General features: G+C 73.4%; 58 protein-coding genes (1 of these 58 only partly in view). 39 read left to right on the top strand and 19 right to left on the bottom strand.

Going from position 1 to position 55465, the window contains the following annotated elements:
* Positions 1–154 carry the final stretch of a uroporphyrinogen-III C-methyltransferase gene (gene cobA / locus ACQP0T_RS21520; RefSeq protein ID WP_433869701.1) on the top strand. It extends 1070 nt beyond the left edge of the window, so only the last 154 of its 1224 coding nucleotides appear in the window; its start codon lies beyond the left edge, outside the window; its stop codon occupies positions 152–154.
* Positions 155–196: 42 nt separating this feature from the next.
* Here cobA and ACQP0T_RS21515 read toward each other — a convergent pair whose 3' ends face one another.
* The 3 genes from ACQP0T_RS21515 to ACQP0T_RS21505 form a co-directional block, all read right to left on the bottom strand.
* A complete protein-coding gene (locus tag ACQP0T_RS21515) occupies positions 197–1144 on the bottom strand; it encodes a serine protein kinase RIO (protein WP_433869700.1) in 948 nt (315 codons plus the stop codon).
* A 246-nt stretch (positions 1145–1390) separates the two neighbouring features.
* Positions 1391–2125: a peroxide stress protein YaaA gene (gene yaaA / locus ACQP0T_RS21510; RefSeq protein WP_433869699.1), complete on the bottom strand. Its 735-nt coding sequence runs from the start codon at positions 2123–2125 to the stop codon at positions 1391–1393.
* 145 nt (positions 2126–2270) lie between these two features.
* Entirely contained in the window at positions 2271–3563 is a 1293-nt protein-coding gene (locus ACQP0T_RS21505) for a cytochrome P450 (RefSeq protein WP_433869698.1), read from the bottom strand.
* A gap of 151 nt (positions 3564–3714) precedes the next feature.
* On the opposite strand from ACQP0T_RS21505, the gene ACQP0T_RS21500 reads away from it, so the two are divergent.
* Positions 3715–5460: a proline--tRNA ligase gene (locus ACQP0T_RS21500; protein ID WP_433869697.1), complete on the top strand. Its 1746-nt coding sequence runs from the start codon at positions 3715–3717 to the stop codon at positions 5458–5460.
* Between the two features lie 173 nt (positions 5461–5633).
* On the opposite strand, the gene ACQP0T_RS21495 is transcribed toward ACQP0T_RS21500, so the two are convergent.
* Together ACQP0T_RS21495 and ACQP0T_RS21490 are read right to left on the bottom strand one after the other, a co-directional pair.
* On the bottom strand, positions 5634–6344 hold the full coding sequence (locus ACQP0T_RS21495) for an HAD family hydrolase (protein ID WP_433869696.1): 711 nt from the start codon (positions 6342–6344) through the stop codon (positions 5634–5636).
* A gap of 22 nt (positions 6345–6366) precedes the next feature.
* The gene (locus ACQP0T_RS21490) at positions 6367–6777 is read right to left on the bottom strand and encodes a secondary thiamine-phosphate synthase enzyme YjbQ (RefSeq protein ID WP_433869695.1); all 411 of its coding nucleotides are present in this window, start codon (positions 6775–6777) and stop codon (positions 6367–6369) included.
* Positions 6778–6835: 58 nt separating this feature from the next.
* Between ACQP0T_RS21490 and ACQP0T_RS21485 the strand changes: the two genes are divergently transcribed.
* On the top strand, positions 6836–7858 hold the full coding sequence (locus ACQP0T_RS21485) for an aminotransferase class V-fold PLP-dependent enzyme (RefSeq protein WP_433869694.1): 1023 nt from the start codon (positions 6836–6838) through the stop codon (positions 7856–7858).
* A gap of 55 nt (positions 7859–7913) precedes the next feature.
* On the opposite strand, the gene ACQP0T_RS21480 is transcribed toward ACQP0T_RS21485, so the two are convergent.
* The gene (locus tag ACQP0T_RS21480; protein ID WP_433869693.1) at positions 7914–8387 is read right to left on the bottom strand and encodes a hypothetical protein; all 474 of its coding nucleotides are present in this window, start codon (positions 8385–8387) and stop codon (positions 7914–7916) included.
* Positions 8388–8527: 140 nt separating this feature from the next.
* Here ACQP0T_RS21480 and ACQP0T_RS21475 point away from each other — a divergent pair, with 140 nt between their 5' ends.
* Complete coding sequence (locus ACQP0T_RS21475) at positions 8528–9154, top strand: hypothetical protein (RefSeq protein WP_433869692.1); 627 nt, start codon at positions 8528–8530, stop codon at positions 9152–9154.
* A gap of 279 nt (positions 9155–9433) precedes the next feature.
* Here the strand turns inward: ACQP0T_RS21475 and ACQP0T_RS21470 are convergent, their stop codons facing one another.
* Positions 9434–9880 (bottom strand): ferritin-like domain-containing protein, encoded by a 447-nt coding sequence (locus tag ACQP0T_RS21470; RefSeq protein WP_433869691.1) that lies wholly within the window; start codon positions 9878–9880, stop codon positions 9434–9436.
* Complete coding sequence (locus tag ACQP0T_RS21465; protein ID WP_433869690.1) at positions 9877–10368, bottom strand: hypothetical protein; 492 nt, start codon at positions 10366–10368, stop codon at positions 9877–9879. The genes ACQP0T_RS21470 and ACQP0T_RS21465 overlap by 4 nt, the downstream gene beginning before the upstream one ends.
* A gap of 235 nt (positions 10369–10603) precedes the next feature.
* On the opposite strand from ACQP0T_RS21465, the gene rimP reads away from it, so the two are divergent.
* The 18 genes from rimP (at position 10604) to ACQP0T_RS21375 (ending at position 28592) form a co-directional block, all read left to right on the top strand.
* A complete protein-coding gene (rimP, locus tag ACQP0T_RS21460; protein WP_345355353.1) occupies positions 10604–11161 on the top strand; it encodes a ribosome maturation factor RimP in 558 nt (185 codons plus the stop codon).
* Positions 11158–12240: a transcription termination factor NusA gene (gene nusA, locus ACQP0T_RS21455; protein ID WP_345355350.1), complete on the top strand. Its 1083-nt coding sequence runs from the start codon at positions 11158–11160 to the stop codon at positions 12238–12240. The genes rimP and nusA overlap by 4 nt, the downstream gene beginning before the upstream one ends.
* Entirely contained in the window at positions 12122–12661 is a 540-nt protein-coding gene (locus ACQP0T_RS21450) for a YlxR family protein (protein ID WP_369775747.1), read from the top strand. Before nusA ends, ACQP0T_RS21450 begins: the two co-directional genes overlap by 119 nt.
* A 92-nt stretch (positions 12662–12753) precedes the next feature.
* Complete coding sequence (gene infB, locus ACQP0T_RS21445; protein WP_433869689.1) at positions 12754–15738, top strand: translation initiation factor IF-2; 2985 nt, start codon at positions 12754–12756, stop codon at positions 15736–15738.
* Positions 15739–15801: 63 nt separating this feature from the next.
* Complete coding sequence (locus ACQP0T_RS21440) at positions 15802–16095, top strand: DUF503 domain-containing protein (RefSeq protein WP_433869688.1); 294 nt, start codon at positions 15802–15804, stop codon at positions 16093–16095.
* Positions 16096–16113: 18 nt separating this feature from the next.
* Complete coding sequence (gene rbfA / locus ACQP0T_RS21435; RefSeq protein WP_433869687.1) at positions 16114–16611, top strand: 30S ribosome-binding factor RbfA; 498 nt, start codon at positions 16114–16116, stop codon at positions 16609–16611.
* Positions 16612–16682: 71 nt separating this feature from the next.
* Positions 16683–17699 carry a DHH family phosphoesterase gene (locus tag ACQP0T_RS21430; protein WP_433869686.1) on the top strand — a complete coding sequence of 339 codons (1017 nt, stop codon included), beginning with the start codon at positions 16683–16685 and terminating at the stop codon, positions 17697–17699.
* An 85-nt stretch (positions 17700–17784) separates the two neighbouring features.
* Positions 17785–19104, top strand: coding sequence for an MATE family efflux transporter (locus tag ACQP0T_RS21425; protein ID WP_433869685.1), 1320 nt, complete (start codon positions 17785–17787; stop codon positions 19102–19104).
* A gap of 383 nt (positions 19105–19487) precedes the next feature.
* Positions 19488–20390 (top strand): tRNA pseudouridine(55) synthase TruB, encoded by a 903-nt coding sequence (truB, locus tag ACQP0T_RS21420; RefSeq protein ID WP_433869684.1) that lies wholly within the window; start codon positions 19488–19490, stop codon positions 20388–20390.
* 59 nt (positions 20391–20449) lie between these two features.
* A complete protein-coding gene (locus ACQP0T_RS21415) occupies positions 20450–21436 on the top strand; it encodes a bifunctional riboflavin kinase/FAD synthetase (RefSeq protein WP_433869683.1) in 987 nt (328 codons plus the stop codon).
* A gap of 149 nt (positions 21437–21585) precedes the next feature.
* Positions 21586–22065: a helix-turn-helix domain-containing protein gene (locus ACQP0T_RS21410; RefSeq protein WP_433869682.1), complete on the top strand. Its 480-nt coding sequence runs from the start codon at positions 21586–21588 to the stop codon at positions 22063–22065.
* 6 nt (positions 22066–22071) lie between these two features.
* Positions 22072–22263 carry a hypothetical protein gene (locus tag ACQP0T_RS21405; protein WP_433873887.1) on the top strand — a complete coding sequence of 64 codons (192 nt, stop codon included), beginning with the start codon at positions 22072–22074 and terminating at the stop codon, positions 22261–22263.
* Entirely contained in the window at positions 22221–22664 is a 444-nt protein-coding gene (locus tag ACQP0T_RS21400; RefSeq protein WP_433873803.1) for a 2'-5' RNA ligase family protein, read from the top strand. The genes ACQP0T_RS21405 and ACQP0T_RS21400 overlap by 43 nt, the downstream gene beginning before the upstream one ends.
* Before the next feature lie 331 nt (positions 22665–22995).
* Positions 22996–23265 (top strand): 30S ribosomal protein S15, encoded by a 270-nt coding sequence (gene rpsO / locus ACQP0T_RS21395; RefSeq protein ID WP_345355319.1) that lies wholly within the window; start codon positions 22996–22998, stop codon positions 23263–23265.
* A gap of 262 nt (positions 23266–23527) precedes the next feature.
* Positions 23528–25780: a polyribonucleotide nucleotidyltransferase gene (locus ACQP0T_RS21390; RefSeq protein ID WP_433869681.1), complete on the top strand. Its 2253-nt coding sequence runs from the start codon at positions 23528–23530 to the stop codon at positions 25778–25780.
* A 99-nt stretch (positions 25781–25879) separates the two neighbouring features.
* On the top strand, positions 25880–27220 hold the full coding sequence (locus ACQP0T_RS21385) for a M16 family metallopeptidase (protein ID WP_433869680.1): 1341 nt from the start codon (positions 25880–25882) through the stop codon (positions 27218–27220).
* A 146-nt stretch (positions 27221–27366) separates the two neighbouring features.
* Positions 27367–28125, top strand: coding sequence for a 4-hydroxy-tetrahydrodipicolinate reductase (gene dapB, locus ACQP0T_RS21380; RefSeq protein ID WP_433869679.1), 759 nt, complete (start codon positions 27367–27369; stop codon positions 28123–28125).
* Positions 28125–28592 carry a hypothetical protein gene (locus ACQP0T_RS21375; RefSeq protein ID WP_433869678.1) on the top strand — a complete coding sequence of 156 codons (468 nt, stop codon included), beginning with the start codon at positions 28125–28127 and terminating at the stop codon, positions 28590–28592. The genes dapB and ACQP0T_RS21375 overlap by 1 nt, the downstream gene beginning before the upstream one ends.
* Before the next feature lie 131 nt (positions 28593–28723).
* On the opposite strand, the gene ACQP0T_RS21370 is transcribed toward ACQP0T_RS21375, so the two are convergent.
* Positions 28724–29215: a VTT domain-containing protein gene (locus ACQP0T_RS21370; RefSeq protein WP_433869677.1), complete on the bottom strand. Its 492-nt coding sequence runs from the start codon at positions 29213–29215 to the stop codon at positions 28724–28726.
* Positions 29216–29327: 112 nt separating this feature from the next.
* Positions 29328–29888 (bottom strand): N-acetyltransferase family protein, encoded by a 561-nt coding sequence (locus tag ACQP0T_RS21365; protein WP_433869676.1) that lies wholly within the window; start codon positions 29886–29888, stop codon positions 29328–29330.
* Between the two features lie 91 nt (positions 29889–29979).
* Here ACQP0T_RS21365 and ACQP0T_RS21360 point away from each other — a divergent pair, with 91 nt between their 5' ends.
* On the top strand, positions 29980–31182 hold the full coding sequence (locus ACQP0T_RS21360) for a winged helix-turn-helix domain-containing protein (protein ID WP_433873801.1): 1203 nt from the start codon (positions 29980–29982) through the stop codon (positions 31180–31182).
* 106 nt (positions 31183–31288) lie between these two features.
* Here ACQP0T_RS21360 and ACQP0T_RS21355 read toward each other — a convergent pair whose 3' ends face one another.
* Both ACQP0T_RS21355 and ACQP0T_RS21350 read right to left on the bottom strand, forming a co-directional pair.
* Entirely contained in the window at positions 31289–31732 is a 444-nt protein-coding gene (locus tag ACQP0T_RS21355) for a DUF4097 family beta strand repeat-containing protein (RefSeq protein ID WP_433869675.1), read from the bottom strand.
* A gap of 588 nt (positions 31733–32320) precedes the next feature.
* Positions 32321–32869, bottom strand: a complete 549-nt coding sequence (locus ACQP0T_RS21350; protein WP_433869674.1) for a toxin-antitoxin system HicB family antitoxin — start codon at positions 32867–32869, stop codon at positions 32321–32323.
* A 155-nt stretch (positions 32870–33024) separates the two neighbouring features.
* On the opposite strand from ACQP0T_RS21350, the gene thyX reads away from it, so the two are divergent.
* The 5 genes from thyX to ACQP0T_RS21325 all read left to right on the top strand — a co-directional run bounded on the left by thyX (position 33025) and on the right by ACQP0T_RS21325 (position 37754).
* The gene (gene thyX, locus ACQP0T_RS21345) at positions 33025–33777 is read left to right on the top strand and encodes an FAD-dependent thymidylate synthase (protein WP_345355290.1); all 753 of its coding nucleotides are present in this window, start codon (positions 33025–33027) and stop codon (positions 33775–33777) included.
* Positions 33778–33855: 78 nt separating this feature from the next.
* Positions 33856–34482 (top strand): TIGR03085 family metal-binding protein, encoded by a 627-nt coding sequence (locus ACQP0T_RS21340; RefSeq protein WP_345355287.1) that lies wholly within the window; start codon positions 33856–33858, stop codon positions 34480–34482.
* Between the two features lie 139 nt (positions 34483–34621).
* A complete protein-coding gene (gene dapA, locus ACQP0T_RS21335; RefSeq protein WP_433869673.1) occupies positions 34622–35566 on the top strand; it encodes a 4-hydroxy-tetrahydrodipicolinate synthase in 945 nt (314 codons plus the stop codon).
* Positions 35567–35595: 29 nt separating this feature from the next.
* The gene (locus ACQP0T_RS21330; protein WP_433869672.1) at positions 35596–37281 is read left to right on the top strand and encodes a ribonuclease J; all 1686 of its coding nucleotides are present in this window, start codon (positions 35596–35598) and stop codon (positions 37279–37281) included.
* A 212-nt stretch (positions 37282–37493) separates the two neighbouring features.
* Complete coding sequence (locus tag ACQP0T_RS21325) at positions 37494–37754, top strand: hypothetical protein (protein WP_433869671.1); 261 nt, start codon at positions 37494–37496, stop codon at positions 37752–37754.
* Between the two features lie 62 nt (positions 37755–37816).
* Here the strand turns inward: ACQP0T_RS21325 and ACQP0T_RS21320 are convergent, their stop codons facing one another.
* The gene (locus ACQP0T_RS21320) at positions 37817–38641 is read right to left on the bottom strand and encodes a lysophospholipid acyltransferase family protein (protein ID WP_433869670.1); all 825 of its coding nucleotides are present in this window, start codon (positions 38639–38641) and stop codon (positions 37817–37819) included.
* Between the two features lie 116 nt (positions 38642–38757).
* Here ACQP0T_RS21320 and ACQP0T_RS21315 point away from each other — a divergent pair, with 116 nt between their 5' ends.
* Positions 38758–41268: a DNA translocase FtsK gene (locus tag ACQP0T_RS21315; protein WP_433869669.1), complete on the top strand. Its 2511-nt coding sequence runs from the start codon at positions 38758–38760 to the stop codon at positions 41266–41268.
* Between the two features lie 111 nt (positions 41269–41379).
* Positions 41380–42609, top strand: a complete 1230-nt coding sequence (locus tag ACQP0T_RS21310; RefSeq protein WP_433869668.1) for a sialidase family protein — start codon at positions 41380–41382, stop codon at positions 42607–42609.
* 91 nt (positions 42610–42700) lie between these two features.
* On the opposite strand, the gene ACQP0T_RS21305 is transcribed toward ACQP0T_RS21310, so the two are convergent.
* A complete protein-coding gene (locus ACQP0T_RS21305; RefSeq protein ID WP_433869667.1) occupies positions 42701–43279 on the bottom strand; it encodes a phospholipase in 579 nt (192 codons plus the stop codon).
* A 237-nt stretch (positions 43280–43516) separates the two neighbouring features.
* Between ACQP0T_RS21305 and ACQP0T_RS21300 the strand changes: the two genes are divergently transcribed.
* On the top strand, positions 43517–44812 hold the full coding sequence (locus tag ACQP0T_RS21300; protein WP_433869666.1) for an AAA family ATPase: 1296 nt from the start codon (positions 43517–43519) through the stop codon (positions 44810–44812).
* A complete protein-coding gene (locus tag ACQP0T_RS21295) occupies positions 44809–45399 on the top strand; it encodes an RloB family protein (RefSeq protein ID WP_433869665.1) in 591 nt (196 codons plus the stop codon). The genes ACQP0T_RS21300 and ACQP0T_RS21295 overlap by 4 nt, the downstream gene beginning before the upstream one ends.
* Positions 45400–45428: 29 nt before the next feature.
* Here ACQP0T_RS21295 and ACQP0T_RS21290 read toward each other — a convergent pair whose 3' ends face one another.
* Complete coding sequence (locus ACQP0T_RS21290) at positions 45429–45953, bottom strand: amino-acid N-acetyltransferase (RefSeq protein WP_433869664.1); 525 nt, start codon at positions 45951–45953, stop codon at positions 45429–45431.
* A 41-nt stretch (positions 45954–45994) separates the two neighbouring features.
* A complete protein-coding gene (locus ACQP0T_RS21285) occupies positions 45995–46510 on the bottom strand; it encodes an amino-acid N-acetyltransferase (protein WP_433869663.1) in 516 nt (171 codons plus the stop codon).
* Between the two features lie 137 nt (positions 46511–46647).
* Between ACQP0T_RS21285 and rimO the strand changes: the two genes are divergently transcribed.
* The 7 genes from rimO (at position 46648) to ACQP0T_RS21250 (ending at position 52870) form a co-directional block, all read left to right on the top strand.
* The gene (gene rimO, locus ACQP0T_RS21280) at positions 46648–48066 is read left to right on the top strand and encodes a 30S ribosomal protein S12 methylthiotransferase RimO (protein WP_433869662.1); all 1419 of its coding nucleotides are present in this window, start codon (positions 46648–46650) and stop codon (positions 48064–48066) included.
* Positions 48067–48068: 2 nt separating this feature from the next.
* A complete protein-coding gene (gene pgsA / locus ACQP0T_RS21275; protein ID WP_345355249.1) occupies positions 48069–48668 on the top strand; it encodes a CDP-diacylglycerol--glycerol-3-phosphate 3-phosphatidyltransferase in 600 nt (199 codons plus the stop codon).
* Positions 48665–49156 (top strand): CinA family protein, encoded by a 492-nt coding sequence (locus ACQP0T_RS21270; RefSeq protein WP_433869661.1) that lies wholly within the window; start codon positions 48665–48667, stop codon positions 49154–49156. The genes pgsA and ACQP0T_RS21270 overlap by 4 nt, the downstream gene beginning before the upstream one ends.
* Positions 49157–49336: 180 nt before the next feature.
* On the top strand, positions 49337–49771 hold the full coding sequence (locus ACQP0T_RS21265; RefSeq protein WP_433869660.1) for a helix-turn-helix domain-containing protein: 435 nt from the start codon (positions 49337–49339) through the stop codon (positions 49769–49771).
* Positions 49772–50046: 275 nt separating this feature from the next.
* Positions 50047–50883 (top strand): PspA/IM30 family protein, encoded by an 837-nt coding sequence (locus tag ACQP0T_RS21260; RefSeq protein ID WP_345355240.1) that lies wholly within the window; start codon positions 50047–50049, stop codon positions 50881–50883.
* A gap of 11 nt (positions 50884–50894) precedes the next feature.
* The gene (gene pspM / locus ACQP0T_RS21255; protein WP_433869659.1) at positions 50895–51743 is read left to right on the top strand and encodes a phage shock envelope stress response protein PspM; all 849 of its coding nucleotides are present in this window, start codon (positions 50895–50897) and stop codon (positions 51741–51743) included.
* 401 nt (positions 51744–52144) lie between these two features.
* The gene (locus tag ACQP0T_RS21250; RefSeq protein WP_433869658.1) at positions 52145–52870 is read left to right on the top strand and encodes an SDR family NAD(P)-dependent oxidoreductase; all 726 of its coding nucleotides are present in this window, start codon (positions 52145–52147) and stop codon (positions 52868–52870) included.
* A 145-nt stretch (positions 52871–53015) separates the two neighbouring features.
* Here ACQP0T_RS21250 and ACQP0T_RS21245 read toward each other — a convergent pair whose 3' ends face one another.
* From ACQP0T_RS21245 to ACQP0T_RS21235, 3 genes are all read right to left on the bottom strand, one after another.
* Positions 53016–53408 carry an ester cyclase gene (locus tag ACQP0T_RS21245; RefSeq protein ID WP_433869657.1) on the bottom strand — a complete coding sequence of 131 codons (393 nt, stop codon included), beginning with the start codon at positions 53406–53408 and terminating at the stop codon, positions 53016–53018.
* Positions 53409–53645: 237 nt separating this feature from the next.
* Complete coding sequence (locus ACQP0T_RS21240; protein WP_433869656.1) at positions 53646–54338, bottom strand: SDR family NAD(P)-dependent oxidoreductase; 693 nt, start codon at positions 54336–54338, stop codon at positions 53646–53648.
* A gap of 192 nt (positions 54339–54530) precedes the next feature.
* Entirely contained in the window at positions 54531–55355 is an 825-nt protein-coding gene (locus ACQP0T_RS21235) for an alpha/beta fold hydrolase (protein ID WP_433869655.1), read from the bottom strand.
* Positions 55356–55465: the final 110 nt, after the last annotated feature.

Genomic DNA, 55465 nt, shown 5'->3' with positions numbered 1-55465 from the left:
CGACACCCCGGTCGCCGTGGTGCAGGAGGGCACGACCGCGACGCAGCGCTCGCTGCGCACCACGCTGGACCGGGTCGGGGCCGACGTGCGGGAGCAGGGCGTCCAACCGCCGGCGGTGGTGGTCATCGGCCCGGTCGCCGGGCTGAAGGACTGACGCGCGCGGGTGGGTCCGGACGGCCGGACCCACCCGCGCGGTTCAGCCCAGGTTCGCCTCCTCGGCGAGCAGCGCCGCCAGTTCGGTCGCGTCGGCCCCGGCGAACCCGGCGCGGTGGAACCACGCGGTGATGTTGTCCGCGTCCCGCGCCAGGTAGTCGAGGCCCTGCGGATTGGCGGCGAGGTCCACCGCCTGCGGCAGGTCGATCAGCACCAGCCGGTCGCGGTGCACCAGCACGTTGTAGGCGGACAGGTCGCCGTGGGCGTAGCCCTGCCCGGCCAGGACGGCCAGCGCGTCGACCAGCTGCTCCCACAGCTGCGCCAGTTCGGCGCGGTCCGGGCGCAGCGCGGCCAGCCGGGGCGCCGCGGTGCCGTCGGCCTCGCCGATGAACTCCTGGAGCACCTCGCCGCCGACCCGCTGCACCGGGTAGGGCACCGGCGCGCCCGCCCGCCACAGCGCGCCGAGCATCCGGAACTCCGCGACCGCCCACTGCTGGGCGATCATGCCGCGGCCGAACGCGGTGCGGTGCTCGATCGCCCGCATCTCCCGGGACCGGCGCATCCGCCGCCCCTCCAGGTACCCGGCGTCGCGGTGGAACAGGCGGTGGTCGCCGTCGCGGTAGCGCTTGGCGGCCAGCAGGCAGGACTCCCCGCCGGGCAGCGACCGCCGCAGCAGGTGGACGTCGGCCTCCTTGCCGGTCTTGAGCACGCCGAGCTCGTGGTCCACCGCGGCGAGGGCGGTGACCACCCAGTCCGGGTGCGGTTCGGGGCCGCGCTCGCCGGTGTCCCAGGTGGACCAGCGGTCGGCGTCCTCGGGCAGGCCGAGCGGTTCGGGTTCCTCCCGCAGCGCGGCGAGGCGGTCCTTCTCCTCCTCGGTGAGCCTGCCGCGGCGCACCGGTTCGTCGTCGAAGGCGCGGCGTCGCGGGCGCTTCCGTCGCTCGTCGGGGAAGTGGTCGTCGTAGTAGTGCTCGTAGTCGTCGAGCGAAGGCACTTGGGGTGCTCCTCGGGATGGCCTCCCGCCGGCGCACCCGAGGGCGTCAGGGCAGCGAGCGGGAGGAGTTCGGGCCTGGACCGGACGTGGCGCGGTGGAACGCACCGCTGCGAACAACGACCTCCACGGCACACCTCCTCTCCGCTCGCGCGCAGCCCCGGATCGGGCGCCAGGACAGTGTGCGCGGGCCCGAACCGGACGCGCAACGCATTTTCCGGCGCCCGCACCGCCCCGCTGTGCGCGGCCTCAGACGACCACGCACAGCGCGCGCTCGCCCTCGCGCTCCACCCGCATCCCGGCGGCCTCGGCCACCGCGAGCACGTCGTCCACGCCGGACGGTTCGTCCGGGGCCTGGGCCAGCGCGCGGGCCAGCGCGCCCTTGTGCGCCTTGTTGTGGTGGCTGACGACCTTGCGGTGGCCCGCGGCGTCCTCGGACAGCACCCGCACCGCGACGGCGCCGGGCACCTTCGCCAGCGCCGCGTAGGCGCCCGAACGCAGGTCCACCACCAGCTCGTCGACCGCCAGCACCGGTTCCAGCACCGGCCGCCAGACCGAGCGCAAGGTGCCCAGGCCGGGCAGCGAGCCGCCGCCGGACAGCCGGTAGGCGGGGATGCGGTCGACGCCCCGCACCAGGCCGAACAGGGCCGAGGCCACCGCGAGCCGGTCGTCGGCCTGCTTGCGCTCGGCCGGGGTGAGCGAGCCGACGTCCAGCGCGTCGTAGAGCACGCCGGTGTAGCGCTCCAGCGCCGGGGCGGTGGGCGCGGTCCGCAGCGCCGCGTTGCGCTCGACCTCCTCGGCCTGCCGCTCGGACAACCCCAGCACCGACAGGCTGGCGGGCACGTCGGCGGCGAGCGCGGTGAGCGCGTCGACCACGGTGCGCCGGGTCGGGTTCAGCTCCGGGTGGGACAGCGAACCCAGGTCCAGCGGCGCCCCCGCGCCGCCCGTCGACTTGGTTTCGGAAGGAGGAAGCAGCACCAGCACGATTCCACCCTAATGGCGGTGCCCGGTCCCGCCGTGCGGTGCCGCGCCGCTGGGCGGCGCCCAGCTCAGAGCCGCTTTCGCCCAGCGGCCTCCGCGCACCGCGAACCGCGCCCGTCCTCGCGAGAGGACCGCGGCGGCGCCCGGCTCAGGCGGGTTGCGCGGCGCGTCCGGCGCGGACCGGCAGGGCGGCGAGGCCGTGGATGATCGAGGTCGGGCGCCGCCGCAGCGCACCGGCCCGCCGCAGCTCCGGCACCCGTTCGGCCAGGGCGCGGAAGGCGCACTCGGCCTCCATCCGGGCCAGTGGGGCCCCGAGGCAGTAGTGGATGCCGCTGGAGAACGCCAGGTGCTCGCCCCGGGTGTCGCGGGCGAGGTCGAAGCGCTCCGGCCGGTCGTGCACCGCGGGATCGCGCCCCGCCGAACCCAGCAGCGCCAGCACCGGCGTGTCGGCGCGCACCGGCCGCCCGCCGAGTTCCAGGTCCTGGTGCGCGATGCGCATGGTCATCTGCACCGGCGGGTCCCAGCGCAACGTCTCCTCGACGACCGCGGGCGCGAGGCCGGGATCGTCGACCAGCGCCGCCCACTGGTCGGGGTGGTGCAGCAGCGCCAGGGCGCCGTTGCCGATCAGGTTCACCGTGGTCTCGAAGCCCGCCACCAGCAGCAGGTCGGCGAGCCGGACCAGCTCGACCGCGGTGAGCTGCTCGTCGTCGAGGGCGGTGACCAGGTCGCTGAGCAGGTCGTCACCGGGGTCCTCCCGGCGCCGCGGGATGAGCCCGGTGAACAGCGAGTCGAGCTCGGCGAACGAGGCGCGCATCTGCCGCAGGTGGACCGGCGAGCGGACCCCGTCGAGCGCGCGGGCCAGCACGGTGCCGTGCGCGGCCAACCGGTCCGCGTCGAGGCCGCGCAGCCCCAGCAGCGAGCAGATGACCCGGATCGGCAGCGGCGAGGCGAAGTCCCGGATCAGGTCGAAGCCGCCGCGGGCGAGCGCGGCGTCGAGCAGCTCGTGCGCGATGCCCTCGATGCGCTCGCGGTGGACGGCCAGCCGGCGGGGCCGGAACGCGGGCGCGGCGAGCCGCCGCAGCCGGGTGTGGTCGGGCGGGTCGAGTTCGAGCAGGGACAGCTGCAGGTCCACCGCCGCCGCGGTCGGATCGCCGTAGGAGCCGTCGCTGGTGCGCACCCCGAAGCGGCGGTCCCGCAGCATCTCGTCGCAGACCTGGTGGGTGGTGGCCAGCAGCGTGCCGAGGCGGCTGCGCACCACCGGCCCCTGCGCCCGGAGCTGCTCGTACAGCGGGTACGGGTCGGCGCGCCACGGGGACCGCATCAGCCGCGCGCCCGGATCGCCCAGCCGCGCGAAGGCCCCCACCACCGCGCTCTGCGCCACCAGCCGCCCGGCCAGCGCGAGTTCGCCCCGGAGCCCCGGTGCGGTGCGGACGTCGGACATCGCCACCCCCAGTGATCGGCCCGCTTCCCAGGTAACCGGACGCGCCGCCCGGCGGCAAGGGCCCGCGGCACGGCAATCCGCTGGTCGGGAACGGGGGTCCGGCCGCTACGCTCGTCGGGTCCAGACGGGGCGAGACGAGGAGCCGGAAACCGTGATCACGAGGATGTCGACGTTGTTCCTGCGGACTTTGCGCGAGGACCCGGCCGACGCCGAGGTGCCGAGCCACAAGCTGCTGGTGCGCGCCGGTTACGTCCGACGGGTCGCCCCGGGCATCTACTCCTGGCTGCCGCTGGGCCTGCGGGTGCTGCGCAACGTCGAGCGCGTGGTGCGCGAGGAGATGGCCCGCATCGGTGCCCAGGAGATCCACTTCCCGGCGCTGCTGCCCCGCGAGCCCTACGAGGCGACCGGCCGCTGGACCGAGTACGGCCCGACCCTGTTCCGGCTCAAGGACCGCAAGGGCGGCGACTACCTGCTCGGGCCGACCCACGAGGAGCTGTTCTCGCTGACCGTCAAGGGCGAGTACAGCTCCTACAAGGACTACCCGGTCATCCTCTACCAGATCCAGACCAAGTACCGGGACGAGGAGCGCCCGCGCGCGGGCATCCTGCGCGGCCGCGAGTTCGTCATGAAGGACTCCTACTCCTTCGACCTCGACGACGACGGCCTGGCCGAGTCCTACCGGCTGCACCGCGACGCCTACATCCGCGTCTTCGACCGGATGGGCCTGCGCTACGTCATCGTGGCGGCGACCTCCGGCGCGATGGGCGGTTCGGCCTCCGAGGAGTTCCTCGCCGAGAGCGAGACCGGTGAGGACACCTTCGTGCGCAGCACCGCCTCCGGGTACGCCGCCAACGTCGAGGCGGTGGTGACCGCCGCGCCGCCCGCCGAGCCGGTCGAGGACAAGCCCGCCGCGCAGGTCCACCACACCCCGGACACGCCGACCATCGAGACGCTGGTCGACCACCTCAACGCGCACACCGACCGCACCTTCACCGCCGCCGACACGCTGAAGAACGTGCTGGTCAAGCTGCGGCAGCCGGGCGCGCAGGAGTGGGAGCTGCTCGGCGTCGGGGTGCCCGGCAACCGCGAGGTGGACCTCAAGCGGCTGGAGGCCGCGGTCGAGCCCGCCGAGGTGGCGCTGCTCGACGAGACCGACTTCGCCGCCAACGACTTCCTGGTCAAGGGCTACATCGGCCCGAAGGCGCTGCAGGCCAACGGCGTCCGCTACCTGGTCGATCCCCGGGTGGTGACCGGCACGGCGTGGGTCACCGGCGCCGACCAGCACGACCACCACGTCGTCGACCTGGTCTGCGGCCGGGACTTCACCCCCGACGGCACCATCGAGGCCGCCGAGGTCCTGGAGGGCGACGCCGCCCCCGACGGCACCGGCACCCTGGTCGCCGCCCGGGGCATCGAGATCGGCCACATCTTCCAGCTCGGCCGCAAGTACGCCGACGCGTTCGGGCTCGACGCCCTCGGCCAGGACGGCAAGCCGAAGCGGATCACCATGGGTTCCTACGGCATCGGGGTGTCCCGGCTGGTCGCCGCGATCGCCGAGCAGTCCCACGACGAGCAGGGCCTGGTGTGGCCCCGCGAGATCGCGCCCGCCGACGTGCACGTGGTGCTCGCGGGCAAGGACCAGGCGGTCCGGGAGCGCGGCGAGGCGCTGGCCGCCGAACTCGACGCGGCGGGCGTGGAGGTCGTGCTCGACGACCGCACCTCCTCGCCGGGCGTGAAGTTCGCCGACGCCGAGCTGATCGGCGTGCCGACCGTGCTGGTCGTCGGCAAGGGCCTGGCCGGCGGCGTCGTGGAGGTCCGGGACCGGCGCAGCGGCGAGCGCACCGAGGTCCCCGTCGACGACGCCGTCCGCCACCTGGTCGACGCCGTGCGCAGCTGACCTCACCCGTTCGTGAAGTGAGTGAGGGGTGCACGTCGTTGGTACATCAGGAGGCTATCGGCGCAGCGAGAAGGCCGCTGAGGTCCCGCCACCCGCACCGCCACGCAGATCATTCTGAAAGCGGTCCCCACTGGGACAAGGGTGCCCTCACCTCGTTCCCTCACCCGATTCGATCACCTGGTCGGGGTGGGGTGGTGGAGGATCGCGGCGACGACCGATTCGGTGTCGGCGAGGTCGGGCAGCACCGCGTGCGCTCCTGCGGTGGTCAGCTCCTCGGCGCTGCTGCGGCCGGTGGCGACGCCGATCGCGATCGCGCCGAAGCGCAGCGCGCCCGCGACGTCGTGCGGGGTGTCGCCGATGACCACCACGTCCTCGGGCGGCCAGGGCGCGCCGTGCTTGGCGGCGGCCTTGGCGACCGCCTCGGCGATCAGGTCGTGCCGGTGCGGTGAGGTGTCGCCGAACCCGGCGATGTCGAAGTCGACGTGGTGGTGCAGGCCGAAGGTGTCGAGCTTGTGGAAGGCGACCTCGGCCAGGTTGCCGGTGACCAGGGTCTGCGCCACGCCGGGCACGGCGGCCAGCGCGGTCATCGCCCGCGCCGCGCCGGGCAGCGCCCGCCCGCGCTCGGCCAGTTCCGCGCGGCTGCCCGCCACCGCCGTCGCCAGCGCGGCGTACAGCGCCGCCACGGCCGCCTCGTCGGCGTCCCGGCCGTGCCGCCGCAGCACGTCGGCGGCGATGGCCGCCTCGGTGCGCCCGGCGGTCTCCGGCATCTCGGCCAGCTCGTCGCCGGTCACCTCGGCCAGCGCCTCGCGGTACCAGCGCGGACCGAACCCGGGCGCGTCGATCAGGGTGAGGTCGATGTCCCAGAGCACCAGTCGCGATGTCATCGGCTCATCCTGCCACCGCCGATCACCCCGCCAGGAAGCTCAGCCGCACCGTCCGCGCCGCGTTGTCGCCGTTGGTGTCGACCAGGCACACCGACTGCCAGGTGCCCAGCGCCATCCGGCCGCCGAGCACCGGCACGGTGGCGTAGGGCGGGACCAGCGCGGGCATGACGTGGTCGCGGCCGTGCCCCGGTGAGCCGTGCCGGTGCCGCCACCGGTCGTCGGCGGGCAGCAGGTCGCGCAGTGCGGCCAGCAGGTCGTCGTCGCTGCCCGCGCCGGTCTCGATGATCGCCAGGCCCGCCGTGGCGTGCGGCACCCAGACGTTGAGCAGGCCGTCCTCGGCGCCCGCCGACTCCAGGAACCGCGCGCAGTCGCGGGTCAGGTCGCGGACGACCTCGGACGAGCCGGTGCGGATCTCCAGTTCCTCGCTGTGCATGGTCCTCACGGTAGGAAATCCGGTGCCCCCCGGCGCGCTCCGGTGCGATGATCAGCGGATGCGAGAAGCCTTCGGCACCACCTTCGACGTCCCGCCCGGGTACCTGAACACGGCGGCGATCGGCGTTCCGGCCACCGCGACCGCCGCGGCGGTCGGCGACGCGGTGGCGCGGTGGGGCCGGGGCGGGATCGGCCCGGGCGACTTCGACGAGGCCGTCGAGGCCGGGCGGCGCGGCTTCGCCCGGCTGATCGGGGTCGACGCGGCGCGCGTCGCGATCGGCTCCACCGCATCCCAGCTCGTCGGGGCGGTCGCGGCCGGGCTGCCCGCCGGATCCCGGGTGCTGGTGCTGCGCGGCGAGTTCACCAGCGTCAGCTTCCCGTTCGCCGCGCAGGCCGACCGGGGCGTGCGGGTGGAGGAGGTGGGCGCCGCCGAGTTCGCCGACCGCGCCCCCGGCCACGACCTGGTGGCGATCAGCGCGGTGCAGTCCGCCGACGGGTGGCGGGTCGACCTCGACGCGCTGCGCGCCGCGCGGGCCGGCGGCACCCGGGTGCTGCTCGACGTGAGCCAGGTGGCGGGCTGGGCGCCGTTGGAGCTGGACTGGGCCGACTACGTGGTCGGCGTCGGCTACAAGTGGCTGCTCGCCCCGCGCGGGGCGGCGTGGCTGTCGGTGCACCCGGACGCCCCGCCACCCCGCCCGGACGCGGCGAACTGGTTCGCCGCGCACGACCCGAGCGCGATGTACGGGCTGCCGCTGCGCCTGGCCGGCGGTCCCGCCGGGCTCGACCTGTCCCCGGTGTGGTTCGCCCAGGTCGGCGCGGGTGCGGCACTGGACTGGCTGACCGGCCTCGACCTGGCCGAGGTCGCGGCGCACTGCACCGGGCTGGCCGACCGGTTCCGCGGCGCGCTGGGCATGGCACCCGCCGGTTCGGCGATCGTCGCGGTGGACCGGCCCGACGCCGCCGAGCGGCTCGCCCGGGCCGGCGTGCGCTGCTCGGCGCGGGCGGGCGCGGTGCGGCTGTCGTTCCACCTGTACAACACCGAGGAGGACGTCGACCTGGCGGTGCGGGCGCTGGGCGGCTGAGCAGCCCGGCGGATGTCCAAAACATGCGCGGTGTTCGATCTGTGATCCGCAGCCGCTACCGTGGGAACCCGTGCCGGATCCACATGGTGCGCCCGATGAGATGACGGGATCGCCCTCGAACACGCAGCGCGACACCGCGCCCCTCGCCCGCGACAACTCCCGGGTGGGGCAGTCGGACGAGCCGGCGACCCGCCCGGCCTTCGCGCCGCCCGACCGCGACGCGACGACCCGCGACGCGGCGGCGACCCAGGTCCAGCCCGGAGGTGAACGGCCGACCGGACCGGGGACGCACCCGGGCGCGCCGCCGCACCCGGTGCCGCCGACCGCGGTGCCGCCGACCGCGCAGGTCGGCGGCGCGCACCCCGGGTCGTTCCCGCAGCGGCCCGCGGGACCGGCCGCCCAGCACGGGCAGCCGCCGGGGCAGCGCCCGGGCACCCCTCCTGCCGGCCAGCCCCCGATGCCGCCGCCGCAGCAGTTCGGCCACCCGGGGCAGCACCACCCCGGGCAGCACCACCCGGGCCAGCACCATCCCGGCCCGCCCCCGGCACCCAGCAGTTCGGCCCGCAGCCGGGCGGTCCCCGCCCCGGCACCCCGCCGCAGGGGACGCCACCGCCTGGGTACGGCGGACCGCCGCCGGAGCACCAGGCCGGCGCCTACCCGCGGACCAGCATGCAGGCGCCGGTCGGCGGGGGCGCGCAGCGCACCGGCATCACGCCGTTGGGCTGGGCGCTGCGCGGTGCCGGGCTGGTGGCGATCTCGGTGATCTCCGGGCTGATCTGGCTGGCGTTCCAGCCCGCCGGACCCTCGGACGAGGAGCAGCAGGCCGCGCCGCCCCCGCAGCCGGAGTACCGGCACGAGAAGATCCTCAGCGAGGACGGGTTCCAGGGCTGCGAGCTGGTCTCCACCGACCAGATCGCCGAGTTCTTCCGGGACAACGAGTGCAACCACCTCACCCGGGCGCTCTACCGCTCCTACCTGCCCTCCGGCGAACCGGTGCTGACCTCGGTGATTACCGTGCGGATGCCGGACATCGCCCAGGCCCGCAAGCTCAACGAGGTGATCACCCGCGACGGCACCGGCAACGTCCGCGACCTGGTCGACGACGAGCGCGCCGGGACCGAGGACATGCCCTCGCTGAACGACCGCGGCTACTGGTCCGAGCAGCAGGGCGAGCTCGTGGTCATCGGGGACTCGGCGTACTTCGACAAGCCCACGAAGAAGGGCGACGAGAAGCTCGTCGACGTCACCCGGGAGATGCTCAAGCTCGGCTGGCCCCAGGACGGGCAACCGAACTGACCACCCACGCCGGACCGACCTCGCGCCGAACGGCCAAGCACCGGTCGCTCCGGGCGCCACGACCAGCAACCACCGCCAGGCAAGCGGCGAAAGCCGCTTCCGCCTTGCCCCACCCTCGCCACCGGCACCGCCGCGGGTTCTCAGCGGCCTTCTCGCGAGGACAGCCGCGACGCCGTGTACGTGCCTGGTACATCAGGAGCGGCTCCCGCAGCGAGGGGGCCGCTGAGGTTCCGCCACCGGCACCGCCACGCAACCGGACCACGGACACCCCCGACAACCCTACGGCTGGCCTGGGAAGGCTTGTGCTGCTGGCTGCTGCCCGATGGTCAGCCGCCAACGGGTCGCCCGCGCGGCGGAGGTGCTCAGGCCGTCGAGGCCGGTCCGGCGCAGCTCGCCGTCCTCGGTGCGCTCGATCACGGCCCGCCAGCCGACCTGGCAGTCCCGCTCGGCGATCAGCACCGCCTCGATCGCCGTGGTCTGGTCGGTCGGCCGGACGCCCACGTCGTAGGCGGGCCGGGGTGCGGGCGGGGTCTGCCCGGCCGCGCGGACGAGCCGGGTCGCCGCCGCCCGCTGCCGCTCGTGCGCGTCGAGGGCCTCCTGCAACGCGTCGCGCACCCGGGATTCGGTGGTGAAGGCGCTGGCCAGCCCGTACACCCACACCGCGGCGTGCTCGGCGGCCAGCGCGTCGCGCAGCGCCCGGGACGCCTCGTCGGACAGCTCCGTCATCCCAGCACCTCCAGCAGGCTCGCGCAGCTCGCCGACACCGACGCCAGCAGGCCCGCGCGGTAGGGCTCGGCGCCCGGCACCAGCTCCGCCGCCCGGGTCCGCGCGCCGTCGACCGCGGTGCGCAGCGCCTCGGCGGCCGCGCTCGTGTCCGCCGGCGGTCGCACCGGGCCGGGCTCGGGGACCGACGGCGGGGCGTCGGGGTCCGGCGGGTCGAGCCGGTCCACCTCGCGTCGCAGCGCCTCGGCGTGCGCGCCGCGGGCGGTCTCGACCTCCGCGGCGGCGGCCGCCAGGTCCGGGTGCGCCCGGGCGACGGCCGCGGCGAGCGCGGCGTCCGCCTTGGCCGCCCGGGCCACCGCGATCAGCGGGTCGGGGGCGTCGGAACCGGAGCCGCAGGCCGCCGCGCCGACGGCCACCAGCGGCACGGCGGCCAGCAGCCGGAGCGCCCCGCGCCGGTCCAGGGCCGACGGGGCTCGCGAGGGGGATTCCACGGCGACCCATCCTGCCAGTGATCAGCGCGGCTGATCGGCCCGGCCCCGGCCTCGCGACCGGGTGTGCGATCCGCCGATCGTTGGGTAGCCACGCTGCGTTGCACCGAGTGCGGACGCGATACGCTGGACGACCGCGGCCGGTGCGCCCAGCACCGGCAGTGCGGTGTCGCGGCGGTCCGCCGCGCGCCGCCGGAGCCCCGACCCCCTCCGCAACCGATTCCGAGGAGACCCCAACGTGCCCAGCCCGCCGGGTGGTGCCGTCACCGCGCAACTGGAACCCGTCGTCGCCGATGCGGTGGCCGACGCGGGTTTCGACCTGGAGGACTTCGACGTGCAGCAGGCCGGGCGCCGACGCCTGGTCAAGGTGGTCGTCGACGCCGACGAGGGAGTCGGCCTGGACGAGATCGCCGTGGTGTCCCGGACCGTCTCGGAGGTGCTGGACGCCCACGAGCACGTGCTGGCCGGCTCCTACACGCTGGAGGTCACCTCGCCCGGGGTGGACCGGCCGCTGACCCGGCCGCGCCACTGGCACCGGGCCCGCAACCGGCTGGCCCGGATCGCGCTGGTCGCGGGCGGTGAGCTGCGGGCGCGGGTCGGTGCCGCGGACGAGGACGGGGTCACCGTGCTGGCCGACGGGGAGATCCGGCGGGTGGCCTACCGTGATGTCGAGCGCGCGGTGGTCGAGGTGGAGTTCCAGCAGCCACCGGCGCAGGAGCTGGCGAAGCTCGAACAGGCTGCGGGCGGCGCCCCCGAGCGGGGGGCGGACCGGGAAGACACGGAGGAGTCGAGGTGAACGTCGACATCGCGGCGCTGCGGGCGATCGAACGCGATAAGGACATCCCATTCGAGACGGTGCTGGAAGCGATCGAAACGGCGCTGCTCACCGCGTACCGGCACACCGAGGGGCACCAGCCGCACGCCCGCGTCGAGGTGGACCGCAAGACCGGTGTGGTGCGGGTCATCGCGCACACCCCGGACGGCGAGGGCGGCATCGCCGAGGAGTGGGACGACACCCCGGAGGGCTTCGGCCGGATCGCCGCCACCACCGCCCGGCAGGTCATCCTGCAGCGGCTGCGCGACGCCGAGCACGAGCGCACCTTCGGCGAGTTCTCCACCAAGGAGGGCGAGATCCTGGGCGGTGTGGTGCAGCGCGACGCGCGCGCCAACTCCCGGGGCATGGTGATCGTCCAGGTCGGGGACAGCGAGGGCGTGATCCCGGCCGCCGAGCAGGTGCCCGGCGAGCGCTACGAGCACGGCACCCGGGTCAAGTCGTACGTGGTCGGCGTCTCGCGCAGCGCGCGCGGCCCGCAGATCACCCTGTCCCGGACGCACCCGAACCTGGTGCGGCGGCTGTTCGCGCTGGAGGTCCCCGAGATCGCCGACGGCACGGTCGAGATCCCCGCCGTCGCGCGTGAGGCCGGTCACAGGTCGAAGATCGCGGTCCGCTCCACCGTGAGCGGGGTCAACGCCAAGGGCGCCTGCATCGGGCCGATGGGCGCCCGGGTGCGCAACGTCATGAGCGAGCTGGGCGGCGAGAAGATCGACATCATCGACTTCTCCGAGGACCCGGCGACGTTCGTCGGCAACGCGCTTTCGCCGGCGAAGGTAGTATCGGTGCAGGTGGTCGACGAGCGGACGAAGACGGCGCGCGTGGTCGTGCCCGACTTCCAGCTCTCCCTGGCGATCGGCAAGGAAGGTCAGAACGCGCGGTTGGCCGCGCGGCTGACCGGCTGGCGGATCGACATCCGCAGCGATGCCGATCCCGAATCCAGCACCACCTCGGCCGGTCCCAACTCGGCTCCGCCCCAGGGCGCGGCCGGGGGGTTGGACCCCGCCATCGGCGAGCTGCCGACCGTGGGTTCGGCTGAGTGAGACCATCTGGTTAGAATCACAGTTGGTCCGACGCGAGGGAGCAACGATCCACACCTGTACTTCCGGTCCGCACGACGTGCGTCGTGGGCCGGTCCGCACGTGTGTGGGCTGTCGCACCCGGACGACGGCCGACGAGCTACTCCGGGTCGTGGCCGAGGAGGGGCGCGCGGGTTTCGCCGCCGTTCCCGACCCACGACGCCGACACCCCGGCCGGGGGGCCTGGTTGCACCCCGCGCCGGAATGTCTGCGTCAGGCCGAGCGGCGTCGAGCGTTCCCCCGGGCACTCCGCGTGCCGGGGCCCCTCGACCTCTCGGCGGTGCAGGAGCACCTGCGCCCACCCGAGCCGGTGGCTCACCCCGAGACCGACGCGGGATCCGTCCCGCGCCAGGCAACTGAAGGAAAGCAGGTCGACCCGTCATGAATCAGCCGTGAAGCTGAAGCCATGAACGCGCATCGGCGATAGGACGAGGTCGAGCGGGACTGCCGCCCGGCCTCACCCAGATGAGGAGAGCAGTGGCAGGCAAGGCCCGCGTGCACGAGCTCGCGAAGGAGCTCGGTGTCACCAGCAAGGAAGTACTGAACAAGCTCGCCGAGCAGGGCGAGTACGTCAAGTCCGCGTCGTCCACCGTGGAAGCGCCGGTGGCGCGCAGGCTGCGCGACGCCTACGCGAAGTCCGGCGGCAAGAAGGGCGGCGACGGCGGCGGCGCCAAGCAGGCGCCCGAGTCCCGCCAGCCGCGCAGCGGTGCCCCGGCGCCGAAGCCGGGCCCCAAGCCCGGTCCGCGCCCCGAGGCGCCGTCCGGCGAGCGTCCGAAGCCGGGCCCCAAGCCCGGTCCGAAGCCCGGCCCCAAGCCGGGTCCCGACTTCAAGCAGCCGGAGCAGCAGCAGCCCGAGCAGCAGCAGCGGCCGCAGCAGCAGGCCCCGGCCGCGAGCGCGGAGTCCCGCTCCGAGGCGAAGCCGGCGCCCAAGCCCGGCCCGAAGCCCGGTCCCAAGCCCGGCCCGAAGCAGGGTGGCGGCGCGGCCGGCGGTGGCGCCGACTCCGGTGTCGTCCCGCCGAAGCCGCAGGCCCCGAAGCCCGGCCCGCGGTCCCCGCGCGTCGGCAACAACCCGTTCGGCGTCGGCAGCGGTTCGCCGCAGCAGCGCGGCCCGCGTCCCGGCGGTGGCCAGGGCGGCCAGCGCGGTGGCGGCGGTGGCCAGGGCCCCGGTCGCGGTCAGCGCCCGGAGCGCCAGGGCGGCCAGCAGCAGCAGGGCGCGGGCACGACCCCGTCCGCTCCGCGCGGTGACGGCGGCGCTCCGCGTCCGAATCCGGGCATGATGCCGCCCCGCCCGAACCCGGGCATGATGCCGCCCCGCCCGCCGCGCAGCGGTGGCGGACCCGGCGGCGGTGGCCGCGGTGGCGGTCGTCCCGGTGGCGGCGGCGGTCGCCCGGGTGGTGGCGGCGGCGGTCGTCCCGGCGGTGGCGGTGGCTTCCGCGGTGGCGGCGGCGGTGCCCCGGCGGGCGGTCCGCCCGCGGGCGGCGGCTTCCGCGGTCGTCCCGGCGGCGGTGGCCGTCCGGGCGGTCCCGGTGGTCGCGGCGGTACCGCGGGCGCCTTCGGGCGGCCCGGTGGGCCCGCGCGGCGCGGTCGCAAGTCGAAGCGGCAGAAGCGCCAGGAGTACATGGAGAACATGCAGGCGCCGTCGGTCGGCGGCGTCCGCCTCCCGCGCGGCAACGGCGAGGTCCTGCGCCTGCGCCGCGGTGCTTCGCTGACCGACTTCGCGGAGAAGATCAACGCCAACCCGGCCTCGCTGGTGCAGGCGATGTTCCACCTCGGCGAGATGGTCACCGCGACCCAGTCCGTCTCCGACGACATCCTCGAGCTGCTCGGCCAGGAGATGAACTACAAGGTCGAGATGGTCAGCCCGGAGGACGAGGACCGCGAGCTCCTGCAGTCCTTCGACGTCACCTTCGGCGACCCGGACAGCTCCGACGAGCAGCTGGCCGCGCGTCCGCCGGTGGTGACCGTGATGGGTCACGTCGACCACGGCAAGACCCGCCTGCTGGACACCATCCGCAAGACCAACGTCCAGGGCGGCGAAGCCGGCGGCATCACCCAGCACATCGGTGCCTACCAGGTGCTCACCACGCTGGAGGGCAACGACCGGCCGATCACCTTCATCGACACCCCGGGTCACGAGGCGTTCACCGCCATGCGTGCCCGCGGTGCGAAGTCGACCGACATCGCGGTGCTGGTGGTCGCGGCCGACGACGGCGTGATGCCGCAGACGGTCGAGGCGATCAACCACGCCCAGGCCGCCGGGGTGCCGATCGTGGTCGCGATCAACAAGATCGACGTCGAGGGCGCCAACCCGGACAAGATCCGCCAGCAGCTCACCGAGTACAACCTCATCGCCGAGGAGTACGGCGGCGAGACCATGTTCGTCGAGATCTCGGCGAAGCAGGGCCAGAACATCGAGTCCCTGCTGGAGGCGGTGCTGCTCACCGCGGACGCCGCCCTGGACCTGCGGGCCAACCCGGCGATGTCCGCGCAGGGCGTGGCCATCGAGGCGCACCTGGACCGGGGTCGGGGTCCGGTGGCGACCGTGCTGGTGCAGCGCGGCACGCTGCGGGTCGGCGACTCGATCGTCGCGGGCAACGCCTTCGGGCGCGTCCGCCGGATGATCAACGAGCACGACGAGGACGTCACCGAGGCGCTGCCGTCGCGGCCGGTGCAGGTCATCGGCTTCACCTCGGTGCCGGGCGCGGGCGACACGTTCCTGGTCGTCGACGAGGACCGGGTCGCGCGGCAGATCGCCGACCGGCGCGGTGCCCGCATCCGCGAGGCCCAGAACGCGGCCAAGCGCAAGCGGGTCAGCCTGGAGGACCTGGACAAGGTCCTCAAGGACACCAACCAGCTCAACCTGATCATCAAGGGCGACAACTCCGGTACCGTCGAGGCGCTGGAGGAGTCCCTGATGAAGCTGGACGTCGGCGAGGAAGTGGAGCTGCGGGTCATCCACCGCGGTGTCGGTGGCGTGACCGAGAGCGACATCAACCTGGCGACGGCGGAGAACACCATCGTGCTGGGCTTCAACGTCCGGGCGGACGGCAAGGCCACCGAGGCCGCCAACCGCGAGGGCGTGGAGATCCGGTACTACTCGGTGATCTACCGGGCGATCGAGGACATCGAGCAGGCGCTCAAGGGTCTGCTCAAGCCTGAGTACGAGGAAGTCGAGCTCGGCCGGGCGGAGATCCGCGAGATCTTCAAGTCCTCCCGGATCGGCACGATCGCGGGTTGCATGGTCACCGAGGGGATCATGCGGCGCAACGCCAAGGCGCGCCTGCTGCGCGACAACGTGGTGGTCGCCGAGAACCTCACGGTGAACTCGCTCAAGCGGTTCAAGGAGGACGCGACCGAGGTCCGCGACGGTTTCGAGTGCGGTCTGACCCTGGGGTCCTACAACGACCTCAAGGTGGGCGACTTCATCGAGACCTACGAGATGCGGGAGAAGCCGCGGAGCTGACCGATCCCCGGCCCGGGTCCACCGCCGGTGGGCCCGGGCCGGGTTTCGCGGTGAGGAACGCCCATGTACGTCGGTGCGCTGGAACTGGACGTGCTGCTCGGCGACGTCCGGTCGCTGAAGCAGAAGCGGAGCGCGGTGCGGCCGGTGCTGGCCGAGCTGCGGCGCCGTTACGACGTCGCGGTCGCCGAGACGGGCGACCAGGACGTGTACCGCCGGGCGCGGCTCGGCGTGGCGGCGGTGTCGGGCGAGGCCGGGCACGTGCGCGAGCTGCTGGACGCGTGCGAGCGGCTGGTCGCCGAACGCCCCGAACTCGAATTGCTCTCGGTCCGGACGAGGATGCTCGGGCCGGAAGACTGATCCAGAAGGAGGTGCGCCGTGGCTGATACGGCGCGCGCCCGCAGACTCGCCAAGCGCATCGCCCAGATCGTCGCGTCCGGGCTGGAGCACGAGGTCAAGGACCCCCGGCTGGCGATGGTCACGATCACCGATGCCCGGGTGACGCCGGACCTGCGGGACGCCACGGTCTACTACACCGTCTTCGGCGACACCGCCGAGCAGGCCGCGACGGCCGCCGCGCTGGCCAGCGCCACCGGGGTGCTGCGCTCGCGGGTCGGGCAGCACACCGGGGTGCGGTTCACCCCGACGCTGACCTTCGTCGCCGACACGGTGCCGGACCAGGCGCGGCACCTGGACGAGCTGCTGGCCAAGGCCAAGGAGGCCGACGCCGAGGTCGCCCGGATCGCCTCCGGCGCCCGGCACGCCGGTGACCCGGACCCGTACCGGGACACCGAGGATGACGAGGACGACACCGACGGTGCCGACGCGGAGGCGGGTGCCGACGCCGACGTGCGTCGTGGCCCACAGAACGGTTGAGCCGCGGCCCGGCACGCGGTGCGCTGGACGTCGGCGGTGCGCCCCCGCGCCGCCGACGTGGAGGTGAGCCCGTGTCCGCGCAACCCGCTCCGGACCTGCTGGAGCCGGAGCTGAAGGAGGTCGCCCGGCTGCTGTCGGCGGCTTCGGACGTGACGCTGTTCGCGCACATCAACCCGGACGCCGACGCGCTGGGCAGCGCGCTGGCGCTGGGCATGGCGCTGCGCCGGGGCGGCTGCGCGGCGCGGGTGTCCTTCGGCTTCCCGGACGTGCCGCCGCGGTCGCTGCGCGACCTGGACCCGGAAGGCCTGCTGGTGCCCGCCGCCGAGGTGCCCGCCGCGGTCCCGCTGCTGGTGGTGTGCGACTCCGGCAGCCTCCAGCGCCTCGGCGGCCTCGCCGATCGGGTCGCCGCGACGGTGGCCGCCGGGGGCGAGGTCGTGGTCATCGACCACCACGTCTCCAACACCCGCTACGGCACCCGCCACCTCGTCGACGAGACGGCGGAGGCGACGGTGCTGCTGGTGCTGCGGCTGCTCGACGAGCTCGGCGCCCCGCTGGACCTGCCGATGGCCCGCTGCCTCTACGCCGGGCTGGTCACCGACACCCGCAACTTCCGGCACGCCGGCGCGCGCACGCACGCGGCGGCGGCCCGGCTGCTCGAAGCGGGGGTCGACCCGGAGGCCACCACCCGCCCGCTGCTGGACACCCACCCGTTCGGCTGGCTGTCGATGCTGTCCTCGGTGCTCGGCCGCGCGCAGCTGGAGCCCGCGGCGGCGCGCGGGCTGGGGCTGGTGCACGCGACCGTGCGGCTGACCGACGCCCGCGAGGTGGGCAGCGAGGAGGTCGACAGCGTGATCGACCTGGTGCGCACCTCGGAGGAGGCCGATGTGGCGGCGGTGCTCAAGGAGACCGCCGACGGGCGCTGGTCGGTGTCGCTGCGCTCCGACGGCGCGCTGGACGTCGGCCTGGCCGCGGCCGACTGCGGGGGCGGCGGTCACCGGCTCGCCTCCGGCTTCACCGCGGCGGGCAGCGCCGAGGACGTCCTGGCGATGTTGCGCGCAGCGCTGCGCCGGGCCCCGCTGCTGCGCTGACCGGCGCCCGGGCGCAGGCCGGAATCCTCGTCCACTTCCACCACCGGCGCGCGAGGCGAGCCGGGCGAGAACCCAGGGAGGGTCCGTGTCCGATCGGGTTTCCCCGCGGCGCGTGCTGGGACTGGCGGTGCCCGCGCTGGGCGTGCTGGCCGCCGAACCGCTGTACGTGCTGGTCGACACCGCGGTCGTCGGCCACCTCGGAGCGGTGCCGCTGGCCGGGCTGGCGCTCGGCGGGACGCTGTTCACCCTGGTCTCGACCCAGCTGACCTTCCTGTCCTACGGCACCACCGCCCGCACCGCCCGGCTGCACGGCGCCGGCCGCCGGGCCGACGCGGTCGCCGAGGGAGTGCAGGCGACCTGGCTGGGCGTGGGCGTCGGCCTGCTGCTGTTCCTGCTGGCCCAGCTCGTCGCCGAACCGGTGGCCGAGCTGCTCGCCGGTCCCGGGCCGGTGGCCGACGCGGCGGCGAGCTGGTTGCGCATCGCCCTGCTCGGCGCCCCGCTGGTGCTGATCACGATGGCGGGCAACGGCTGGATGCGCGGCGTGCAGGACACCGCCCGCCCGCTGCGCTACGTGCTGGCGGGCAACGGCGTGTCGGCGGTGCTGTGCCCGATCTTCGTCTACCCGCTGGAGCTCGGGCTGGAGGGCTCCGCGATGGCCAACCTGGTCGGTCAGACCATCGCCGCCTCGCTGTTCGTGCGCGCCCTCGTCGTCGAACGGGTGCCGCTGCGACCGCACCTGCCGACGATGCGCGCCCAGCTCGGCATGGGCCGCGACCTGGTGCTGCGCACGCTGGCCTTCCAGGTCTGCTTCCTGTCGGCGACCTCGGTCGCGGCCCGCACCGGCGCCGAGACCGCCGCCGCGCACCAAGTGGTGTGGCAGTTGTGGACGTTCCTGTCGCTGGTGCTGGACTCGCTGGCCATCGCGGCGCAGTCGCTGGTCGGTGCGGCCCTGGGCGCCGGATCGGCGCCCCGCGCCAAGTCCATCGCCCGGCAGGTGACCTGGTACGGGCTCGGGTTCGGCGCGGTGCTCGGGGTGCTGTTCGCGGCGCTGGCGGCGCCGCTGCCCGCGCTGTTCACCACCGATCCGGGCGTGCTGGCCGAGATGCCGGGGGCGTGGTGGTTCTTCGTCGCCCTGCAACCGATCGCCGGGGTGGTCTTCGCCCTCGACGGGGTGTTCCTCGGCGCCGGGGACGCGGCCTACCTGCGCACCGCCACCATGCTCAGCGCCGCGATCGGCTACCTGCCGATGATCTGGCTGTCCCTGGCGTTCGACTGGGGCCTGCCCGGCATCTGGACGGGCCTCAGCGCCTTCATGGTGCTGCGGCTCCTCACCCTGCTGCTGCGCGCCCGCTCCGGCCGCTGGGCCGTAACAGGACCAACAACAGCAACGGCCGCCATGTCCTGAGTGGTTGGTCCTTTTCCGGAGCGGTGCCCGTGGCGGAACCTCAGCGGCCTTCTCGCTCCGGGAGCCGCTCCTCATGTACCACCCGTACACGGCGTCGCGGCTGTCCTCGCGAGAAGGCCGCTGAGAACCCGCGGCGGTGCGAGCTGCGAGGGTGGGGCGAGGCGGAAGCGGCTTCGCCGCTTGCCTGGCGTTGGTTGGTCGGGTGCGTGGGTTTTTCGGGGTGAGGGGCGCCCTTGCCCCAGTTGCTTGGGCAAGGGCGCCGCTCACTCAGTTCACGAAGGGGTGAGTCCGCCACTCGCACCGCCACGCAACCCGACCCCCACACCAGCCAACCCCCGGGGCCTGTGCGTGGGGTTGGTAGGGCTCGGGGAGGATGGGCGCTCGTGTCCGAGCGTTCCAAGAACCGTCCGCCCGTCCCGCCGGGTCTGCTCGTCGTCGACAAGCCGTCCGGGATGACCTCGCACGACGTGGTCGCCAAGGTGCGCCGCATCATCGGCACCCGCAAGGTCGGCCACGCCGGGACCCTGGACCCGATGGCCACCGGGGTGCTCGTGCTCGGGGTGGAGCGGGCCACCAAGCTGCTCGGCCACCTCGCCCTGGACACCAAGGCGTACCTGGCCACCATCCGGCTCGGCGAGGCGACCAGCACCGACGACGCCGAGGGTGAGGTGCTGTCCGAGGCGGACGCCTCGGCCGTGCCGGAGGACGCGGTGCGCGCCGGGATCGCCGAGCTGACCGGGGAGATCCAGCAGGTGCCCAGCGCGGTCAGCGCGATCAAGGTCGACGGCAAGCGCGCCTACGAGCTGGCCCGCGCCGGGGAGTCCGTGGAGCTGGCCGCCCGCCCGGTGACGGTCTCCCGCTTCGACGTGCTGGCGCTGCGCCGGGAGGAGCGCGGCACCGAGCTGGACGTGCTGGTGGAGTGCTCCTCGGGCACCTACGTGCGGGCGCTGGCCCGCGACCTCGGCGCCGGGCTCGGCGTCGGCGGCCACCTGGCACAGCTGCGCCGCACCCGGGTCGGCCCGTTCGGGCTGGCCACCGCCCGCACGCTGGAGCGGCTGGCCGAGGAACCGGAGCTGTCGATGGACCTGGACGCCGCGGTCGCCACGGCGTTCCCGAGGCGCGAGGTGGACCTGCGCACGGCCCGCGCGCTGTCCCACGGCCGCCCGGTGGTCGGCGCGGGGGTCGACGGCACCTACGGCATGTTCGCCCCGGACGGCACCGCGATCGCACTGGTCCGCGACGCGGGCGGGCAGGCCAAGCCGGTGCTGGTGATCGCGCCCGCGTGATCACCGTCGCCCCCGGTGGCGCGGCGTCGCCCCGGGGCGGCGCAGTAGGGTAGCGGGTCGTGCAGCGTTGGCGCGGATTGGACCAGATTCCCGGCGGCTGGGGCCGGTGCGTGCTCACCATCGGGGTCTTCGATGGTGTGCACCGGGGCCACCAGAGGTTGATCGCGCACGCCGTTGAGCGGGCCCGCGAGCGGGGCCTGCCGTGCGTGCTGATGACCTTCGACCCGCATCCGTCCGAAGTGGTGCGGCCGGGCAGCCACCCGGCGCAGCTCACCACCTTGCGGCGGCGCGCCGAGCTCGCCGAGCAGCTCGGCGTCGACGTGTTCTTCGTGCTGCCGTTCACCCGCGAGGTCTCCCAGGTGCCAGCCGAGGAGTTCGTGCACGCGATGCTGGTGGAGCGGCTGCACGCGGCGGAGATCGTGGTGGGGGAGAACTTCACCTTCGGCCACAAGGCCGCCGGTGACATCGGGCTGCTCGCCCGGCTCGGCGAGCGCTTCGGCTTCGAGGTCGAGACCGACGCGCTGGTCTCCGGGCCGGTGCGGCGCGCCGACGATCCGGAGGGGGCGTCGGTGACGTTCTCGTCGACCTACATCCGCTCCTGCATCGACGCCGGGGACGTGACCGCGGCGGCCGCGGCCCTGGGCCGCCACCACCGGCTGGAGGGCATCGTGGTGCGCGGTGCCGGGCGCGGCGGGGCCGAGCTGGGGTTCCCGACGGCGAACCTGTCCACCCCGCCGCACGCCGCGATCCCGGCCGACGGGGTCTACGCGGCGTGGTTCACCCACCGCAGGCGCGGTTCGGCCGAGCGGGGCGAGACCTGCCCGGCGGCGGTCTCGGTGGGCAGCAACCCGACGTTCTCCGGCACCGAGCGCACCGTGGAGGCCTACGTGCTCGACGTCGCCGCCGACTTCTACGGCGAGCACGTGGACCTGGACTTCGTGCGGCGGCTGCGGCCGATGGTGCGCTTCGACGGCGTCGAGCAGCTCATCGCGCAGATGCACGACGACGTCGAGCGGACCCGGCGCGTGCTGGCGGACGAGGGATGAGCCCGGTGACGCCCGAGCGCTCCGCCCGCCGGGGCGGGGCGTCCCACTCGCGCCGTCTTTCCGATTCCCGCCCGCCCGTTCCCGGTGACCTGGCAGTATTCGAACGCGAATCCACGTCCAACCGGGGTGGCGGCAGCGGGGGAGCGAAGGTGACGGAGAGCAGCAACGTCCAGCGGAACCTGGCGCTGCAGCGGCAGTGGTACGGCGAGCCGCTGGGCGATCGGGTGCGCCGGCTGGTCGTGGCTTTCCGGATCTCCCAGGCGCAGCTCGCCGAGGTCCTCGGCATCAGCGCGCCGATGCTCAGCCAGGTGATGAGCGGACGCCGCGCCAAGATCGGCAACCCGTCGGTGCTGGCCCGGTTGGTGATGCTGGAGCGCAAGGTCCTGGTGGCCGGGGTGGTGGCCGGGGACGCCGAGGCGATCAAGCAGGCGCTGGAGGACGTCCGCAGCTCGCGGCCCTCGGTCGGGCGGGACAACCTGCCGGTCAGCGAGGCGCCCGGCGAGGCCGCGGCGTGGCCGGTGCTGCGCGAGGTCGCCCGGCCCACCGAGCTGGAGGCCGCCGCCGCGCTGCTGGACGGCGACTTCCCGGCGCTGGCCGGGCTGCTGCGCCGCGCCGCCGGAGCGGACTGAGGGCCCGTGCCCGGCCCGGCGATCCGGCCCGGCGGTGCGGGGGCCGAGCGGGTGAAGCTGTTCACCGCGCTGTGGCCGTCGCCGGAGGTGGTGGGGCACCTCGACGCGGCGCTGCGCGCGCTGGACCCGGCGCGGGTGGCCGCCGCCACCCGGGGCTGCGCGGGTTCCGCTTCACCCCGGTCCGCCGGTGGCACCTGACGCTGTGCTTCCACGGCGAGGCCGAGCCGGGGCCGCTGGCCGCCGGGCTCGACGAGCGGGTGCCGGGGCTGGTCGCGCCGCGGCTGCGGCCGACGGGCGCGGGCACCTTCCGCGGTGTGCTGTGGATCGGGGTGCGCCCGGTGGCGCGGGCGGACCGGTCGGCGCTGCGGGCCGCGGTGCTCGCCGCCGGGGGAGATCCGGAGCTGTTCCGGCCGCACCTCACGGTGGCGCGGTGGGCGGCGGGACGCCCGGACGCCGCGCTGACCGGGCTGCTGGCGCGCTACCGCGGGCCGGAGTGGGTCGCCGACGACCTCGGGTTGACGCGCAGTGACCAGGGCGGGAACGGTCCGGAGTACGAGATCGTGCACCGGCTCGCGGTGACGCGCCGGACCGGCGGGTAACCCCGTCGCGGGGGCACCGCCTGGTACCCTGTCCGTGGGTCCGGCTGCAGTCCGTGGTGGCCGGATACCGCTGGTGCCCCGGATTCGGCCGGTGCCCGGGTTCGACATCCCGAACGGGATCGCCCGCCCGAGTCCCTCGGACGGGTTCGCCGGGCCGGAGTCGCTCCGGTCCCGACCGCCCGCAGCCTACCCGGTTGTCGCGGCGCGCGGCGCGTGCCCGAAGGGCCGTTCACCGCGCCGGGTCGGGTCGAATCCCGCCAGGCACCGGCCGCACCGCCCGGCCACCGCCGGGAACGGTGACCGCGGGACCGCAGAGCAAGAGGAGTCGACAGTGGCCTTGTCCACCGACGAGAAGAAGCAGATCCTGGCCGAGTACGGCGTGCACGAGGGCGACACCGGTTCTCCGGAAGCCCAGGTCGCGCTGCTCACCAAGCGGATCACCGGCCTGACCGAGCACCTCAAGCAGCACAAGCACGACCACCACTCGCGTCGTGGTCTGCTGCTGATGGTGGGTCGGCGGCGTCGGCTGCTCAACTACCTGACCAAGGTGGACATCGAACGCTACCGTTCGCTGATCCAGCGACTCGGTCTGCGTCGTTGACGAACCGCTGGGGGGAGCGGCCTCGGTCGCTCCCCCCAGCGCTCGGTCGCCCGGCGACCGGGAGAACCCGGCGGCGCGGTGGTGCCGCCACCAACCGCAGAGCGCCTACGGCGGCGGGCGGGCGTGTCCGCCGGTCCTCGGTAGTGGCTCCCGGGGAGAGCGTTTCCCGAGAGCTTCGATCGATGGCCGGCCTCGTCGGACCACGACCCTGATGCGTAGCCGTGGGCCTCGTGCACAGACGTGAACGATGAGGAGTTCAACCTTGACTGAACCGCAGTCGATCGACGAGGGCGTGTTCGAGTCGACCGCCGTGCTGGACAACGGCGAGTTCGGGACCCGGACCGTCCGCTTCGAGACCGGCCGGCTGGCCAAGCAGGCCGCCGGCAGCGTCGTCGCCTACCTCGACGACGACACCATGCTGCTGTCGGCGACCACCGCCTCCAAGCAGCCCAAGGAAAACCTCGACTTCTTCCCGCTGACGGTGGACGTCGAGGAGCGCATGTACGCCGCGGGCCGCATCCCCGGCTCGTTCTTCCGCCGCGAGGGCCGCCCCTCCACCGACGCGATCCTGACCTGCCGGCTGATCGACCGGCCGCTGCGCCCGTCCTTCGTGGACGGTCTGCGCAACGAGGTGCAGGTCGTCGTCACGGTGATGAGCCTGCGCCCCGGCGACCTCTACGACGTGCTGGCGATCAACGCCGCGTCGGCCTCCACCCAGGGCTCCGGCCTGCCGTTCTCCGGCCCGATCGGGGCCACCCGGATGGCGCTGATCGACGGCCAGTGGGTCGCGTTCCCGACCCACGAGCAGCTCGAGCGCGCGGTGTTCGACATGGTCGTGGCCGGGCGGATCGTCGGTGACGACGTGGCGATCATGATGGTCGAGGCCGAGGCCACCGAGCAGACCGTGGAGCTGGTCGACGGCGGCGCCCAGGCGCCGACCGAGGAGGTCGTGGCCGCCGGCCTGGAGGCCGCCAAGCCGTTCATCCGCACCCTGTGCCAGGCCCAGCAGCAGCTCGCCCAGGCGGCGGGCAAGGCCACGCAGGACTTCCCGGTGTTCCCGGCCTACGCCGAGGACGTCTTCACCGCCGTCGAGCAGGCCGTTTCCGGTGAGCTCGGCGAGGCGCTGAAGATCGCGGGCAAGCAGGAGCGCGAGGCCCGGCTCGACGAGCTCAAGGCCGCTGTCCTGGACCAGGTCGGCGTCGGCGAGGGCGAGGCCTTCGAGGGCCGCGAGAAGGAGATCGGCGCCGCGTTCCGGTCGCTGAACAAGAAGCTCGTGCGGCAGCGGATCATCCGCGACCAGGTGCGCATCGACGGCCGCGGCCTGACCGACATCCGCGACCTGTCCGCCGAGATCGGCGTGGTCCCGCGGGCGCACGGCTCGGCGCTGTTCGAGCGCGGCGAGACCCAGATCCTGGGCGTGTCCACGCTGAACATGCTGCGCCTGGAGCAGACCATCGACTCGTTGTCCCCGGAGACGACGAAGCGGTACATGCACCACTACAACTTCCCGCCGTACTCGACCGGTGAGACCGGCCGGGTGGGCAGCCCGAAGCGGCGCGAGATCGGCCACGGCGCGCTGGCCGAGCGCGCGCTGATGCCGGTGCTGCCGTCGCGGGAGCAGTTCCCCTACGCGATCCGGCAGGTCTCCGAGGCGCTGGGGTCCAACGGCTCCACCTCGATGGGCTCGGTCTGCGCCTCGACGCTGTCCCTGCTCAACGGCGGTGTGCCGCTCAAGGCCCCGGTGGCGGGCATCGCGATGGGCCTGGTCTCCGACGTGGTCGACGGCCAGACCCACTACGTGGCGATGACCGACATCCTCGGCGCCGAGGACGCCTTCGGCGACATGGACTTCAAGGTCGCGGGCACCCGGGACTTCGTGACCGCGCTGCAGCTCGACACCAAGCTGGACGGCATCCCGTCCGAGGTGCTGGCCCAGGCCCTCGGCCAGGCCCGGGACGCGCGGTTCACCATCCTGGACGTGATGGCCGAGGCCATCGGCAAGCCGGACGAGATGAGCCCGCACGCGCCGCGGGTCACCTCCATCTCCATCCCGGTCGACAAGATCGGCGAGGTCATCGGGCCGAAGGGCAAGATGATCAACTCGATCACCGAGGAGACCGGCGCCGAGATCACCATCGAGGACGACGGCACCATCTACGTCGGCGCCGCCGACGGTCCGTCCGCCGAGGCCGCGATCGACAAGATCAACGCCATCGCCAACCCGCAGCTCCCGAAGGTCGGCGAGCGCTTCCTGGGCACCGTGGTCAAGACCGCGGCCTTCGGCGCGTTCGTCTCGCTGCTGCCGGGCAAGGACGGCCTGGTGCACATCTCCAAGCTGGGCAACGGCAAGCGCATCGGCAAGGTCGAGGACGTGGTCAACGTCGGCGACAAGCTGCGCGTGGAGATCGCCGACATCGACAGCCGCGGCAAGATCAGCCTGGTGCCGGTCGACGAGGACGAGTCCGCCGACCAGGCCCCGGCCGAGGAGAAGGCCGAGTCGGGCGCCGAGCAGTGATCCCGCGGCCCGCCCGCACCTGACGACGCGGCCCGTCCCGGAGCTCTCCGGGGCGGGCCGCACCGCTGCGCCCCCGCTGTCGAGCGAAACCGAAGGACGATGAAGCAGAACCAGAGCCGCCCCGGGCACCTCCAGCGGACCGGCACCACCCGGGTCCTCGGACGCACCAGCGGCGGCGCGGTCCGCCGCACCGTGCTGCCGGGCGGGCTGCGGGTGGTCACCGAACCCGTGGCCGGGGTCCGCTCGGCCTCGGTCGGGATCTGGGTCGGGGTCGGCTCCCGCGACGAGACCCGGCAGCAGGCCGGTGCCGCGCACTACCTGGAGCACCTGCTGTTCAAGGGCACCGCCAAGCGGTCGGCGGTGGACATCGCGCAGGAGATCGACGCGGTCGGCGGTGAGCTCAACGCGTTCACCAGCAAGGAGCACACCTGCTACTTCGCGCACGTGCTCGACGAGGACCTGCCGCTGGCCGTGGACGTGCTCTGCGACGTGGTCTTCGACGCGGTCAACGCGGCCACCGACGTCGAGGTGGAGCGCAGCGTGGTCCTGGAGGAGATCGCGATGCGCGACGACGATCCCGAGGACCTGCTGCACGAGGAGTTCACCTCGGCGCTGCTGGGCGACCACCCGCTCGGGCGCTCCGTGCTGGGCAGCGAGGAGTCCATCTCGGCGATGACCCGCAACCGGGTCCACGGCTTCTACCGGCGCAGCTACGCGATGCCGAAAATGGTGGTGTCGGTGGCGGGCAACGTCGAGCACGGTCGGGTGCTGCGGCTGGTGCGCAAGGCGCTGGGCGGGCGGCTCGACGGCGAGATCGCGCCGGAGGCGCCGCGCACCGGTCGGACCAGGCTGCCGCGGCAGCGCCCGCTGGCCCTGCGCACCGACGACACCGAGCAGGCGCACCTGCTGGTCGGCTGCCGGGGCTACGACCGGCACGACGAGCGCCGGTTCCCGCTGGGCGTGCTCAACGCGGCGCTCGGCGGCGGGATGAGCTCGCGCCTGTTCCAGGAGATCCGGGAGCAGCGCGGGCTGGCCTACTCCGTCTACTCCAGCACCGGTGCCTACGCCGACACCGGGATGTTCTCGGTCTACGCGGGCTGCACCCCGGAACGGCTCGGCGAGGTCTCGGCGGTGATCCGCGAGGTGCTCGCCGAGGTCGCCGCCGACGGGCTCGGCGAGGACGAGGTCGCCCGCGGCAAGGGACAGCTCCGGGGCGGCCTGGTGCTCGGGCTGGAGGACTCCGCGGCGCGGATGAGCCGCATCGGCAAGAGCGAGCTGAACTACGGCAGGCACTACAGCGTCGAGGAGACCCTGGAGCGGATCGAGGCGGTGACGCCCGAGGACGTCGCGGAGCTCGCCGCCGACCTGCTGCGGCGTCCGCTCACCACCGCGGTCGTGGGGCCCTACGAGACCCCCGACGACCTCCCACCCGGGATCTGACCACCCGCCCAGGTGATCTTCTGCCAGGTGAGGGGCACTTTCATGACCCTCGCGGGTGAAGGCGCCCGCATCGCCGCACCGCCGCGAGCTGCTCGGGTGGCGGTCCTTAGACTGCCGGGCAGCACCGAGCAGGGAGGTATCCGCACGTGAACTCGTCAGCTCCGATCAAGGTCGGCGTTCTCGGCGCCCGCGGCCGGATGGGGTCGGAGGCGGTGCGCGCCGTCGAGGAGGCCGCCGACACCGAGCTGGCCGCCGCGCTGAACCGGGAGGATCCGCTGTCGGGCCTGGTGGACGCGGGGGTCCAGGTCGCCGTGGAGCTGACCCACCCCGACTCCGCGCTGTCCAACGTCGAGTTCTGCGTCGACCACGGCATCCACGTCGTGGTGGGCACCAGCGGCCTGGGCACCGAGGAGCTCGACGCGATCCGCGCCCGGCTCGCCGAACGCCCCGGCGTCGGCGTGCTGGTGGCGCCGAACTTCGCGATCGGCGCGGTGCTGTCGATGCGGTTCGCCGAGCTCGCCGCCCGCTTCTTCGAGTCGGCCGAGATCGTCGAGCTGCACCACCCGAAGAAGGCCGACGCCCCTTCGGGCACCGCCGCGCGCACCGCGCAGGTCATCGGGCGGGCGCGGGCCGACGCCGAGCTGGACCCGATGCCGGACGCCACCACCAAGGAGTTCGACGGGGCGCGGGGCGCCGACGTCGACGGGGTGCCGGTGCACTCGGTGCGGATGGCCGGGCTGGTCGCGCACCAAGAGGTGCTGTTCGGCACCGAGGGCGAGACGCTGACCATCCGGCACGACTCCTACGATCGCCGCTCCTTCATGCCCGGCGTGCTGCTCGGCGTGCGGGAGATCGGCTCCCGGCCCGGTTTGACCGTGGGGCTCGACCCGCTGCTGGGGCTGTGATGGCCGAGCGGCGGCGCTGGCTCAACGCGCGGGGCGCGGCGTTCCTGATCGCCGCGGCGCTGCTGGTCTACCTGGTGGTGATGGGCGGCCGGGCGATCACCATGATCAGCAGCGGGCAGCCGGTGTTCCTCGCGCTGGGCCTGGCGATCCTGGTGTTCCCCGTGCTCGGCGCGGTGCTGGTGGCCGACCAGCTCCGCTTCGGGGCGAGCACCGAACGGCTGGCGCGGCGGCTGCACGACGCCGACGAGCTGCCCGACGTCTCGCACCTGCCCACCCGCCCGTCCGGCCGGGTGGAGCGGGAGGCGGCCGACGCCTGGTTCGACGAGAAGCAGGCCGAGCTCGAAGCCGCCCCGCAGGACTGGCGCCGCTGGTTCGCCCTCGCGCAGGCCTACGACCTCGCCGGTGACCGCAACCGGGGCCGCAAGGCGATGCGCCGCGCCATCGACCTGGAACGCGCCGACCGCTGATCCCACCCACCGACGGGTGAGCACCCGAGCGGCCCCGGCCCCCGGTTCACCCGAACGGGACGTAGGTGAGGGGCACCCTTGCCCAAGTAACTTGGGCAAGGGTGCCCCTCACTCAGTTCACGGACGGGTGGTCAGATCCAGGTGCCGACGAGACCCGGGGCGGCGGCGAGCACGCCGAAGCGGACGAACCGGCCGGTGAAGCCCGCCACGAGGAAGGTGCTCAGCGGCACCTTGGCGATCCCGGCGCCGATCGCGACCGCGGCGAACGGCGGCAGGCTCGCCGTGGCGCTGATCAGCAGCACCCCACCGGTCCAGAGGGGCCGTTGGCGGCACGTCGCGCGGAAGCGCTGCATCCAGTCCCGCCAGCGCCCGGGCCGCTGCTCCCGGTCGGCGCGGCGGCGCAGCACCTTCGGCAACCGGATGGCGCCGCGCGCGGCGTAGAAGTGCAGCAGCTTCCCGCCGATCTGGCCGGTGGCGATCACCAGCGCCAGCACCCACCACGGGATCTCGGGCCCCTTGAGCAGCAACCCGACGACGAACAGCTCGATGCTGATCAACGGCAGCAGGGCCGAGGCCACCGACACACCGAAGGTGGTGGAGAGCAGTCCGATCACGGTCAGCACGGTCGTCCCCCAGAACGTCCGGACGAGCGAACCGCGTGGGGCGGCGGTGCCGCCGGGCGCGGTGCGGCCGACCGTAGCAGTCCTCGTCCGGGCACGTGCGGTCGCCGCGGCGTCACGCCAGGTCGAGTTCGAGGTCGAGCGGACCGGAAAGCCGCAGCTCGCGGAGGGGGCGTCCGGCGGCGTCGAGGGTCCGCACGGTGCCGTCCGGCGCCCAGCCCGCCCCCCGGAAGAAGGACGTCGTGGCCTGGTCGGCCTCGGCCACCCACGCGATCCCGCGCGTCGCGCCGTTCCGACCGAGCTGCTGGGCGAGCCGGACCAGCAGCCGACCGCCGTGCCCCCGCCGCCCCCACCTCGGCTCGACCAGCACGGTGCCGACCAGGGCGACCGAGTCGGCGTCCGGCGGGGCGGACCCGTCGGCGGACGCGGACTCCTCGGCCGGTGCCGGACCGCCCGCGGCGAACCCGACCGGCCGGCCGCCCTCCTCGGCGACGAGCACGGTGACCGGCCCGTCGACCGCCTCGCGCCACCGGGCCTCGGCTGCGCCGGTGTCCAGCTCCGCCATGACGGACGGCGGCAGCAGGTCGGCGTAGGCGGTCCGCCAGGTCGCCAGCTGGATCCGGGCGATGTCGGCGGCATCGGAAGGGGTCGCGTCGCGCACGTCGGCGTCGGCCATGCCCCCAAACTAACGTGCCGGTCCGGGCACGCGGTGACACCACCAGGCCAGGGCTGTCGGAGGTCGCTGGCACCATCGAGGCGTGCAGACGATGAACGCCGCCGCCGCCCGCCGCACCGCGCTGGCCGCGCAGGGCTTCGCCGATCCGCGCCCGGCGGGCGAGGTGGGCAGGCGGCAGTTGCGGCGGGTGCTGGGCCGGATCAAGCTCCTCCAGCTCGACTCGGTCAACGTCGCGGTCCGGGCGCACTACATGCCGCTGTTCAGCAGGCTCGGCGGCTACCCGGCGGAGCTGGTCGACGACGCGGCTTGGACGCACCGGGCCCGGCGGCCCCGGCTGCTCGTCGAGTACTGGGCGCACGAGGCGTCGCTGGTGCCGGTGGAGGACTGGCCGCTGCTGCGCTGGCGGATGCGGGAGTACGGCGGGTCGTGGCGCAAGCGCGGTCGCGAACTGCTGGAGCGCTCGCCGGACCTGGTCGATGACGTGCTCGCCGCGGTCAAGGAGCTCGGACCGGTCGGGGCCGGGGCGCTGGAGCGCGAGCTGGGGGAGCAGCGCGGCAGCCGGGGGCCCTGGTGGGACCGCAGCGACACCAAGCGGGCCTGCGAGCTCCTGTTCGCGATGGGCGCGCTGACCACGGGTGCCCGGCGCGGCTTCGAACGGCTCTACGACCTGCCGGAACGGGTGCTGCCACCGCACGTGCTCGGCAGCGAACCGGAGGACGAGGACGCGATCCGGGGGCTGGTGGAGCGGTCGGCGCAGGCGTTGGGGGTGGCCACCGAACCGGACCTGCGGGACTACTACCGGCTCGATCCCCCGCGCAGCAGGCAGGCGGTCGCCGAGCTCGTCGAGTCCGGGGTGCTGGAGCCGGTGTCGGTGCGCGGCTGGAGCCAGCCCGCCTACCTGCACGAGTCCGCGCGGACCCCGCGCCGGATCACCGGCCGCGCGCTGCTGTCCCCGTTCGACCCGCTGATCTGGGAGCGGTCTCGCGCCGAGCGGCTGTTCGGCTTCCGCTACCGCATCGAGATCTACGTGCCGGAGGCCAAGCGCCGGTACGGCTACTACGTCTTCCCGTTCCTGCTCGACGGCGAGCTGGTGGCCCGGGCGGACCTCAAGGCCGACCGCGCCGCCGGGGTGCTGCGGGTGCCCGGTGCGTTCGCCGAGCCGGGGCGGGACCGCGAGGCGGTGGCCACCGAGCTCGCCGGTGCGTTGCGCGACATGGCCGAGTGGCTGGGCCTGTCCGGCGTGCGGGTCGGGGACCGCGGCGACCTCGCCGCCCCGCTGCGCGCCCGCGTCTGAACCAGGTGCGGGGCACCTCACCCGACTGCGCCGGATGAACGTGCCCCGCACCCGAGCGCCGGTTGCCCGGGTTCCGGGATGCGGCGCATCCGGCACCGCAGGCCGGTCACACGGCGCGGGTCAGGGTCGCGTCGCCGTTGCCGGTGCGGGCGAACACCCGCAGGCCCGGCTCGGTGGCCGGTGGCTCGTCGGTCACGTCGAGGTCGCTGGTCGCCGAGCCGGTGGAGGAGGTCAGGTCGACCTCCGCCGCGACGCCGCGCCGCAGCGAGACGACGACCTCGCCGGACCCCGTGATCAGCTCGACCTCGCCTTCGGCGGCGTCGGCGACCGCGATGTCCCCGCTGCCCGAGCGCACCAGCACGTCGGCGGACACGCTGCCCAGCCACACCGCACCGCTGCCGGTGGCCACGGTCGAGGCGCCTTCGACGGCGGCGATCTCGACGTCACCGCTGCCGCTGCGCGCCTGCACCCCCGCCGCCATGGTGCCGAGCCGCAGCGGGCCCGATCCGCTGCGCACGTTGGCCCGGTCGGCGGCGTGCGCGATGGCCACCGCCCCCGAGCCCCCTGCACCGAGACCCGGCCCGCGACGCCGGTGACGGTGACTTCGCCGGTCCCGGTGTGCAGGGTGATCTCGGAGTCCTGCGGCGCCTGGACCCGCACCGCCAGCGGGACGCCGCGCAGCGGTGAGGTGGTGGGGGTTCGGACGGCGAGCCGGTTGCCCGCCAGGTCGATCCGGGTGCGGCGCACGGCCTCCTCGACGGGTTCGCGGGCGCGGGCGTCGGCCCCGGCGAGCGGTCCGGAGTCGCCGAACTGGTCGCTGACCCAGTTCAGCAGCCCGGACAGCCCGGCGCGCCAGTCCGGGAGGGCGGGGCCCGCGTCGTGCCGGACCTCGACGTGGGTGGTGGTGGTGTCGGACAGTTCGACCACCACCGGGCCGAGGCCGTTGCCGATGTCGACGGTGATCGGCCCCGGGGTGTCGAAGTCCTGCCTGCGGACCAGCTCCGCCGGCCCCCCTGCGCTGTCGGTCGGGTCGTCGGCGGATCCGGGGTTCGAGGTCATGGTCGCCTCCTGGGTGCCTGTGGGCGGGTGGCGGTGTCGCCGATGGTCTGCGCGGCGGGCGCTACTGCGGTCGGGAGGGTCAGTCCTGCACCCAGCCGCGGACGCGCGAGCCGCCGGCGCCGGGCCAGCCGCCGTGCCGCGGTCCGCGTCCGCCCTGCGGGCGGCCGGGCCGGGAGTGCTGCTCCCACCGCCCGCGCCCGCCTTGCAGCGCGCCCTGCACCGCCTGGGCGACCCACGTGTTGAGCGACACGCCCTGCGACGAGGCGGCGTGCTCGGCCTGGCCCTTGATCTCGTCGAGCAGGCGCAGGGTGATGCGGCTGATGTCACCGCCGTCCATGGGCGGCGGCGGAGGCGGCGGTTCGGCGCCGGACTCGTCGGCCTGGCCGCCGGTGCCGCTGACCGCCACCCGGACGTCGCGCCCGGCGAGGCGGAGGTCGACGACCTGCCCGTCGAGGTGCGCGGTGACCTCGGCCGCCAGGTCGGACAGCGCGTTCATGATGGCCAGCCGGGCCGCGGGCTCGATCGCGCCGGAGAGCACCGCCGCGGTCTGCCGGGTCTGCTCGTCGCCGGCGGAGGCCGCCGAGTTGAGGTCGTCGCGGAGCTGGTCGATGTAGGGAGTCAGATCCATGACGTCACTATGGCGTCATCCGCGGCGTCGCGCAACCGGGCGGCTGGCGTCGTGCGGTGCCGACGGGGTCGGCGGTTACGCTCGACAGCCGCAAGGGGGAGACGCCCGCGGTGGCCGGAGCGCCACCGCGACCAGCAGGAAAGGGGACCGCCCGCGTGACCGAGATCGTGCGGCCGAAGGTGCAGCTCATCGGCAAGACCGAGTTCTTCCCGCCGGAAGACGTGGCCTGGTCGACCGACGCCGACGGCGGGCAGGCGCTGGCCGAGTTCGCCGGACGCGCGTGCTACCAGTCCTGGAACAAGCCCAACCCGGCCACCGCCACCAACGCCGGCTACCTGCGGCACATCCTGGAGGTGGGCCACCTCTCCGTGCTGGAGCACGGGACGGTGTCGTTCTACCTGACCGGGATGTCCCGCTCGCTCACCCACGAGCTGATCCGGCACCGGCACTTCTCCTACTCGCAGCTCTCCCAGCGCTACGTGCCCGAGCGCGACGCCGCGATGGTCGAGCCCGACGTCATCGCCGAGGACCCGGAGCTGCACGCGAAGTTCGTCGCGGCCACCGAGGCCAGCGTCGCGGCCTACACGGAGCTGCTGGGCGCGCTGCAGGAGAAGTTCGCCGACGAGCCGAAGGCCACGCTGCGCCGCAAGCAGGCCCGGCAGGCCGCCCGCTCGGTGCTGCCCAACGCCACCGAGACCCGGATCGTGGTCTCCGGCAACTACCGCGCCTGGCGGCACTTCATCGCGATGCGCGCCAGCGAGCACGCCGACGTGGAGATCCGCGCGCTGGCCATCGAGTGCCTGCGCCAGCTCCAGAAGAACGTGGCCAACGTGTTCAGCGACTTCGAGATCACCGCGCTCAAGGACGGCAGCGAGGTCGCCTCCAGCCCGTACGTCACCGAGGGCTGACCGCCGCGGCGGGTGCGTCGCGGCGGCGCGCCCGCCCGGTTCGGCCCCGATCGGCGCCGCGCCCACTAGAGTGGGCGCATGGGTGTGGCGAGCGATGAGCGTGCGCAGTTGTGCGATCTGTTCGACCGGGTCGGGCCGGACGCCCCGACGTTGTGCGAGGGGTGGAGCACCCGGGACCTGGCCGTGCACCTCGTGGTGCGGGAGCGGCGACCGGACGCGCTGGCCGGGCGGCTGGTGAAGAAGCTTGCCGAGCGCGGCGAGCGGATCGAGTCCGAGCTGCGCGCGCTGCCGTGGCCGGAGCTGGTCGGCCAGGTGCGGCAGGGGCCGCCGAAGTGGAACCCGATGGGCCTGTCCGGTGTCGACGAGGCGGCCAACACCGCGGAGTTCTTCGTCCACCACGAGGACGTGCGCCGCGCCCAGCCCGGCTGGGAGCCGCGGCCGGCGGACCCGGCTCGGGACGAAGCGCTGTGGCGGTCGCTGAGCCGGATGGCGAAGGTGTTCTACGGGCGCAGCCCGGTCGGCGTGGTGCTGCGCCGCCCGGACGGCACCGAGATCGCCGCCAAGCGGGGGCCGCGCACGATCCGCATCCTCGGCGAGCCCGGCGAGCTCCTGCTGCACGCGTTCGGCCGCGCGCAGACGCGGGTGACCTTCGAGGGCAGCGACGCCGACGTGCTCGCGGTGGAGGACCTGCGGCGGCACCTGTAGCGGAAATCCCGCGTTCCGGATCGAGCGCGGGCCGGAAGATCGACCGCCTCGGCGGTCCCTCGCCCGAGGGTTTCCGCCGTCCGCGGCGAAGGCCGTCCAGGCGTCCTGACCAGTGCCGGGCCAAGGTAGCGTCAGGGGCATGACCGACTGCCCCACCGCTGCCCCGGGCCGCCCGTTCGGCCGCGTCCTGACCGCGATGGTCACGCCGTTCGACGAGGACGGGAAACTGGACGTGCGGCTGGCGCAGGAGTTGGCCGCGTACCTGGTCGACAGCATCGGCAACGACGGCCTGGTGGTCAACGGCACCACCGGGGAGAGCCCCACCACCACCGACGACGAGAAGCAGCGCCTGCTGCGCGCCGTCGTGGAGGCGGTGGGCGACCGCGCGACCGTGGTGGCCGGTGCCGGGACGAACAACACCGAGCACTCGGTGGAGCTCGCGCGCGACGCGGAGCGCGCCGGGGCGCACGGGCTGCTGGTGGTGACGCCGTACTACTCGCGCCCGCCGCAGGAGGGGCTGCTCCAGCACTTCCGGGCGGTCGCCGACGCCACCGAGCTGCCGGTGATGCTCTACGACATCCCGCCGCGCTCGGTCGTGCCGATCCAGGTCGACACCCTCAAGCGCCTCGCCGAGCACCCCCGCATCCGGGCGGTCAAGGACTCCAAGCACGACCTGCTCGCGGGCAGCGAGGCGATGGCCTCGACCGACCTGGCGTACTACTCCGGCGAGGACCCGCTGAACCTGCCGTGGCTGTCGGTGGGCGCGGTCGGGTTCGTCAGCGTCATCGGGCACATCGTCGGCGACCGGTTGCGCCGGATGCTCGACGCCCACGAGAGCGGCGACATCACCACGGCCCGCGAGGTCCACAACGGACTCCTGCCGGTGTACCGGGCGATGAACGGCGTCGGCGGGGTCATCTTCGCCAAGACCGCGATGCGGCTGTGCGGTTACGAGACAGGTCAGCCCCGGCTCCCGCTGCCCGAGGCGACCGAGGAGCAGGTCCGGTTGATCACCAGCGACCTGTGGGATGCTGGACTGGTCCTGGTCAATCCGGATGCCGCAGCAGAGGTGAACCAGCTTTGAGCGAACAGACGACCACCGAGCGTCACCCCGTGAAGCCGACGTCGGCGCCACCGCCGCCGCTGGCCGGGGGCGGTCTCCGGGTCGTCGCCCTCGGCGGGATCGGCGAGGTCGGCAGGAACATGACCGTCTTCGAGTTCGGCGGCCGCCTCCTGGTCGTGGACTGCGGGGTGCTGTTCCCCGAGGACGACGCCCCCGGCGTGGACCTGATCCTGCCGGACTTCGGCGCCATCGAGGACCGGCTCGACGACATCGACGCCCTGGTGCTCACCCACGGGCACGAGGACCACATCGGCGCGGTGCCGTTCCTGCTGAAGATGCGCCCGGACCTGCCGGTCGTCGGCTCCCGGTTCACCCTCGCGCTGCTGGCCGCCAAGTGCCGCGAGCACCGGCTGAACCCGGAGCTGATCGAGGTCGCCGAGGGCCAGCGCAGCACGCACGGCCAGTTCGACCTGGAGTTCTTCTCGGTCAACCACTCGATCCCGGATGCACTTGCGTTGGCGGTGCGCACCCCGGCGGGCGTGGTGCTGCACACCGGCGACATCAAGCTCGACCAGCTCCCGCTGGACGGCAGGCTGACCGACCTGGCCGGGTTCTCCCGGCTCGGCGACGAGGGCGTCGACCTGTTCCTGGTCGACTCCACCAACGCCGAGGTCCCCGGGTTCGTCACCCCGGAGCGCGAGATCGGGCCGGTGCTCGACGGCGTGATCGGCAAGGCGACGCAGCGGGTGATCGTGGCGTGCTTCGCCAGCCACGTGCACCGCGTGCAGCAGGTGTTCGACGTCGCCCAGGCGCACGGGCGCAAGGTGTGCCTGGTGGGCCGTTCGATGGTGCGCAACATGGGCATCGCCGCCGAGCTCGGCCTGCTCCAGGTGCCCGACGGACTGCTCGTCGAGCTCGACGAGGCGCTGGAGCGGCCGGAGCACGAGGTCGTGTTCGTCTCGACCGGCTCCCAGGGCGAGCCGCTGTCCGCGCTGTCCCGGATGGCCCGCGGCGAGCACAAGCAGATCAAGATCCGCGCCGGGGACACCGTGGTGCTGGCCAGCTCGCTGATCCCGGGCAACGAGACCGCGGTGTTCGGCGTGGTCAACGGGCTGGTCCGGCTGGGCGCCGAGGTGGTGCACCAGGGCGGCGCGAAGGTCCACGTCTCCGGGCACGCCTCGGCGGGCGAGCTGCTCTACCTCTACAACGCGGTGCGGCCCAGCAACGTGATGCCGGTGCACGGCGAGTGGCGCCACCTGCGGGCGAACGCCGAGCTGGCCACCCTGACGGGGGTGCCCGCCGACCGGGTGGTGATCGCCGAGGACGGCGTCGTGGTGGACATGATCGACGGCATCGCCACGATCGCCGGGCGGCTCGAGGTCGGGCACGTCTACGTGGACGGGCTGTCGGTCGGCGACGTCGGCGAGTCGACGCTGTCGGACCGGCTGGTGCTCGGCGAGGGCGGGTTCATCTCGATCACGGTGGTGGTGGACACCGCCACCGGCCGCGCGGTGTCGGCGCCGACGCTGTCCGGGCGCGGGTTCTCCGACGATCCCAAGGCGCTGGACGAGGTCGTGCCGCTGGTGGAGATGGAGCTGGCCCGCACCGAGGCCGAGGGGATCACCGACACGCACCGCATCGCCCAGGCGGTCCGCCGGGTGGTCGGTCGCTGGGTGGCCGGGGCCTACCGCAGGCGCCCGATGATCGTGCCCAACGTGGTCCCGGTCGACGCCTGATCACCCCGTCGCGCGGCTGATCGTGGTCGCCCGACCAGGTAGTTGATCACGAGAAGTCGTGATCGCCTGCTCGAACGGGTGGATGACGAACACGTTGGCGGGACACGGCAGGCCCGCCCGGGTGGCCGCTGCGAGGGTGGAATGCGCCGACCCGGAGGGCACAGCCCCCAGGATCGGCGAGAAGCTCGTCGCTCGTGAGATTGGGGTCTGAAGTGCGTACTTCCGTTCGAATCCTCGCGGCCACCGCTGCCACCGCCGCCCTGACGGCCATCGGGTCGCCCGCCTTCGCCGACGGCGGGTACGGCCACCACCACCACGGTGGTGGTAACGACGGCGTCAACCTGCTCAACGACAACAACCTGAACCTGCTGCCGCTCAACCTGTGCGGCAACAACGTGGCGGTCCTCGGCATCATCGTGCCGATCGCCTCGCCGCAGTCCCCCGATTGCGTCAACGCCCCGATCGTGGACTGACGACGAGACCAGCGCCCGGCCACCCCACGGGGAGGCCGGGCGCCGTCATGTCCGGAGCCGGGTCACGGGCGCCAGGGGCTGCGCTTGTCGTTGACCGGGCGGGTGGGGTCGTGGTGGCGCGGCCGGTCGGGTTCGTCGGCGCGCAGCGGGACCAGGCCGTCGGTGATGGCGCGCATGATGCGGTCCCGGGCGCGCACGGCGTCGCCGACCCGCTCGGCGGACAGGTCGGAGAGGTCGACCGGCTGTCCGAAGTGGACCCGCAGGGCCGGGCGGCGGCGCACTCCCCGGCAGAACGAGCGGAACCGGGCCAGCAGGTCGCGCGCCCCGGTCACGGTCGGCTCGCCGTAGTGCAGCACCTCGTGCGCGCCCCACTGGCTGACCGGGACCACCACCGCCTCCGCGGCGAGCGCCATCCGGGCGGCACCGCTCTTGCCGCGCTCCGGCCACAGGCCGGGTTCGAGGCTGATCCGCCCCTCCGGGTAGACCAGCACCGGACGCGAGGACTCGGCGAGGGCGGCGCCGACGGCCTCCAGCGCCGCCGTCGCGGTGACGCCACCGCGCTCGACCCGGATGTGCTGCGCGGAGCGCAGCACGCCACCCAGCACCGGGGCGTCGAACAGCCCGGCGGTGGCCAGGATGCGCGGGGCCGCTCCGCGGGCCCGGCACGCGGCGATCAGCACGAGCGCGTCGAAGTCGCCGATGTGGTTGGCGGTCAGCAGCACCGGGCGCCCGCGCACCTCGTCCGGCAGGTCCCCGGTGACCACCAGGCGTCCGGCGAGCCCGACGATCCAGCGGTCGACCAGCATGAGCGACCGCCACACCCGCGATGTCTCCGAGGTGTCGTGGCGGCGTGTCGGCTCGTGCGGTCCGGACGGCAGGGCAACCATGGTGGCCGAGGATCTCACGAGCGGCTCCCCGGGCGGAGCGGAACGTCCGGACGCGCGCACCCGGGGCACCGTGCCTGGTGTGACGGGAGAGGTGGGTGAAAGCTACCGTGTGGGGCATGACGAGCCGGACATCGAGTGGTGGTCGGAGCTCGACGCGCGGCAAGTCGACCACGGGGAGTAGTGGTTCGGGTACCAAGAGCACCCGGTCGGGTGGAACGCGGAGCGGTTCGACGAAGCCCGCGTCCGGTTCGACGCACGCCCCCCGCCCGGCTCCGAAGAAGAAGCCCGCGAGCTCGAAGAAGCCCGCGAGCCCGAGGAGGTCCACGAGCTCGAAGAAGCCCGCGAGCTCGGGGAAGTCCGCCGTCCCGCGGGGCGTCGGCAGCGTGGTCCGCGCGTTCGGCAAGACCCGCGAGCTCGATCCCGCGCACCGCCGGGACGGCTTGGCCCTGGTGCTGCTGGCCGTCGCGGTGGTCGCCGCCGCCGGGGTGTGGTGGCAGGCCGGCGGCCCGGTGGGGCAGTGGTTCGACACCGCCTTGCGCTCGGTGGTGGGTTCGGCGGCCGCGGTGCTGCCGCTGGTGCTCGCCGGGTCCGCGGTGGTCCTGATGCGCACCGAGCACAGCCAGGAGGCCCGGCCCCGGGTGGTGATCGGCTCCTTCCTGCTCGTCGTGACCGTGCTCGGCGTGCTGCACATCGTGGCGGGCGCCCCGATGGACCCGGCTGGCTGGACGCACGCGGGCGGCGCGCTCGGCTTCGTGGCGGGCGGACCGCTGGCGCAGGGCCTCACCCCGTGGGTCGCGGTGCCGGTCCTGGTGCTGATCGGCCTGTTCGGGCTGCTGGTGCTGCTCGGCACCCCGGTCCGCGAGATCCCCGAGCGGTTGCGCCGGTTCGGCCAGTCCGACGCCGAGGCCGCCGAGGAGGCGAGCGAGCAGCCGACGACCAAGCTCCGCCGCCCCGCGCGCCGCCGCCAGGCCGCGATGGCCGACGACGAGCAGCTCGCGCTGGACGACGTCGAACCCGCCCCGGCGGCCCAGCCCGAGAAGGCGGCCAAACCCGCGAAGACCAAGCCCGCGAAGACCGCCGAGGCCGCTCCGGCGCCCGAGCTGCCCCGGACCGGCAAGGGCCTCACCAGCCGGACCGTCGAGGGCGACTACCAGCTCCCGCCGCTGGACGTGCTCACCGGCGGGGAACCGCCCAAGACCCGCAGCCGCGTGAACGACTCCATGATCGAGGCGATCACCGCCGTCCTGGAGCAGTTCAAGATCGACGCGCAGGTCACCGGCTTCACCCGGGGTCCCACGGTCACCCGCTACGAGGTCGAGCTCGGCCCCGGCGTGAAGGTCGAGAAGATCACCGCGCTGACCAAGAACATCGCCTACGCGGCGGCGACCGACAACGTGCGGCTGCTGGCGCCGATCCCCGGCAAGTCCGCGGTGGGCATCGAGGTGCCCAACAGCGACCGCGAGATGGTCCGGCTCGGCGACGTGCTGCGCTCCGGCGAGGCCGCCAAGGACAGCCACCCGCTGGTGATGGGCCTGGGCAAGGACATCGAGGGCCACATGGTCACCGCGAACCTGTCCAAGATGCCGCACCTTCTGGTCGCCGGGTCCACCGGTTCCGGCAAGTCCAGCTTCGTGAACTCGATGCTGGTGTCGTTGCTGGCCCGGGCCACCCCGGACGAGGTCCGGATGATCCTGATCGACCCGAAGATGGTCGAGCTGACGCCGTACGAGGGCATCCCGCACCTGATCACGCCCATCATCACCCAGCCGAAGAAGGCGGCGGCCGCGCTGGCCTGGCTGGTGGAGGAGATGGAGCAGCGCTACCAGGACATGCAGGCCAACCGGGTCCGGCACATCGACGACTTCAACGCCAAGGTGCGCTCCGGCGAGATCACCGCGCCGCCGGGCAGCGAGCGGGAGTACCGGCCGTACCCGTACATCCTGGCCATCGTCGACGAGCTGGCCGACCTGATGATGACCGCGCCGCGCGACGTCGAGGACGCCATCGTGCGGATCACCCAGAAGGCCCGCGCGGCGGGCATCCACCTGGTGCTGGCCACCCAGCGCCCGTCGGTGGACGTGGTGACCGGCCTGATCAAGACCAACGTGCCGTCCCGGCTGGCGTTCGCCACGTCGTCGCTGACCGACTCGCGGGTGATCCTGGACCAGCCCGGCGCCGAGAAGCTGATCGGCATGGGCGACGCGCTGTACCTGCCGATGGGGGCGTCGCGACCGGCCCGCGTGCAGGGTTCGTTCGTCGGCGACGACGAGATCAACCGGATCGTCTCCTACAGCAAGGAGCAGCAGGACCCCGAGTACACCGACGGCGTCACCGCCGCCAAGCCCGGGGAGAAGAAGGAGGTCGACTCCGACATCGGGGACGACCTCGACGTGCTGCTGCAGGCCACCGAGCTGGTGGTGACCAGCCAGTTCGGCTCCACCTCGATGCTGCAGCGCAAGCTGCGGGTCGGGTTCGCCAAGGCGGGCCGCCTGATGGACCTGCTGGAGTCGCGGGGTGTGGTCGGGCCCTCCGAGGGGTCCAAGGCCCGCGACGTGCTGATCAAGCCCGATGAGTTGGACGCCACTCTCACCGCGATCCGCGGCGGACCCCCCGCCGACGAGGGCTGACACCCGGCCGCTGCTCCGGACGGACGAACGGGTGCGCTGCTGCGGGCGGTTCCTCCGCGCTGACCGGCCCGATACGTTCGCGCCGCCGATCAGCTACCGGAGGGTGCGCGCATGGTGTCCCGGAAGTTCCGCGCCGCAGCGGTCGCGGCGGTGTTCGCGCTGCTGACCGCGGGTGTCGCCGCAGCCGAGCCACCGGGCGCCGCGGACGTGGAGAAGGGCGAGCTGCTGCGGGTCGGCGGCAGCAGCTATCCCCGGCTGGTGCGGCTGGAGCACTCCGGCGCGGCCGACGGCCGGGTGCTGGCCAGCATGACGACCTACGCCGATCGCACCGGGTTCGCCGTGATCCACGAGAGCCGCGACGACGGCGCGACGTTCCGGCAGATCGGCGAGATCCGCGATCCGGCGGGCGAGGACGAGCGCGGCATGTGCTGCTCGACGCTCTACGAGCTGCCGCGCCGGGTCGGTGACATGCCCGCCGGGACGCTGCTGTGGGCGGGCACCGCGGGCATCGGCGCCGACGCGGAGCAGCGGCGCAGCAGCATCCGGGTGTGGCGCAGCGACGATCACGGCCGCACCTGGTCGTTCCTGTCCACGGTGGTCGAGGCGCCCGTCGGGCCGGGGGTGTGGGAACCGGAGTTCACCGTCACCGAGGACGGCGACCTCGCCGTCTTCTACTCCGACGACGGCGATCCGGCGCACGACCAGAAGCTCGTGCAGTCCCGGTCCTCCGACGGGATCCGCTGGTCCGCCCCGCGCGAGACCGTGACCCACCCGGACTTCGCCGTGCGACCGGGCATGGCCGGGGTCCGGCGGTTGCCGGACGGCACGTACGTGATGGTCTACGAGTTCTGCAACTACGACCCGGTGCACGTCTGCACCGTCTGGACGCGCACCTCCGAGGACGGCTGGGACTTCGGCCCGCCGGGCGCGCTGGGCACCGAGGTGGTGTCCGAGACCGGAACCCAGCCGCTGGGCACCCCGACGATCAGCACCACGCCCGACGGCGGGCTGCTGCTCGGCTACCAGATGCTCGCGCACGACCGGGGCGGTCTGGCGCCCGGCAACGGCCGGACGCTGCTGCACGACCCCGATCCGTCCACCCCCGGCGGCTGGCGGGAGATCCCGGCGCCGGTGCGGATCTCGTACAACCAGGGCGGGACCTGCCGGAACTTCAGCCCGACCACGCTGCCGACCGCCGACGGCGAGTCGGTCATCCACGTCACCACGGACTTCGAGCACTACATCGGCGGCCCCTGCGAGGCCTTCGTCGGCGTGGGCCCGATCGGCGGCGCGGACGCGGCCGGCCCGGGCGTCCCGCCGCACCCGCTCGACGGGAGCTGACCGCCGGGTCACCCGTTCGGAACCCGAGTGAGGGGCACCTTCATCCGGCTTACTCGGATGAAGGTGCCCCTCACTCCGGGACTCGGGGAAGTCAGGGCTGGACGTCGACCTCGACGACCGCGCCGCGCGCGTCGACCGCGCGCACGGCGAGGAGGTCGCCGACCGGGTTCACCAAGGCGCTGATGTTGGCCTGGTCGATGGCGTCGGCGGTGGAGGAGGCGGTGTCGCCGAACTGCCGCACCGCGAAGTGGTAGACCTCCGCGATGGCCTGGCAGCCGAGGTCGGCGCCGCAGGCGGTGTACATGTCGTCCCGGAAGTTGTCGTCGATCCGCTTCCGGTTCGGCTCGGTGAACCGCTGCTGCTTGGTGTAGTTGCGGTAGCCGAAGTCGTGCCGCTGGCAGCTCTCCCGGAAGTCGTAGCCCAGCGGCTGGTCCGGCGACATCGAGCAGTTGTCGGACGCCCAGTCGAGCTGGGGCGCGTGCGGGCGCTGCGCCCGGGTCTTGGCGAAGGCGTCGATGCTCAGCTCGAACAGGTAGTGGTCGGTGGTGGACCGCAACTGGTCCGGGGTGAGGTCGGCGTGGGCGGTCCCGGCGCTGAACAGCAGGGCGGTCGCGGTGGCCGCGGTGACCACGGCTCCGCGCCGGGGGCGGCGCGCGGCGGTGCTGGGCACGATGAGCTCCAAGGGTCCGGGGGCGGACGACAACCCGTGTTATAGCCGGTGCCCGAGGTGCGCGAGTGGCGTTGCGGGGTGCGGCACGTGAACGGCTGACACTCACCACCCGGACGGGGCACGCCCGCACCCGGACCAGCCGATCGGTGCGAATCCAGCCGAGAGCCATACCCAACGGGGCTTTCGTGCGATTTACTTGCGCAGGACGGCGTCAGAAGTCGCCGAGGGAGGTGTCACGTGCTGCGAAGCTTCCGGTTGGGCAACCACCGGTCGTTCCGGGAGGAGCAGGAGCTCCTCCTCATGCCCGGGACCGGTCAGCAGCGTGGCGCGCTGCCGGTGACCGCGGTCTACGGGGCGAACGCCTCCGGCAAGTCGAACCTGCTCGACGGGCTGCGCTTCATGCGGTCGGCGGTCCGGGACTCGTTCAGCGACTGGGACGCGCTCGACGGGGTCCCCCGCACCCGCTTCCGGCTCGCCCCGGACTCCGCGCTGGTCCCGTCGGTCTTCGTCGCGGAGTTCGTCACCGGCGGCGAGGCCTACACCTACGGCTTCGCCGTCGACGACGAGCGCGTGTTGGAGGAGTGGCTCTACGCCTATCCGAAGAAGAAGACGCGCGTGGTCTTCGAGCGCGAGGGGGGCGAGGTGAAGTTCGGTTCCACCCTCGCCGAGCCACGCGCCAAGCTCGACGTGCTGGAGGACATGACCCGCTCGAACGCGCTGCTGCTCAGCGTCGCAGTCCAGTCGAACATCGAGTTCGCAACGCCGGTATACCGGTTCTTCAGCCAGGAGCTCGTGTTCGCTCATCAACGGCGGTCGGTGTCCTCGAGCGTCCGCTATGTCGCTCGCGATGACGAGACGCGGCGGAAGGTGGTCGACCTGCTCAGGGCGGCGGATCTGGGCATCACCGATGTGGTCGCTGAGGAAGTGGAGGACCCGACGTGGCGGCGCCGCGCCGAGCAGGCGGAGCGCGAGCTCAAACGAGCCGAGGAAGCAGGCTCGCAGGCCGACGTGGTGCGGTGGCGTGAGCGCTACGCACTCATCCGGGATCGGGTGGGCGCCACCGTCCACCGCATCAAGCTGGTGCACGGTGATCCGGACGAGCCCTTTGATGTCGAAGACGAGTCCCAGGGCACGCAGTCGTGGCTGCGGCTCATCCCCACCGCCCTGACCGTGCTGGATCAAGGCTCGGTGCTGCTGGTCGACGAGATCGACTCCTCCTTGCACCCGTTGTTGACCGCGCGGCTGATCGGGTTGTTCCGGGACGAACGCACCAATCCACACGCAGCTCAGCTGTTGTTCACCACGCACGACACCAGCCTGCTCGGGACGATGCTCGACGACGAGGTGCTCCACCGCGACGAGGTGTGGTTCGTGCGCAAGGCCGAGGACGGGGCGAGCGAGCTGTACCCGCTGAGCGACTTCAAGCCGCGCAAGGGCGAGAACACCGAACGCCGATACCTGCGCGGCAGCTACGGCGCTGTCCCGGAGCTCGACCACGCCGACTTCGTCGCGGCGGTCGGGAGCCGTCGGTGACCCAGCGCACTCGGCGGGAGAACACCCGGCGCCGACGGCCGCCGCAGCAGGAGTCACGTCCCATTCTGCTCGTGGTGTACGGCGCTGCCCGGACCGAGAAGGACTACGTCGAGGCGGTATGCGCGTCGCACCCGGAGTCCGCGCGAGTCACGGGCCAGTGCACGGCCGTGGACCCGGCGACGTTGGTGCGCAAGGCGGTGAAGATTCGCGAGTTGCACTCCCGCGACTATGACGAGGTGTGGTGCGTGGTCGACGTGGATTCCTTCGACCTGGCCCCCGCCCTGGCGGCGGCGCGCAAGGCCGGGGTCCAGGTCGCCGTGTCCAACGTCTGCTTCGAGTACTGGTTGCTGCTGCACTTCGAGGACAGCGGGGAGGCGTTCCGGGACGGTTCCGAAGTGATCCGGCGGCTGCGTCGGCACGTGGCGCACTACGACAAGACGACCCTCGACTTCGCGGATTTCGCGCCCGGTGTCGCCGCTGCCGTGCAGCGGGCCGAAGGCCGGTGCGCGGCAGGTTTGGAGCACCACCGCAACCCGTCGACCGGGATGTGGCGGTTGGTGCGGGCGTTGGTGCCCGGTCGCTACTAGGGCGTTGGTGCCCGGTCGTTGCTAGGGATTCACAGGTGCAGGAGCATCCGGGTGTTGCCGAGGGTGTTGGGCTTGACGTGGGCGAGGTCGAGGAATTCGGCGACGCCGGTGTCGGCGGAGCGGCGCATCTCGGCGTAGACCTCCGGGGTGACCGGGGCGCCGTCGATCGGGGCGAACCCGTGCCTGCCGAAGAACGCGGTCTCGAAGGTGAGCACGAAGATGCGGGACAGGCCGAGCTCCCGGGCCAGCGCGACGAGCCGGTCGACGAGGTGGTGGCCGACGCCGCGGCCCTTGACGACGGGGTCGACGGCGACCGTGCGGATCTCGGCGAGGTCCTCCCACAGGACGTGCAGCGCGCCGCAGCCGACGACGCGGGCGGGGTGGTCGCCGGTGGCCTCGGCGACCCAGAACTCCTGGACGTCCTCGTAGAGGGTGACGAGTTCCTTGGCGAGCAGCACCTGACCGGCGTAGACGTCGACCAGCTCCTTGATGGTCCGGACGTCGTCGATCCGCGCTCGGCGAATCGTTATCGTCGATGCCGCATAGTCATGCATGGCGTCATCGTAGCGCCGCGGCCCGCACGGGTCACCGGGATTCAGCTCAGCCGCAGCAGCATCCGCGTGTTGCCGAGGGTGTTGGGCTTGACGTGGGCCAGGTCGAGGAACTGCGCGACGCCCTCGTCCGGCGAGCGGCGGATCTCCTCGTAGACCTCCGGCGGCACCGGGGTGTCCGAGATCGGCCGGAAGCCGTGCCTGCCGAAGAAGTCCGTCTCGAAGGTGAGCACGAACAGCCGGCGGAGGCCGAGCTCGGCGGCCGTGGCGATGAGCCGTTCGACGAGCGAGGTCCCGATGCCCAGGCCCTTGGCGGTCGGGTCCACGGCCACGGTGCGGATCTCGCCGAGGTCCTGCCAGAGCACGTGCAGCGCGCCGCACCCGGCGATCCGGCGTTCGCCGTCCTCGGTCACCTCGGCGACCCAGAACTCCTGGACGTCCTCGTACAGGGTCACGAGCTCCTTGCCGAGCACGACCTTGCCCGCGTAGTGGTCGATGAGTTCCTTGATCGCTCGCACGTCGCCGACGCGGGCGGGGCGCACCTGGACCGAAGCATTCACGTTAGGTGAGCCTAACCTATGCTGATCGTCGAGGCGAGGACCCGCGCCGCGCCGTCGAGGTGATCGTCGGCACCCGGCGCCGCCGCGCGGGCGGAGCAGCACGTCGGCGGCGCCGGACCGGGCGATAGGCTCGGAGCATGTCAACCGAGCACGAACACCGCCGAGTCGCCATGATCACGCTCGGTTGCGCGCGCAACGAGGTCGATTCCGAGGAACTCGTCGGGAACCTGCACGGCCACGGCTGGGACCTCGTCGAGGCCGACGAGCAGGCCGACGTCGTGGTGGTCAACACCTGCGGCTTCGTCGACTCCGCGAAGAAGGACTCGGTGGACACGCTGCTCGCCGCCTCCGACACCGGGGCCAAGGTGGTCGCCGTCGGGTGCATGGCCGAGCGCTACGGCGCCGAACTCGCCGAACACCTGCCCGAAGCCGACGCGGTGCTCGGCTTCGACCACTACGGCGCGCTGGGCGAGCGCCTCGACGACGTGCTCGCCGGACGCGCGGTCGCCCCGCACCAGCCCGTCGACCGCCGGACGATGCTGCCGATCAGCCCGGTCAGCCGCCCGTCCGCCGCCGCGGACATCTCGGTGCCCGGCCACGGCTGGGTGCCCTCGACCCGCCCGGTGGCCCGCAAGCGGCTGGACGACTCGCCGGTCGCCGCGCTCAAGCTCGCCTCCGGCTGCGACCGCCGCTGCTCGTTCTGCGCCATCCCGTCGTTCCGCGGCTCGTTCCTGTCCCGCGCCCCCGAGGACGTGCTCGCCGAGGCCGCCTGGCTGGCCGAGCAGGGCGTCCGCGAGGTGTTCCTGGTCAGCGAGAACTCCACCTCCTACGGCAAGGACCTGGCCGACCAGCGGGCGCTGGAGAAGCTGCTGCCCCGGCTGGCCGAGGTGCCGGGCCTGGACCGGGTCCGGGTCTCCTACCTCCAGCCGGCCGAGACCAAGCCCGGTCTGGTCCGGACGATCGCGACCACCCCCGGGGTGGCGCCGTACTTCGACATGTCGTTCCAGCACTCGAGCGAGCGGGTGCTGCGCCGGATGCGCCGGTTCGGCTCCACCGAGGCGTTCCTGGGGCTCGTCGAGCAGATCCGCGAGCTGGCCCCGGAGGCGGGCATCCGCAGCAACGTGATCGTCGGGTTCCCCGGCGAGACCGAGGAGGACTTCGCCGAGCTGCGGGACTTCCTCACCCGGGCCCGGATGGACGCCGTCGGCGTGTTCGGCTACTCCGACGAGGAGGGCACCGAGGCCGCGGGCTTCGACGGCAAGCTCGACCAGGCCGAGATCGACGCCCGCGTCGAGGAGATCACCGGGCTCGTCGACGAGCTGATCGACCAGCGGGCCGAGGACCGGATCGGCACCGAGGTGCGGGTGCTCCTGGAGCGGTTCGAGGACGGCCGCTTCGTCGGGCGCGCCGAGCACCAGGGGCCGGAGGTCGACGGCGAGTGCGCGATCGCGGAGCCGGTCGACGCCGCGGTGGGCGAGGTGCTGACCTGCCGGGTGGTGGACACCGAGGGCGTGGACCTCGTCGTCCGCCCACTGGGCACCACCTCCGGGGAGTGACCATGACGGCGGGCAACGCGTCGTCGCAGCCGTCCGGCCCCGGACCGGTGCCGCTGCTCAACATCGCCAACGTGCTGACCGTGTCGCGGCTGGCGCTGGTGCCGTTCTTCCTGGTCGCGCTGTTCTGGGACGCCGGCCAGGACGCGCTGTGGCGGTGGGTCGCCTTCGCGGTCTTCGTGATCGCCTCCATCACCGACCGCGTCGACGGCGACCTGGCGCGCAAGCGCGGCCTGGTGACCGACTTCGGCAAGGTCGCCGACCCGATCGCCGACAAGGCGCTGACCGGGGCCGCGCTGATCGGGCTGAGCCTGCTCGACGACCTCGCGTGGTGGGTCACCTGGGTGATCATCGGGCGCGAGCTGCTGGTCACCGCGCTGCGGTTCTGGGTGATCCGGCACGGGGTGATCGCCGCCAGCCGCGGCGGCAAGCTCAAGACGCTGCTCCAGGCCATCGCGATCGGGCTGTACCTGCTGCCGCTCGGCGCGGCGTTCGACCTGCTGCGCTGGGTGGTGCTCGGGGCGGCGCTGGCGGCCACCGTGGTGACCGGCGCGGACTACGCGGTCCGCGCGGTGCGGTTGCGGGCGGGGGCGCGGAGCTCGTGATCGTCGAGGCGCTCGACCTGCCGCGCGAGCGGGTCGCGGACCTGCTGGCGCGGCTGCGCGGCCGGGGCGAGACCCTGGCCACGGCGGAGTCGCTCACCGCCGGGCTGGTGGCCGCCGCGCTGACCGACGTCGCCGGGTCCAGCGCGGTGGTGCGCGGCGGGCTAGTGGTCTACGCCACCGACCTCAAGGCGGAGCTGGCCGGGGTCGACCCGGAGCTGCTGGCCGAGCGCGGTGCGGTGGACCCGGAGGTCGCCGCGGCGCTGGCTGCCGGTGCGCGGACGCGCTGCGGGGCCGACTGGGGCGTCGGGCTGACCGGCGTGGCCGGGCCGGAACCGCAGGACGGCGTCGAACCGGGCGTGGTCCACGTCGGGGTCGCCGGGCCCGAGGCGCGCTCGGTGCGCTCGGTGCGCCTCGACGGCGATCGGCACCGGGTCCGGGCGGCGGCCGTTCGGGTGGCGTTGGAACACGTGGCCGAACTGGTGCGTTGAACATCGTGATGGCGTGTGCGCTGGACCTGAGCTCCGAACGCGCTCGACCGGGCCTGGTGGCCCGTCGTTCGCCCTGGGCGGACTTGTCGCCGATCGTTCTCGTTCCCGCCCGGGGATGAGTAACGTAGGGGGCGTTCACGCGTCGTGCACGCGGAAGCGATGAAGGAAGGGAGGCGCGCGATGACCGTGTTGTTGCGGGAGGCGGTCGGTGACCGGCTGCGCCGCGCCCGGACCGCTCAGTCTCGCACCCTGCGTGACGTTTCGCGCGCTGCCCGGGTGAGTCTGGGGTATCTCTCCGAGGTCGAACGCGGGCGCAAGGAGGCGTCCAGCGAGCTGCTCTCCTCCATCTGCGACGCGCTGGAGCTGCCGCTGCCGGAACTCCTGATGACCGTCGCGGGTGATCTCGACGAGACCATGCTCGCGCCGTCCGTGGTCGGCCAGGCCGCCGAGGACGACCGCTTGGTGTTCGCCGAGGCCGAGCTGGCCGAGCAGGGCGCCGGTGATGGTGAGGTGCGCAACAGCGCCGACGGGTCGGACCTGCGGTTGCAGCCCGTGCTCAGCCAGCGGATCAGCGCCCCGGTGCGCGGTTCGGGCGGCGTCGTCGTCGCGGCCTGAGGACGCCGCGCGCCTCAGCTGCGGTCCAGCACGCATGGCGGTGCGGGTCGGCCACCCCACCGCGCGCGTGCTCGGGCACCGGTGAACCGGGTCGGGCGAAAAGGGCCCCCGGTGCGCCGCGTGCGCGGCTGCCCTGGTTCGATCTCGGGTACGGTCGGGGAATCCCCGGAGATCTCCCCGGTTCGGTGGAAGCCGACACGTCGACCTGACACGATGGAATCAGCCGTCCTCGGGGCGGCAGGGCAGCCGAGCAGCAGAGAAGGCAGGCGGAGGAGATGGCCAACCCGTTCGTGAAGTTCTGGAAGTACCTGATGGCGTCGTTCTCGTCGAAGGTCGACGAGCACGCCGACCCGAAGGTGCAGATCCAGCAGGCCATCGAGGAAGCGCAGCGGCAGCACCAGGCCCTCTCCCAGCAGGCCGCCTCGGTGATCGGCAACCAGCGCCAGCTCGAGATGAAGCTCAACCGCCAGCTCGGCGAGGTCGAGAAGCTCCAGGCCTCCGCGAAGCAGGCGCTGGTGATGGCCGACCAGTCGCGCTCCAACGGTGACGAGGCGGCGGCGCAGAAGTACGAGGAGACCGCCACCCAGCTCGCCAGCCAGCTCGTCACCGCCGAGCAGGGCGTCGAGGACCTCAAGACCCTGCACGACCAGTCGCTGCAAGCCGCCGAGCAGGCCAAGCAGGCCGTCGAGCGCAACGCCCAGGTGCTCCAGCAGAAGATCGCCGAGCGCACCAAGCTGCTCAGCCAGCTGGAGCAGGCCAAGATGCAGGAGCAGGTGTCCAGCTCGCTGCGCCAGATGACCGAGGTGGCCGCCCCGGGCAACACGCCGTCCCTGGAAGAGGTCCGGGACAAGATCGAGCAGCGCTACACCACCGCGCTCGGCGAGGCCGAGCTCGCCCAGAACAGCGTGCAGGGCCGGATGATGGAGGTCCAGCAGGCGTCCGTGGACGCCGCCGGTGCCAGCCGCCTGGCCCAGCTCCGCGCCTCGATGGGCGGTGACCAGCAGCAGGAGGTCACCGGCGGTCAGCAGCAGGTCACCGGGGGCCAGGAGGCCGGCGAGCCCGCCACCCGCCCGCACCAGCAGCAGCAGAACCCGCAGACCGGTCAGGCCTGAGTGGAGTCACCGTGAAGCCGCGCCGCGACGAGTTGGTCCAGTTGGGCGAGACCGCCCTCGAACAGCTTCGCGGCCCGGTGCTCACGGAGTTCCGGCGCAGGCTCGGCCGGTGGCGCGATCCGCGCGCCAGGCTGATCCGCCGGCGCCGCGTGGCCAAGGGCGGTGCGGTGGGCGGCGCGGCCACCGCCGGGGTGTTCGGTGCCGGGTCCTACGTCTCGGCCTCGAGCGCGAGCCTGTGGGAAGCGGCGGAGCTGGGCGCGTTCACGGCGGCTGCGCAGGACATCGCGACCTTCGGCCTCGGCGGGGTCGCGGTGGCCGGTGCGATCGGTGCCGTCGGTGCCGGGGTGCGCTACCTGTCGTTGCGCCGCACGCCGCTGCCGGACCCGCCGCGGGAACCGGTGGCGCTGCCGCCGTCGGGCTCGGCGGCGCGGGAACCGATGCAGCGGTTGCGCGACGCGGAGCGGACCCTGCACGGCGCGGTGGAGCAGCTAGCCTCGGTCGACTCGGGCAGCACCGCGGCCGATGCGAAGGGCACCGCGGACGCCGCGGCGGCCGAGCTGCGCGCCGTGGCGGCGCGGTTGCAGTCCGTGGAGGGCGCGCTGGAGCACGCCCCGGCCGCCGAGCGCACCGAGCTGCGGGAGGCGATCCAGCGGATGCGCGACGAGCTCGATGAGGGCGTCGCGGAGTACGGGCGGCTGGTCGCCGCGGCGGGCCGCGCGGTGGCCGCCAGCGGGGCACCGGAGCAGCGCACGTTGCTGCAGGACGCCACGGACCGGCTGGCCGGGCTCGCGGAGGGGCTGCGGGAGCTGTTCGGTCCCGGCGGCCCGGCCGCGCCCCCGCCGAGCGGGCGAGGTCGCTGACCGACCTGCCGCGCCGGTCGTCCGGGCGCGGTTTCGCGTCCCGTGGAGAGGCACACCGACAGCGCCTCCGGTCCGCGCCGCCGGTCGGGCGCGCCGGGCGCCGGCCCCGGACCTGATGGGGCGTCTTTGGCGCCGCGGGTGAGCAGCGCGGCCTCGTGTCAGGCGGCAGGCCGCCGCGAAGGGGAGGGAATTCCCACGGGGGCGGCGAGCGGCTACCGCGGTGACGTGCCGCGGGTCTCCGTGTGCTGGCGTTCGGCCTCGGCCGGTCGCGAAGCCGTGGCATGATGATCAGGAGGAGTTCGACGAGGAGGTCGAGCATCGGCTGGTCGGTGCGCCGGGCCGGGTCCGCCACCGCGACAGCCGCCACCAGGGCATGCGGATCCGCTGTTGGAGGACGTGCTGTGTCGACCATCGCGATCGTCGGGGCGGGGCCGCAACTCGGGTTCGCCATCGGTGCGAAGTTCGCCGAGAAGGGCGGCTTCAACGTCGCGCTCGTGGCGCGAGGCGAAGCGCGACTCGCGGCCATGGTCGACAAGTTTCGGAGCGCAGGGGTGTCGGCTGCCGCTTTCTCAGCCGATGTCACCGACCGCCCGAGCCTCGGAAAGGCGCTAGCTGCCGCGGAGGAGCACTTCGGGTCCATCGACGTCCTGGAGTACTCACCTGCCCCGACGCCGTCGGACCTGGTGGACCGGCCGCTCGTCGCCGCGGTCGATCTCACCGTCGAAGCCGTTGTGCCCGCGCTCGAGACCAACTTCTTCGGCGCGGTCGCCGCTGTCCGCCAAGTCCTCCCCGGCATGCTCGACCGAGGTGCCGGCACCATCCTCGGTACGAGCGGTGCCGGATCGGGCCCGATGGTCGTCCCGCAGGTGGCCAACGCGAATGTCGCCAACGCTGCCATGCGCAACTGGTTCCTCGCGCTGAACGAATCACTCGCCGACCGTGGCGTGCACGTCGCGCACATCGCCTTGGGCGCGAGGATCGGGAGCGGCCGACCGGACTCGGAGCCGGACGTGATCGCCGACCTCTATTGGAAGGCCCACGTCGAGCGCGACGTTGCCGAGGTCTTCCACCACGACCTGCCCGAGGAGTTCGGGTTCCAGCTCGCCGACAAGTTCAGGGTCGAGTGAATCCGGCTCGGTGCGCGGACCGGCAGCGGCGTGCCGCTCGCCGCGACCCGGGCCCGTGCTGGGCACTGCGCAGGGCGGATGCCCCGCCCGGGAGGACGAGGCATCCGCTTCGCGCCGGGCTCTGCGCCGGCCGGACCTGACCGGGTCAGCCCGCGAGCTGCTCCTGGAGGGCTGCGGCGTCGTGGACGGCCGACATGTGCAGGAACTTCCCGTCGCGGACCCGGTAGATGGCGTACTCGACGATCTCGATCGACTGGCCGGTGGGAGCCGCGCCGAGCCACTCCTTGGTGGGGGTGCCGGTGTTGAGCGCACGGACGGCGATGCTGTCGCCGTTGATGGCGAGGTCCTGGACTTCCCAGTGGAAATCGGGGACCGCGTCGACGATGCTGTGCAACTGCGCGACGAGGGCCGCGCGGGTGCTCGGCTCGCTGTGCATGACGATCGATTCGTGCACGAACTCGTCCATGCGGCCGAACTCGCGCGCGTTGAGCGCCGCGACGTAGCGCTCGTAGAAGTCGCGCAGGTTGGTGGCGGACATGGTGTTCTCCTTCCTGGGGCCCCGCCCTGGGGCGGGACCGAGTGGTGTCTTCCCGCGAATGGGTCGGCCGCGCGTGCGGTCGCGCTGTGCGGTCAGGCGGTGCGGGTGGGCGGTGCGGGTGGGCCGGCGGAGCGCGCCGCGTTCCTCGGCCCCCGGGTCAGGGCGGCGCCTGCTCCCCGGCGAGGCGGGGAACTCGCCCGCGGTCCGCGGTGTCCAGGACCGCCGCGGCGGTGCGCGTCACCACGGGAGCGCACCGGCACGGTCGGTCACCGTGCCGGTGGGCGTGTCCGGCCCGAGGGTGGCGATGCGTACCGCTGCCTCGGCGCCCTCCTCGACGCTGTGCCCGATGCGGCCGGTGAAGTCGGTCGCGGTCTGGCCGGGGTCCACCGCGTTGAAGCGGACGTCCGGGATCGCCCTGGCGTACTGCACGGTCAGCATGGTCACCGCGCTCTTCGACGAGCCGTAGGCGGCGAGCGGATGCTGCGATTCGACCCGTTCCGGGTCCTGGACCAGCGTGAACGACCCGAGCCCGCTGGTGACGTTGATGACCGAGGGCGCGGTCGCCGCTCGCAGCAGAGGCAGGAACGCGTGCGTGACGCGTACCAGCCCGAAGACGTTGGTCTCGTAGACGTGGCGGATCTGATCGGCCGTCATGTCCTCCGGGGCGGTGACCTCACCGAGGAGGCCGGCGTTGTTGACGAGGACGTCCAGGTGGCCGGCCTGCGCACGCAGCGTCGCGACCGCCGCGTCGACCGACGCGTCATCGGTCACATCCAGCTGGACGAAACCGGCGCCGAGCCGGTCGGCGGCCTCGCGGCCGTTCTCGGCGTCCCGGGCCCCGATCCAGACCTCGTGGCCCGCCCCGACGAGTTGGCGCGCCATCTCGTGGCCGAGCCCCCTGTTGGCCCCGGTGATCAATGTGGTGGTCATGTCCTGCTCTCCCGTACGCGTTCTCGGCCCGGGTGCTCCCGGACGGCGACTCCTGGGAGCACCCGCGGGCCGATTCGTGGTGGTGCGGCTGTTCGGCACCGGTGCGCTCCTGGAGGCGTCCGGTCCTGGCGACCTGCGCCCAGGCGAAGGCGGTCTTCCGCACCGTGCCGGTGGCCGGCCGCCGGCCCGGTGTCAGCCCTCGATGAAATCGAGGAGGTCGGCGTTGATGGTCTCGGCGTTCACGGTGGACATGCCGTGCGACAACCCCGGGTAGACCGTCAGCCGAGCGTTCTCGACCAGCGTGACCGCCACCTCGGCGGAGTTGGCGATCGGAACGATCTGGTCGTCGTCGCCGTGCAGGAACAGGGTGGGCACGTCGATCGCCCGGAGGTCGTCGGTGAAGTCGGTCTCCGAGAACGCCTTGATCCCCTCGTAGTGCGCCTGCGCGCCCCCGGCCATCCCCTGGCGCCACCAGTTCCGGATGACACCCTGGGACGCCTCCGCGCCCGGGCGGTTGAACCCGTAGAACGGTCCGGAGGCGATGTCGAGGTAGAACTGGGAGCGGTTGGTGACCACGGCCTCGCGGAAGCCGTCGAAGACCTCCACCGGCAGCCCTTCCGGATTCGCTTCGGTGCGGACCATGAGCGGCGGGACCGCTCCGATGAGGACGGCCTTGGCGACCCGTCCGGCGCCGTGCCTGGCCACGTACCGGGCGACTTCGCCGCCACCGGTCGAGTGGCCGACGTGGACGACGTCGCGCAGGCCGAGGTGCGCCACCACGGCAGCGGCGTCCGCCGCGTAGTGGTCCATGTCGTGCCCGTGGCCGACCTGGGCGGAGCGCCCGTGCCCCCGGCGGTCGTGGGCGATGACGCGGTAGCCCCGCTGGACGAAGAACAGCAGTTGGGGGTCCCAGTCGTCCGAGCTCAGCGGCCAGCCGTGGTGGAACATGACGGGCCGGCCCGTGCCCCAGTCCTTGTAGAAGATCTCGGCTCCGTCGCCGGTGGTGACGTACGGCATGGTCTGCTCCTCGTGGTCCCGCCCGAGCGCCGGGCGTCGTCGATGTCTCCACGAGAGTGGCTCAGCCACCGCGCCGGCAGCCTCTGTCAGTTGACTGACATCCGGCCGAC

Source organism: Saccharopolyspora sp. CA-218241, assembly GCF_050954615.1.
Taxonomy (GTDB): domain Bacteria; phylum Actinomycetota; class Actinomycetes; order Mycobacteriales; family Pseudonocardiaceae; genus Saccharopolyspora; species Saccharopolyspora cebuensis.
Note: the sequence above shows the minus strand (reverse complement) of the source record. Positions and strands in the feature narration are given on the sequence as shown.

Coding starts and splice junctions, on each gene's coding strand:
- ACQP0T_RS21505 (WP_433869698.1), bottom strand. CDS start 3,563: ATGTCCGACGTCCGCACCGCACCGGGGCTCCGGGGCGAACTCGCGCTG.
- ACQP0T_RS21495 (WP_433869696.1), bottom strand. CDS start 6,344: ATGACATCGCGACTGGTGCTCTGGGACATCGACCTCACCCTGATCGAC.
- ACQP0T_RS21490 (WP_433869695.1), bottom strand. CDS start 6,777: ATGCACAGCGAGGAACTGGAGATCCGCACCGGCTCGTCCGAGGTCGTC.
- ACQP0T_RS21485 (WP_433869694.1), top strand. CDS start 6,836: ATGCGAGAAGCCTTCGGCACCACCTTCGACGTCCCGCCCGGGTACCTG.
- ACQP0T_RS21480 (WP_433869693.1), bottom strand. CDS start 8,387: ATGGTGCTGGCCCGGGTGGTGCTGCCCGGGGTGGTGCTGCCCCGGGTG.
- ACQP0T_RS21475 (WP_433869692.1), top strand. CDS start 8,528: ATGCAGGCGCCGGTCGGCGGGGGCGCGCAGCGCACCGGCATCACGCCG.
- ACQP0T_RS21470 (WP_433869691.1), bottom strand. CDS start 9,880: ATGACGGAGCTGTCCGACGAGGCGTCCCGGGCGCTGCGCGACGCGCTG.
- ACQP0T_RS21450 (WP_369775747.1), top strand. CDS start 12,122: ATGCCGATCCCGAATCCAGCACCACCTCGGCCGGTCCCAACTCGGCTC.
- ACQP0T_RS21440 (WP_433869688.1), top strand. CDS start 15,802: ATGTACGTCGGTGCGCTGGAACTGGACGTGCTGCTCGGCGACGTCCGG.
- ACQP0T_RS21385 (WP_433869680.1), top strand. CDS start 25,880: ATGAAGCAGAACCAGAGCCGCCCCGGGCACCTCCAGCGGACCGGCACC.
- ACQP0T_RS21375 (WP_433869678.1), top strand. CDS start 28,125: ATGGCCGAGCGGCGGCGCTGGCTCAACGCGCGGGGCGCGGCGTTCCTG.
- ACQP0T_RS21365 (WP_433869676.1), bottom strand. CDS start 29,888: ATGGCCGACGCCGACGTGCGCGACGCGACCCCTTCCGATGCCGCCGAC.
- ACQP0T_RS21360 (WP_433873801.1), top strand. CDS start 29,980: ATGAACGCCGCCGCCGCCCGCCGCACCGCGCTGGCCGCGCAGGGCTTC.
- ACQP0T_RS21350 (WP_433869674.1), bottom strand. CDS start 32,869: ATGGATCTGACTCCCTACATCGACCAGCTCCGCGACGACCTCAACTCG.
- ACQP0T_RS21340 (WP_345355287.1), top strand. CDS start 33,856: ATGGGTGTGGCGAGCGATGAGCGTGCGCAGTTGTGCGATCTGTTCGAC.
- dapA (WP_433869673.1), top strand. CDS start 34,622: ATGACCGACTGCCCCACCGCTGCCCCGGGCCGCCCGTTCGGCCGCGTC.
- ACQP0T_RS21320 (WP_433869670.1), bottom strand. CDS start 38,641: ATGGTTGCCCTGCCGTCCGGACCGCACGAGCCGACACGCCGCCACGAC.
- ACQP0T_RS21315 (WP_433869669.1), top strand. CDS start 38,758: ATGACGAGCCGGACATCGAGTGGTGGTCGGAGCTCGACGCGCGGCAAG.
- ACQP0T_RS21310 (WP_433869668.1), top strand. CDS start 41,380: ATGGTGTCCCGGAAGTTCCGCGCCGCAGCGGTCGCGGCGGTGTTCGCG.
- ACQP0T_RS21290 (WP_433869664.1), bottom strand. CDS start 45,953: ATGCATGACTATGCGGCATCGACGATAACGATTCGCCGAGCGCGGATC.
- rimO (WP_433869662.1), top strand. CDS start 46,648: ATGTCAACCGAGCACGAACACCGCCGAGTCGCCATGATCACGCTCGGT.
- pgsA (WP_345355249.1), top strand. CDS start 48,069: ATGACGGCGGGCAACGCGTCGTCGCAGCCGTCCGGCCCCGGACCGGTG.
- ACQP0T_RS21265 (WP_433869660.1), top strand. CDS start 49,337: ATGACCGTGTTGTTGCGGGAGGCGGTCGGTGACCGGCTGCGCCGCGCC.
- ACQP0T_RS21260 (WP_345355240.1), top strand. CDS start 50,047: ATGGCCAACCCGTTCGTGAAGTTCTGGAAGTACCTGATGGCGTCGTTC.
- ACQP0T_RS21245 (WP_433869657.1), bottom strand. CDS start 53,408: ATGTCCGCCACCAACCTGCGCGACTTCTACGAGCGCTACGTCGCGGCG.
- ACQP0T_RS21240 (WP_433869656.1), bottom strand. CDS start 54,338: ATGACCACCACATTGATCACCGGGGCCAACAGGGGGCTCGGCCACGAG.
- ACQP0T_RS21235 (WP_433869655.1), bottom strand. CDS start 55,355: ATGCCGTACGTCACCACCGGCGACGGAGCCGAGATCTTCTACAAGGAC.